Genomic DNA, 54451 nt, shown 5'->3' with positions numbered 1-54451 from the left:
GCCCTGGGCCCGCGCCAGGTTCCGCACGATGTACAGCCCGAGCCCCACCCCGCCGAACCGCCGCCGGTCCCCGCTGTCCACCTGGACGAAGCGCTCGAAGATGCGCTCGCGGTCGGCGGGCGGGATGCCGACCCCCTCGTCTTCCACGACCACGACGACCTCGCCGTCGTCCGCCCACGCCGCCACCTGGATCAGCCCGCCGTCCGGCGAGTACTTGAAGGCGTTCTCCAGCAGTTGGTCGAGCAGGATGTCGATGGCGAGCGGATCGCCGACCACCGGCGGCAGGTCGGCGATGTTCACCTCCACCCGGTGCCGCTCGGAGAACGCGGGCAGCCCCAGCGTCGCCGCCCGCACCCGCTCGGCCAGGTCGAAGGTCTCCAGCCGGATCTGCAGCTCCTCGGCCCCGGCCCGCGCCCCGAGCAGCAGGTGGTCGACGAGCCGCCCCAGCGAGTTCGCCCGCTCGGCGATCGTGTGCACGGCCGCGCGCCGCTCGGCGTCGGACAGCACGTCCCACTTGGCGTCGAGCGTGCTGGCGAACCCCCGCACCACCGTGATCGGCGTGCGCAGCTCGTGGCTGGTCGTGGCGAGGAACAGGTCCTTGGCCTCCTCCAGTTCCTTCGCCTTGGTCACGTCGCGGAAGTCGACCACGACCTCGCAGGTCTCGGTGATCTCCGCGCTGACCATGTCGAGCCACCGCCCGGACGGCAACTGCGTGGTGAGCTTCTCGCCCGGCGGCGGCAGCGGGAACGGCGGCGGCCCGCCGATCACGCTCTCGGCCGGGAAGCCGGTGAGCTCCTGCGCGGCCGGGTTCCACTGCCGCACCCGCCCATGCTCGTCCAGTACGGCGATGCCGTCCGCCGACGCGTCCACGACCGCCCGCTGGTGGGCGCGCTGGCGTACCGCCTCCTGGTAGGACAGCGCGTTGCCGACCGCGATGCCGGCGTGCGCGGCGAGCAGTTCCAGCAGCTCAAGCTCCACGTGCCCGACCTTGTGTGAGGCGAACAACGCGTACAGCGCGCCGTACGGCCTGCTGCCCACGGCGGCGAGCGCGAGCGCGACCGCGTTGAGGCCGGGCAGCCGGGACCAGATCAGCTCGTCGAGCCCGGCGGGGTCGCCGTTCTCCAGCAGCACGGTCTTGCCGGTGCGCAGCAGCTTGCCGACGAGGCTGGTGTGCAGGTCGCCGGTGACGCCGCGCATCGACTCGGGCAGCCGGTGCGAGCTCACCAGCTTCAGCCGCTCGTCCTCGATCAGCACGAAGCAGCCCGCGTCCGCACCGGTCAGCTCGGTGAGGCTCGCCGCGATGCGGTCGAGCACCGCCGGGAGCTCCAGCTCGGCGTTGATGTCCCCGACCACGTCGGTGAGCCGCCGCACCAGGCGGTCCCGGCGGGCGTAGTGGTCGCGGGCGGTCTCGTCCTCCTCGACCAGGTGGTAGACGAAGGTGTAGCCGAGCAGCGCCCCGGCGTCCGAGCGCAGCGCGCTGATGTCGGCGACGACGTCGATCAGCGAGCCGTCGTGGCGCAGGCGCTTGGTGCGCAGCGACACCCGCCCGCCCGTGCGCACGCGTTCCAGCACCCCGTTCTGCTCGGCCAGGAGATCGCCGGGGACGATCGGCGCCCGCCGCCCCATCAGCTCCTCGGCGGCCCACCCGAACATGCGCTCGGCCGCCGGATTCCAGACCAGCACCACCAGATCACGATCGACCGCGACGATCGCGTTGGCCGAACTGGCGACCACGGCACGCGCGATGCCGTCGTCGGCGCTCTCGACCCTCTCGTCACCCACGTCCCCATCGTGCCCGTTCTCCTGCCTTGATCTTGCCGCTTTTCCTGGGCTGAGACCGCTCCGATACGCTGGTGGGACGGTCGCCGGGGCGGTGGGAGCACGCGCCCGGGCCGGCCGCGGGAGAGGACGTGGGCGATGCCGTCACCAGATCTTGAAGCCCTGCTCCGGGTGACCGCGCCCGGCTACGTCGGCGTGACCCCGCCCGAGATCGCCTTCGGCACCACGGACACGCCCGTCGGCCGGCTGGTCCTCGCGGTCACCGCGCGCGGCGTCGCGGCCTGCAGCTTCGAGAACGAGCACGCGATCTTCGAGCGGGTGAGCCGGGAGATCGGCCGGTTCATCGGCCCCGATCCGCGGCGGCTCGACCCGCTGCGCCGCGAGCTTGACGCCTACTTCGAGGGACGGCTGCGCGCGTTCACCGGCTCGGTGGACCTGCGGCTGGCCACGCCGTTCGCGCGTACCGTGTTGCAGATGATGCTCGCGGTGCCGTACGGGACCGTGACCACCCACCGGGAGCTGGCCGCCCGCATCGGGCGGCCCCAGGCGCTGCGGGCGGTGGGCAACGCGCTGGTGGCCAACCCGGTGTGCCTGATCGTGCCCTGCCACCGCGCGATCGAGGCGGAGGGCAAGCCCGGCAATTACGCGGGCGGCGTCGAGGCCAAGCGCCGCCTGCTGGCCCTGGAGGGCATCGACGTCGGCTAATGGGCCGGCTGATCGGCCGACTGATCGCCCGGAGTCAGCCGCGCTCGGACCGCACGGACCCGGAACGGCGGCGGGCCGGCAGGCCCACCAGGAGGGTGACCAGGGACGCCACCAGGAACGCGCCGACCGCGGCGCTCATCCACGGCGCCGGGGTGAACCCGATCGCCTCGCGCACGGCGGTCCACAGCGCCTTCCACCAGGACACCTCGGGCAGGGCCGCGAGCATCCACCAGGTGGCGAAGCCGAGCAGCCATGGAAGCACCATGAGCAGGCGCGACGGGGCGTCCTCGGCGGTGTTCCAGCGTGCGCCGCCGCCGAGGACGAAGTAGTCCACGACGAGCACGGCGAACATCGGCACGAAGACCGCGCCGATCACGGCCAGGAAGGCGCCGTAGGAGTTGACGTCCAGCACCAGTGCGGTCACGGTGGTGAGCACGCCGATCGCGACCGAGAAGATTCGCCGGTCCACCCGCGGCAGCAGGTTCTGCAGCGACATCGCCGTGGAGTACACGTTGGCGAAGGACTGGTCGGTCTCGCGCAGCACCAGGATGCCGAAGAACAGCGCGCCGAGCGGCGCCGCCACGAACGCGCTCCACACCCGCGTGTCGTCGTTGGCGACCAGCGCGAGCGCGATGATGCCCAGCGCGAGGCAGGCGACCTGCGCGATCGTGTAGCCGCCGACCACGCCGGCGAACGCCGCCCGGCCCGACCGGGAATGCCGCGCGTAGTCGGCCGCGACCGGCACCCACGACACCGACAGCGCGATCACATAGTCCATGGCGGGCGCGAACGCCTCCCAGGAGCCGCCGCTCAGCGCGGGCCCCTCGCGGACCAGCGCGACGGTGAGCCAGACCATCGACACGATCACCCCGGCGGTGACGTACCGGCGCAGCAGTCGGATCGCCCCGAGCGGCCTGATGGTCAGCGCGGTCGTGATCACGCCCGCGGCGATCACCCAGGCCCCGTACGGCACCGCGCCCCCGAAGATCGCCTGGGCGCCCTGGGCGATGACCCAGAGCTCGAACGCGCCCCAGCCGAGCATCTGGATGATGTTGAGCACCGTCGGGACGTACGACAGCCTCGCCCCGAACAGCCCGCGCAGCAGCACCATCGCCGGCCGCCCGGTCTGCGCCCCCGGCACGGCGGCCAGGCCCACCATCGCGGTGCCCACCAGGCTGCCGACCACGGCCGCGACCATCGCCGCGGTGAAGGTCAGCGGCGCGTCGCCGAGGGGGTTGAGCAGGAACAGCGCCCCCGAGAACCCCAGCAGGCTCACGCCGAGGTTCGCCCAGAAGGCGCCCTGGTCGAGCACCCCCAGCGTCTGCGGGGGTGCTTCATCGAGAGTGAGAGGTGCTTCGTCGCGCTTGTCCCAAGTGGCAGATTCGTCCTTGGTGGCGGCAGGCCTCATCACACGCTCCCTACGCCGGCATTATCCGGACAGGTTCGGCGGTCGGCGGCACGACTTCCCCTGCGAAGTAGCCGCCCTCTCAGCCCGGTTTCCGCCCGAGCTCCCGCGGTTGTTAACTTTTACCCGGATTATGCCATTCGGGATCAGGCCACGTAAGGGGGGTGCCCTCCCTCGGCGACCATCGCCTTCCCGGCCGAGGCCCACGACATCATGCCGCCGCCGACGTTGATCGCCTCGCGCCCGAGATGGTTGAGCCACGCCGTCGCCTGCGCCGACCGCCCGCCGACCCGGCAGATCACATAGATCGGCACATCCGCGGGCACCTCCGCCACCCGGGCCGGCAACTGGCCGAGCGGAATGTGCACCGCGCCCGGCGCGTGCCCGGCCGTCCACTCCTCGGGCTCGCGCACGTCGAGCAGGTAGGCGTCGTCGGGCACGGACTGAACAGGGGTCTCCGGAACGTTCATCCGGCCATTCTGGCAGCCCGCGCCGCCAGGTCGGGCCCGGGTGCGCCTACTTGAGCAGGCGGGACATCCGCCGGTCGGCGAGCGGCTTGCCCCCGGTCTGGCAGGTCGGGCAGTACTGCAGCGCCGAGTCGGCGAACGACACCTCCCTGATCGTGTCCCCGCACACCGGACATTTCTCCCCAGTACGGCCGTGCACCCGCAGCCCGCTCTTCTTCTCCGACTTCAGATCCTTGGCCGCCAGCCCGCGCGAGCGCGCCACCGCCTCGCGCAGCGTCGTCACCATCGCCTCGTGCAGCCGCGCCACCTGCTCGTCGGTGAGCGTCCCCGCGATCTTGAAGGGCGACATCCGCGCCGCGTGCAGCACCTCGTCGGAGTAGGCGTTGCCGATGCCCGCGATGACCTTCTGATCCCGCAGCAACCCCTTGATCTGGGTACGGCTGCCGCGCACGATGCCCTTGAGCGCCTCCACCGAGAAGTCGTCGGCGAGCGGATCGGGCCCGAGCGTGGCGACGCCCGGCACCTCGCGCGGATCGTTCACCACGTACACGGCCAGCCGCTTCTGCGTGCCCATCTCGGTCAGCTCGAAGCCGGGCGAACGCCCCTCCGCGTCGGGCGCGAACCGCACCCGCACCGCCAGCGGCCCCTTGCCCGGCCGCGCCGGCCGTACCCCGGCGAAGTCGTCCCGCCAGCGCAGCCACCCGCCCCTGGCCAGATGCGTGACGAAGTGCGGCCCGCCCACGCCGAAGGCCAGATCGAGGAACTTGCCGTACCGCGCCACCGACGTCACGGCGAGGCCGCGGATCGCGGTGACCGGCGGATCGACCGTCTTCAGCGCCTGGAAGGCGGGCACCTCGACGGCGAGCACCGTGCGCCCGACGGCCTGCTCGCGCAGGAACTCGGCGAGCGACTCCACCTCCGGCAGCTCTGGCATATCCCTACCGTAACCGCGCCCGCCCACCGCCGCGCCGAGGCGACCACCGCAAGCCCCTCTTAGTCCCAGGTCACAAGCACCCGATCACGTTATCCACAGGGATACCCACAGATACACACCAGTCATCCACAGCCTGTGGATAACCATTGCGCCCATCTACACGACGCCCCCACGCCGCAGTGCGGGCAGGGGCGCCGTATCGGTCCGACGTCTCAGGCGAGCGCCGCCGCGCCGAAGGAGACGCTGAAGCGCTTGCACCAGATCGTGACGCTCTTGAGCGTGTCGAGGTCCGCGTCAGCCGGAATCGCGTAGTTGGCGTTGCCCTTGTTGCCCTTGAGCCGACCCAGCTCCAGCCACTTGCCGTCGTCGAACACGAACCAGCCCGCGGCGCCCTCCTTGACCGGCTGGTCGCTCAGCCACACCCGCAGGTCGGGCCCGTCGGAGGTGTCGAGGTTCTCGATGCGCAGCACCCGGCTGCCGTCGGCCAGCTCAAGCACCCGGGCCTTGCCCGTCGTGGAGTGCTCGTGCGAGACGAAGGCGCCGGAGGCGAGCTCCTTGGTCTTCTTGGCCGGCTTGGCGTCCGCGCCGTCGTTCTCGCCGGACGCCACCTCGCCGTTCCCGCCCACCTTGGCCGGCGCGGTCACGCCCGGCTCGGCCTCGTTGACCTCGACCGTGGTGAAGAGCCGCCAGGGCTGGAACAGATAGAGGACGACACCGATGATGGCCGCGATCACTACCATGGCCGCCCAGGTGATGGGGCTGCGAGCTAGGACCTTGAAGTTCATGATGTCGCGCGGCGCGGAATCGACGCCGCCCTCCCTTCCTGCGTATAGGTGCCTGTCGACCGCGCCCGGCAGCCGGCGCAACCTCCCGGCGGCGCGGCGGTCGTGATGTCACCTACAAGAGCACCGCACCCCACTTGTAGACATCCGGGATCCGGCTTACAGAACCCTTACGGCGCACGGACCCGATGTCCGCCCCTGGACACGGCTCGCCCCGCTCACGGCGTACGCCACGAGCGGGGCGAAACAGTCATCCGGCGCCGCCGGACCTCACTTGGCGAGGGCGTCCTTGGGCACCTGCTTGTCCGCGGCGAGCGCGTCGAAGAGCTTGGTGGCCTTGGCCGAGTCCCACTTGGCGTAGTTGACGCCGTTGATGGTGGGGAACGAGCCCACCGGCACGACCGTGGTGACCGGGTCGTTGCTCATGGCCAGGCCCAGCGACAGCAGGTCGAAGGTGCCGGTGCCGTTGTCGACGCTGACCGAGTCGGTGGCGGCCGCGGCCAGCGGAATCGCCTGGAACGGGTTGAGCAGCACGCCGGGGCTCGCCGCCTTCTTCACCACGGCGGAGAAGAACTGCCGCTGCCGCTGGGTGCGCTCGAAGTCGGGAATGGCGCCGGTGGCGCGGGTGCGCACGTAGCCGAGCGCGGTCCCGCCGTCCAGCTCCTGGCAGCCCTTCTTCAGGTTGATCCCGGCCTTCGGGTCCCGGATGTTCTGCTTCACGCAGATGTTCACGCCGCCGACCGCGTCCACGATGCCGACGAACCCGCCGAAACCGATCTCCATGTAGTGGTCGATCCGGATGCCGGTGATCTTCTCCACGGTCCTGGTCAGCAGCTTGGGACCGCCGTCATCGAACGAGTAGGCCGCGTTCAGCTTGTCGCTGCCGTGCCCCTCGATCGGAACCAGCGAGTCACGCGGCAGGCTCACCAGCGTCGGCCGCCCCCCGTTGTCCGGAATGTGCAGCAGCATCATCGTGTCGGTGCGCTTGCCGGCCGCCCGCCCGGTGGCGAGCTTCCTGCGCTGGGCGGCGCTCAGCCCGGCCCGGCTGTCGGAGCCGACGAGCAGCCAGTCCTGCCCCGGCGTCTCGGCCGGCCGGCCCTCGTAGTCCTCCAGCACCTCGATGCCCTTGATGCGGGAGTTGACCCAGAGGAACAGCCCCACGCCCGCGACCAGCAGCAGCACGACCAGCACGGCCACCGACCCGAGAATGATCCGCCCCCACCGGCGCGGCGCCCGCGTCCCGCCGGTCCCGCTGCCGGACCCGCCGCCGGGCCAGGACGGACCGCCGCCCCCGCCCGTGGCCCGCAGCGGCCGAACGGGGCTGTCGCCCTTGCGCGGCCTGCCGTACACGCGGGAGACCTTGCGCACCGTGGTCTCGTTCAGCCTGCGGTCCTCCGGCGAGTCGTATCGCGGAGGCGCCGCGGCGGTGGGCCTGCCAGAGATGGCCCACGCGGGCGGCTGCGGCCCCGGCTGCGGCTGGCCCGCCTGCCCCGGCCGCTGTATCGCCCGTGTGCGGTCGTTCTCCGCACCCGGCCATTCACTCACCGCTCCTCCTCCGTTCGCTCGACGTGGTCGTCAGCTTGTGTCCGCGCCTGTCCGATCATGGTCCCTCCCGGGCCGACCGGCGGCGCGCCCTGCTGCCGGTTCACTCCCGCCTCCCCGGACTTGACCCTTTTCGACCCTGTTTTGACGCTACGCCGTCGCGCTTGCGATCCGCTTACCGGTGAGCAATCTGTACCTGTGGAAAAGTACGCAGACGGGTCCGGCGCATGGCAGGAAACCGGAAACAAGGAACACACGGAACACAGGACCAGGGCACGCCCGTTATCGTGGAGAGACCTTGAGTGAAGGGATGGACGTGTCCGCCTCGGACCCGTGGAGTACATGCCCGTGCTTCGGCACGGGTGACCAACATCTCCGGGCGCATCCCCGCCAGGCGGGACGGTGTGCCTCGTAATGGGACTGAACACCTTTCTTGGCCTGCTGGCCGTACTCCTGCTGACCTTGGGCACCGGCTACTTCGTCGCCCAGGAATTCGCGTTCCTCGCCGCCGACCGCCCGCTGCTGCGGGAACAGGCGATCAAGGGCGACGCCGCCGCCGGACGCGCGCTAGAGGTTACCGGTCGCCTGTCGTTCATGCTGTCGGGCGCCCAGCTCGGCATCACCGTGACCACGCTGCTGGTGGGATTCATCGCCGAGCCCGCGATCGCGGACGTGATCGGCCCCGGGCTGCTCGCCGCGGGCCTGTCCCCGGCCGCCGTGCCGGGCGTCTCCGTGGCCGCCGGCCTGGTCATCGCCACCGCCGTACAGATGGTGCTGGGCGAGCTTGCGCCGAAGAACCTCGGCATCGCCCGCCCCGAACCGGTGGCGAAGTTCCTGGCCCGCTCGACGCTCGTCTACCTGGCGGTCGCCGGCCCGCTGATCAAGCTGTTCGACGGCGCGGCCACCCGGCTGCTGCGCCGGGTCGGCGTCGAGCCGGTCGAGCACGTCGAGACCGGCGCCACCCCGGAGGAGCTGGCGCGCATCATCGCCGAGTCGGAGGCCGCGGGCGAGCTGCCGCAGCGCCTGTCGGATCTGCTGGAGCGGGCGCTGGAGTTCGGCGACCGCACCGCCGAGGACGTGATGGTCCCGCGCCCCCGCGTGGTCTCGCTGCGCGCCGACCGCCCCGCCACGGACCTCCTCGACGTGCTCAAACGCGCCGGCCACTCGCGTTACCCGGTGCTCGACGCCGGCGACGACGTGGTGGGCGTCACGGGCCTGCGCGAGCTGCTGCGCGCCCTGGAGTCCGGCGACGGCGACGCGCCGCTCGCCCGGCTGGCCCGCCCCGCGCTGCTCGTCCCCGAGACGCTGCCGCTGCCGGCCGTGCTGAAGCAGATGCGCGCCGCCGACGACTACTTCGCCTGCGTCATCGACGAGTACGGCGGCCTCGCCGGCCTCATCACCATCGAGGACCTCGCCGAGGAACTGGTCGGCGAACTGGTCGACGAGAACGACCCCGAGCCGATGCGCGCCGAGCCCCGCGAGGACGGCACCTGGGACGTCTCCGGCACGCTCCGCCTCGACGAGGTCGAACGCGCCACCGGCTTAGGCCTCCCCGAAGGCGAGGAGTACGAGACCATCGGCGGCCTGGTCATGGCCAAACTCGGCCGCCTCCCCGAGCCCGGCGACTCCGTCACCGTGCCCCTCACCCCGGATCCGCTGCTCGACGACGACGGCGCGGCCCACACCGCCGTCCTCACCGTCCTCGGCGTACAGCGCCGCGTCCCCGACAAGGTACGCCTCGCCCGCACGCCCACCTGACCCCTCAAGCGCCAAGCACAAATCCCATGAAGAACAAAAAACCTCGACATACCAAAAGACCCGGCCACCACACGAACCCGGCGGTCCGATGAACACCCTGACCGCCATCCTGCTGGGCATCGTCCTGCTGATCGGCAACGGCCTGTTCGTCGCCGCCGAGTTCGCCGTCGTCAGCGCCCGCCGCCACCGCCTGGAGGAGACCGCCGCCCACTCCGGCCGCGTCGGCCGCGCCCTGGCCCGCGCCGCCATCCGCAACAGCCGCGAACTGTCCCTGATGCTGGCCGGCGCCCAACTCGGCATCACCCTGTGCTCCCTGGGCCTCGGCATGGTCGCCGAACCCGCCATCGAGCACCTGCTGGAACCCCTGTTCGCCCTGGCCGGCCTCCCCGAATCCCTACGAGTCCCGATCGCCTTCGCGATAGCCCTGACCCTGGTCACCTTCCTGCACATGGTCGCCGGCGAAATGGCCCCCAAGTCCTGGGCCCTCACCTACGCCGAGGCCGCCGCTCTGGGCCTGGCCCTCCCCTTCCGCGGCTTCACCCGCCTGGCCCGCCCCCTGCTGTCCGCCCTCAACGCCGGCACCAACGCCCTGCTGCGCCTCTTCGGCGTACGCCCCCGCGACGAGCTGGCCACCGCCCGCACCCCCCACCAGTTGGCGATGCTGGTAGGCGAGTCCGGCCGCATGGGCCTCCTCGACCGCGACGAACACGACCTCCTCACCCGCGCCCTGCACGCCGACAGCCAGACCATCGACCCCTTGACCCGCCCCATCACCGAGGCCGCCGCCGTCCCCGCCGACGCCGACCACGCCCACATCCGCCGCGTAGCCACCGAGTCCAACCACCTACGCCTCCTGGTAACCGACAAAACCCCCCAAGAGATCATCGGCGTCCTCCACATCCGCGACGCCCTCCTCACCCCCGAAGCCACCCCCCGCGACCTGGCCATCCCCATCCCCCGCCTGGACCACAGCACCACCATCCCCAACGCCGTATCCACCCTCCAGGAGGCCCACGCCCACCTAGGCTTGGTAACAACAAACGGCCAGGTAACCGGCTTGATCAGCCTGAACGACCTGATCAACCAACTCCTGACCGCCTAGCGACCTTGCAAGCCCCCCGCAAGCCCCCGTCAAGCCACCCCCCGTACACCTAATCAGTACGCAGCCCGTACAAACACCCACAAGAAAGAAGCCTCGGACACCAGTCCGAGGCTTCACTTGTGCCCCAACTCACACAAGGAACCAGATGCCACCAACAGACACCCCACCTATGGGGGTACGAGGGGGGAACCCCCTAAACGGGGGTCCCAGGGGGCTCCCCCCTAACGGCCTCCAGGATGCGTCCAGCAATCCGCAGGAGGTCACCGGGGGTTCCAGGGGGTCGCCCCCCCTGGACAAACACAAAGCCCCCGGGAAGCAGACTCTCGTCTGCGAACACGGGGGCCCGAGTGGGCGAGGAGGGATTTGAACCCTCACGTCCTTGCGGACACACGGACCTGAACCGTGCGCGTCTGCCGTTCCGCCACCCGCCCTTTTGGGTGCGCTGAAAGGCTAGCACGGAACCGCCAGTGGTGAGGAACCCGGATACGATCCCTTGTAGACGACGAAGCCGGAAGAGGGAGCGAGCGGCGCCGATTCCGGGGGTCGTGCGGAGTTGCATAACAGGATGAGGGTGCCGAGCCGGCACGGTCGGCGCGCGAGCCGGCCTGCGGGGCGAGGCGGACTCGACCAGTGAGTTGGGAAGGGAGGTACCCGGTGGGAGTCCTTCAGCGCTTCGAGCGGAGGCTCGAAGGGTTGGTCGAGGGGGCCTTTGCGCGGGCGTTCAAGTCCGACCTTCAGCCGGTCGAGGTCGCCAGCGCAGTCCAGCGGGAGATGGACGAGAGGGCCGCGATCGTGGCGCAGGGGCGCACGCTCGTGCCGAACGACTTCGTGGTCGAGTTGTCCGCCACTGACAGCGAGCGCCTTGAGGTGTACGCCGACAGCATCAGCCACGAGCTCGCGAACCTCGCCCGCGAGTACGCCAAGGAGCAGGGGTACTCATTCGTCGGCCCGGTCCGGGTGCGCTTCGAGCGCGCCGACGACTTGGCCGTCGGCCTGTTCCGGATCCGTTCGGGCGTCATCCGGGGCGCGACGGTGGAGCAGGACGAGATCAGACAGCCGGTGACGGACATGCCGCAGCCGCGGGGGAACGTGTTCGGCGGCAGGCCGCGTCTGCTGGTCTCGACGCAGGACGATCCGCAGGGGCAGCGGTCGTATGAGCTGACGACGCCGGTGACTTTGCTCGGCCGGGGCACGGATTGCGATCTTCGGCTGGTCGACCCGGGCGTTTCACGGCATCATGCCGAATTGCGGGTCGAAGGTCAGCAGGTGGTCCTGGTTGATCTCGGCTCCACGAACGGAACCTTCGTCAACGGGCAGCCGGTGCGCCGGGTCGAGCTCCAGGACGGCACGCGAGTGACGCTGGGGCGGACGACTCTGGTCTTCCGGCGCGATTAGGGGTAGACAAACGGTCCATGTCCGAACTCACGCTGCTGCTGATCCGGCTCGCGTTCCTCGCGGTGCTGTGGTTCTTTGTGATTGCCGCGGTCGGCGTGATCCGGACAGACTTGTTCGGAGCACGCACGGCCTCCGCCACACCCAAGTTGTCAACCAAGCCCGCGAAACAGGCATCTAAGCCTAAGAGGGGGGAACCGAGGCAAATGATCGTCACCGGTGGCCCTCTGCAAGGCACCGTCATCAACTTAACGGAGCAGCCCATCACCATCGGCCGGGCCAACGACTCCACGCTGGTCCTCAGCGACGACTACGCTTCAAGCCGGCACGCGCGGATCTTCCCGCAGAACGGCCAATGGATCGTGGAAGATCTCGGTTCGACCAACGGGACCTATCTCGACCGTAATAAAGTCCACCGCCCAACTCCGGTGCCGCTCGGCGTTCCGATCCGCATCGGTAAGACCGTCATCGAATTGCGCAAATGACAATCGCACTCCGCTACGCGGCCCGCTCGGACGTCGGCCTCCTCCGCGAGGGGAACGAGGACTCGGCGTACGCGAGCTCGCGCCTGCTCGCCGTCGCCGACGGCATGGGCGGGCACGCTCACGGCGAGGTGGCCAGCTCGGTCGCCATCGCCGCACTGTCGTCCCTTGATGAGGACGAACACGGGGGTGATCTGCTCAGCGCGATCGGGGCCGCGGTCCGGAACGCCAACCGTCAACTGCACGACATGGTCGCCCGCGACCCCAGCCTCAAGGGCATGGGCACCACGCTCACCGCGATGTTGTGGAACGGGCCCGAGATGGCCCTGGTCCACGTCGGCGACTCCCGCGCCTACCTGCTCCGCAACGGCGAGCTCTACCAGATCACACACGACCACACGCTCGTGCAGTCGCTGGTGGACGACGGCCGGATCACGCAGGAGGAGGCCGCCACCCACCCCCAGCGCTCGATCCTGCTGCGCGCGCTGGACGGCAGCGGCGAGGTGGACCCGGACCTCACCCTGCGCGTGGCCCAGGTGAACGACCGGTACCTGCTGTGCTCGGACGGGCTGTCCACGGTGGTGAGCGCCGAGACCCTGCACGCCACGCTGACCACCTACGACGACCCCGAGATGGCGGTACGCCAGCTCATCGATCTCGCCAACCGGGGCGGCGGCCCGGACAACATCACCTGCATCGTCGCCGACGTCATCGAGGTGGACGACGCGCAGCCGCTGCCGCCGTCGTCGGTGGCGGTGGTGGGCGCGGCGGGCGCGGCGCGGCTCGGGCCGCCCATGGAGCTGGGCGGCGGCAGGGCGTCCACGATCACCGCACCGCAGCCCATAGTCATGGACATCGAGGAGGAGTCGGACGAGGCCTCCTTCCATGCCGCGCCCCGCCGCGCGAGAAGGCGCGTGTGGCCGATAGTGGTCACGACGCTGGTCATCGTCGCCGCGGGCCTCGGCGTCGGCGGCTGGTACGCCTCGCGGTGGATCAACGAGCAGTTCTACATCGGCGCCGACAAGGACGAGATCGTCGTCTACCAGGGCATCGACGCCCAGCTCGGCCCCGTCCAGCTCTTCGAGGTCAAGCATCGCAGCAATCTCGCGGTGTCCGCGCTGCCCCAGGCCCAGCAGCGGCTCGTCCGCGACGGCATCACGGTGCCCACCCTCGCCCAGGGCGTCGCCGAGATCGGCAAGCTGCGGGCGGCGAGCACGACCGGCCGGGGCACGGACGGCCAGGCCGGGGAGGCCGAGCCCTCCGGCGACCCGACCGGCGACCAGAACATCGATAAAAACGCCGACCAGAACGTCGACAAGAACACGGACAAGAACGCCGACGCGGGCGCCGGCGACAAGGGCACCGACAAGCAGACGGCCAACGGGCAGGGAAATGAGCCGAAGCCGTCGTCGACCGCGACCAGGAGGTCATCCGGGTGACAGCCGTCGAGGTCGCCGCTCCCGTCCCGATGACCGCCAAGCGGCGCGGGGCACAGTTGTTCATGCTCGCCTTCGCCGTGGCCATCATCATGGGCGCGTACGCCAGCGTGGGGATCGGCATCAACGGCACCGTGCCCGCGGGCATGCTCACCTACGGCCTGGGCCTGGGCGGCCTCATGCTCGCCGCCTACCTGGTGCTCGCCAAGTTCGCGCCCTGGGCCGACCCGCTCATTCTTCCCCTGGTCACCCTGATCAACGGCCTCGGCCTGGTGATGATCTACCGGATCGAGCAGGCGGCGCCGAAGGGCGGCGCCTCGGCCACCCAGCAGATTCTCTGGACCGCGGTCGGCATCGTGATGTTCGCGGTGACGCTGATCGTGCTGCGCGACCACCGCGCGCTGCAGCGTCTGACCTACACCGCCGGCGCGGTCGGCCTCGGCCTGCTCATCCTGCCGCTCCTGCCGATCGTCGGCAATGAGATCAACGGCGCCCGCATCTGGATCAACATCGCCGGTTACAGCCTCCAGCCGGGCGAGTTCGCCAAGCTGGCGCTGGTGGTGTTCTTCGCCGGCTACCTGGTCGCCAAGCGGGACGTGCTGGCCCTGGCCGGGCGGCGGCTGCTCTTCATCGACCTGCCGCGGGCCCGCGACCTCGGCCCCATCCTCGTCGTCTGGGGCATCAGCCTGGGCGTACTGGTCCTGCAGAAGGACCTGGGCACCTCGCTGCTGCTGTTCGGCGCCTTCATCATCATGCTGTACATCGCCACCCAGCGCACCGCCTGGGTGCTGATCGGCGTGCTGCTGTTCGTCGGCGGCGCGTTCCTCGCCGGGATGCTCTTCTCGCACGTCGGCGCCCGCTTCGAGGTCTGGCTCGACCCGGGCAACAACGAGTTCTACACCCGCGAACTCGGCGGCAGCTACCAGCTCATGGAGGGCCTGTTCGGCCTCGGCTCCGGCGGCATCCTCGGCACCGGGCTCGGCCAGGGCCACCCGTACCGCATCCCGCTGTCGTTCTCCGATTTCATCTTCCCGGCGACCGGCGAGGAGCTCGGCCTCACCGGGCTGATGGCGCTGCTGCTGGTCTACGCGCTGATCGTCGAGCGCGGCCTGCGCACCGCGCTCGCGGCCCGGGATCCGTTCAGCAAACTGCTCGCCGGTGGCCTATCCTTCATTTTGGCCTGGCAGGTGTTCATCATCGTCGGCGGCGTGACGAACCTGATCCCGCTGACCGGTCTGGTGACGCCGTTCATGTCGCAGGGCGGCTCGGCCCTGCTGTCCAACTGGATCCTCATCGCGTTGCTGGTACGCATGTCGGACGCGGCGCGCAGGCCACCGCCCCAGGCCATCCAGGACGAAGGGCTCACGCAGGTGATGCAGCGATGAACGGCACGCTCAAGCGGGTGGCGATCGCCTGCATGGTCATGTTCGGCCTGCTGCTTGTCAATGTCAACTACCTGCAGGCGGTCAAGGCCGAGCAGTACCGCGAGGACAACCGCAACTTCCGGCGGTTCTTCGAGCGGTACGAGAACCAGCGCGGCCGGATCACGGCGGGCAACGAGGTGCTCGCCGAGTCGATCGACACCGAGGGCGACATCCGGTTCGAGCGCCGCTACCCGCACGGGCGGATGTACGCGCCCGTGACCGGGTTCTTCGCGCCGGAGAGCGAGCGCGGCATCGAGGCGACCGAGAACCGGCTGCTCGACGGCTCCTCCGCCGACCTGCTCATCCGGCGCGCGGTCGATTTGTTCACCAACAAGCCGGTCCGCGGCGCCAACATCGATTTGACCATCGACCCGCGGGCGCAGAAGGCCGCGTACGACTCGCTGCGGAAGATCGGCAAGAAGGGCGCCGTGGTGGCGATCGATCCGCGGACCGGCGCGATCAAGGCCATGGTGTCGCTGCCCTCGTACGACCCCAACGTGCTCGCCGTGCCGAACAAGGCGACGGTGGCGCAGGCGTACAACAAGCTCGACGCCGACCCGGACAAGCCACTGCTCAACCGGGCCATCGAGACCACCTTCGCGCCCGGCTCGACGTACAAGGTGGTGACCGCCGCCGCGTTCCTCTCCGAGGACGACACCCGCGGCCCGCAGACCCAGGTCGACGCCCCGCAGGTGCTCGACCTGCCCAACACCACGGTGGGGCTGCCGAACTACGCCGGGGCGGCGTGCGGCACCGGCCGGGTGTCGCTGCAGTTCGCGCTCGAACGGTCGTGCAACACGCCGTTCGCGAAGATCGGCATGGAACTGGGCTACGCGAAGATGCAGGAGCAGGCGGCGAAGTTCGGCATCGGCGAGGCCATCCAGATCCCGCTGGGCGTGGCCCCGAGCAGCATCGGTGAGGAGGAGGACAAGGCCGCCCTCGCCCAGGCCTCGATCGGGCAGCGCAGCATGCAGATGACGCCGCTGCAGATGGCCATGGTCGCCGCGGGCGTCGCCAACGACGGCGTGGTCATGAAGCCGTACCTGGTGAACAAGATCGTGGGCCCGGAGGGTGACGAGATCGAGCAGACCGAGCCGGACGAGCTGAGCGAGGCGGTCACGCCCGACGTGGCGCGCAAGCTCAAGCAGATGATGGTCTCGGTGGTCCAGCAGGGCACGGCCACGGCCGCGCAGATCCCGGGCGTCGCGGTCGGCGGCAAGACCGGCACCGCCGAGACCTCCGACGGGCAGCCGCCGCACGCCTGGTTCATCGGCTTCGCCCCGGCGGACGACCCGAAGATCGCGGTCGCCGTGTTCGTGCAGTCCGGCGCCGCGGGCGATCTGGCCACCGGCGGCCACACCGCGGCCCCGGTCGCCCGCGACGTCATGCAGGCGGTGCTCCAGCAGTGACCTCCGGCACCCTGCTGGGCAACCGCTACCGGCTGACCGGACGCATCGCCACCGGTGGGATGGGCGAGGTCTGGCGGGCGGTGGACGAGCTGCTCGGCCGCGAGGTCGCGGTGAAGCTGCTGCGCCAGCACGTGGCCGCCGACCCGTCGTTCCGGGACCGGTTCCGCACCGAGGCGCGGATCACGGCCGGGCTCACCGACTCGGGCATCGCCCAGGTCTTCGACTACGGCGAGCAGAGCGACGGCGCCTACCTGGTGATGGAGCTGGTGATCGGCGAGCCGCTGTCGGCGATCCTCGCCCGCAACGGCACGCTCAGCGCCGAGGTCACCCTCGACATGATCGCCCAGACGGCGCGGGGGCTGCACGCGGCGCACAGCTCCGGCATCATCCACCGGGACATCAAACCCGGGAACCTGCTGGTCAACCAGTCCGGTCAGGTGAAGATCACCGACTTCGGCATCGCGCGGGCGCTGGAGGCCGCGCCGGTGACCCGCACCGGCACCGTGCTCGGCACGGCGCAGTACGTCAGCCCCGAGCAGGCGTCGGGCATGACGCTGACCCCGGCGACCGACATCTACTCGCTGGGCGTGGTGGCGTACGAGTGCCTGACCGGGCGGCCGCCGTTCCTCGCCGAGACCCAGGTGGCGATCGCGCTGCTGCACCTCAACGAGCCGCCGCCGCCGCTGCCCGCGAGCGTGCCGACGGCGGTGCGCGAGCTGGTCATGGCGATGTTGTCGAAGGATCCCGAGCGACGGCCGGGCGGCGCGCAGGAGCTGGCGGACCGCGCCGCGATGCTGCGCGACACGCTGGCGGCGGGCGGGGCGGCCGACCTCAGCATGGTCACCGACCCCTCGGGCTGGTCGGTGCGGCGGCCGGTCGGCCCGCCGTCCGGGCCCACCTCCGGACCACCGTCCGGCCACCCGTCGTCAGGGCCGTTCTCCGGGCCATCCTCCGGGCCGTTCGCCGGGTCGTTCTCCGGGTCCTTCTCCGGGGGGTACGCCTCGGGCCCCATGGCGGGCGTGGGGCCGGGCTCGGGGCCGATGACGGCCAACGGCAGGGGCTTCGGGCACGACACGCTCTCCGGGACGTACGGGCGGGTGCCCACGCCGGGCGAGCCCGGGGTGTACGCGTCCGGGGCGATCCCCGGCGTGCCGCCGGGCGTGTCCGCCGATCTCGGCGGCACCGCGCCGGTACGGCGACGCCGTACCGCGAACGTGCTGCTCGCCGTCGCCGGCTGCGCCGCCGCCGCGGGCATCGGCGCCCTCGCCCTCGCCGGGCTGCGCGACACCGGCACCGCCGGCGCCTCGGGCGGGCCGTCGGCACCGGTCACGGACACGGCCGCCGCCGAGCCCTCCGTCCGCCCGGCCAGCCCTCCGGCGCGCCGGGAGGACACATTGCCGATAGCTCCTGGGAAGTCGGCGCGGCCGATCGCCCCTCCTTCGGTTACGGTTAGTAGGTCGGCATCGGAGACGCCGCGCCCGTCGCCAACCCCAAGCACCACGACGCCGACGCCCAGCCCTCCCACCCCAGAACCAGATCCGACCACCCCCACCCCAACGCCAAGTGAGACTTCCGATCCACCGGAGACCGATCCGCCGGACGAGTCGGAACCCCCGGACGGTGAGACGTGATGCGGCATACGGTCGATGATGGACACCGGCAGCCTCAGGGCGCGTCGGCACCCGAGATGAATGGCAAGGGACAGTGCAGGACATGACGACTCAGCCTCGGCGGCTAGACAACCGCTACGAACTCGACGGAGTCGTCGGGCGCGGCGGCATGGCCGAGGTGTACCGCGCACGAGATCTCCGGCTGGACCGGGTGGTCGCCATCAAGACCCTCCGGGCGGACCTGGCCAGGGATCACACCTTCCAGGCGCGCTTCCGCCGTGAGGCGCAGTCGGCGGCCTCGCTGAACCACCCCTCGATCATCGCCGTCTTCGACACCGGCGAGGACCGCAGCGAGGGCACGCCCGTGCCGTACATCGTGATGGAGTTCGTCGACGGCAAGACGCTGCGCGACATCCTGCGCCAGGACCGGCGGCTGCTGCCCGAGCGCGCGATGGAGCTGACCGACGGCATCCTGCGGGCGCTCGACTACAGCCACCGCGGCGGCATCGTGCACCGCGACATCAAGCCGGCGAACGTGATGATCACCCGCAACGGCGACGTGAAGGTCATGGACTTCGGCATCGCCCGCGCGATGGCCGACTCGGCCGCCACGATGACGCAGACCGCGCAGGTGATCGGCACGGCGCAGTACCTGTCGCCGGAGCAGGCGCGCGGCGAGCGGGTGGACGCGCGCAGCGACATCTACTCCACCGGTTGCGTGCTCTACGAGCTGCTCACCGGGCAGCCGCCGTTCACCGGCGACTCCCCGGTCGCGATCGCCTACCAGCACGTGCGGGAGGACCCGATCCCGCCGTCGCAGATCGACCCCGAGATCCCCCGGTGGGCCGACGCGATCGTGCTCAAGGCGATGGCCAAGGACCCCACCATGCGCTACCAGAGCGCGGCGGAGATGCGCGCGGACATCCAGCGGGCGATGTCCGGCATGCCGGTCGAGGCCGCCCAGACGATGGCGATGACCGGCGGCAACTACGGCGCCACCCGCACCATGGTCGCCCAGCCGAACGTGCCCGGCACGCAGGCGGGCACGACCGCGCTCCCGCCGTACGAGTACGGCCCGACCGAGGTGGGCACGCCGGTCGCGGGCCCCGGCAGCCGGACGGACCGGCGCCGGGCGCAACGCAGCAATCAGGGGCTGAAGACGGCGGCGTGGATCCTCATCCCGCTGCTGGTGATCGGCGCGTTCATCGGCATCGGCTGGGCCTTCCTCAGCGGAGGCGGCGGCGACAGCACCGCCGCGACGAGCGTGCAGATTCCCGAGGTGGCCGGCCAGACGATCGACGGCGCCAAGGAGGCGCTCACCGCGGCCGGGCTGAAGGTCAACGAGGAGCTCAAGCAGGAAAACAGCGACGAGTACAAGAAGAACACCGTCATCGACACCGACCCGAAGGCCGGCACCGAGGTCGACAAGGGCTCCGCGGTGACGCTCGTCGTGTCCAAGGGCCCGGAGACCATCCAGGTGCCCAACGTGATCGGGCAGGACGAGGAGGCCGCGAAGGCCGCCCTGGAGGACGCCGGGTTCACCGTCCAGACCGTACGGCAGCCCTCCACACAGCCCGAGGGCAAGGTCTTCAAGACGGTCCCCAAGGCGAACACCGAGCGGCCCAAGGGCTCGGTCGTCAAGATCTACATTCCGTCCGAGGCGACGCTGGTGCCCGACGTCACCGGGCAGACGCTCGAGGACGCGCGGGCGACTCTCGAAGGCGCCAACTTCAAGGTGAAGGTGCAGGAGCAGCCGAGCACGTCCGTACCGCAGGGCAACGTCATCAGCACGAGCCCCGGGCCGAACACCTCGCTGGCACCGGGCCGTACCGTGACCGTGGTCGTGTCCAGCGGGCCGCCGCAGAACGCCCCGACCGACGAGCCGACCAGCGGTGACCCGAGCGGCGGTGACCCGTCCGGGGGTGACGGCGGCCTCGGCGGCGACGAGGGCACCGGGGTTCCGGGCGGCGGCGACACCGGCACCGGCGGCGACGAGGGCGGCCCCTTCGACGACGGCAGCGGCGGGGTCGGTCAGGGCGAGCAGCCGGACGACGGCTTCTAGCAACAAGGGAGGGTCTCCGCCGCTCGGGGGCAACGGCGGAGACCCTCATCTGGATGTCGTCTCAGGGGGCGGATGCGTTACACGATTCCGATGAGCCTTTTTCCGGAAATGTTCCGGGAGGGCGTCGGGCCCCTCCCGGACCGCCGGAGAAGGGGTGTCGGACGGCTCGTCCCTGGTGCGTGACCGGTGCGTTCCCCGGTGCGTGACCAGTGCGCGACCGGCGCGTCCCCCGGTGCGTGATCGGCCCGTGACCGGCTCGCCGCGGCGGTTCGCCGACCTCCCGTCGCGGACAACCCCATGGCGCGCTCTCGGCGACTATCCTTGCTGACGTCGTCATCTACCCAGGAGAGTTACCGTGCCCAAGTCCAGAGTCCGCAAGAAGGCGGTCTACACCCCGCCGCAGAAGCAGAAGGAGGTCAAGGTCAGCCCGCGCTGGCTGGCTCCGGTGATGGTGACCTCCTGGATCCTCGGCGTCGGCTGGATTTCCACCTGGTACGTGTGGCAGGACGCGCCGTTGCTGGGCACCCTGCAGTCGTGGAACCTGCTGATCGGGTTCTCGCTCATCATCTTCGGCGTGATTCTGTCCACCAAGTGGCGCTAAGGTCGCTTGCGGCCGTTTCTCGGCCACTTTCCACAGGCTTGTCCACACCCTGGGGATTCAGGCGAACCCGTTGAGCAATATGGTGTTGGTCCGCACGATCACGAGTGCGATCAGGATGAGCAGGACGGCGGCGACGGCCACCCCCTGCACGATCGTGCGGCCCGACTTCGGCGCGTAGGCGAGCGCCGCGGCCACGATCGCCCCGGTGATGAGACCGCCGAGGTGACCGGTCCAGCTGATGTTGAAGCCCGGCAGGAACGTGATCACCAGGTTGATCACGATCAGCAGGAGCACGCCGCGCACGTCCAGCTTGAGCCGCCGCCCGATCACGAAGGTCGCGGCGAAGAGGCCGTAGATCGCGCCCGAGGCGCCCACGGTGAACACGCCCGCGCCGTCGAGCCAGTAACCGAGCACCGACCCGCCCAGCGCGGCGAGCAGGTAGAGCGCGAGGAAGCGCACGTGGCCGAGTGCCCGTTCGAGGGTGGACCCGATGACGAGCAGGGCCCAGCCGTTGAACAGGATGTGCCATTCGTTCGCGTGCAGGAAGGCGCTGGTGATCAGCCGGTAGTACTGCTCCCCGAAGGCCACCCATGCCGGGTTCATGGCGAACTCGGCCGCGAACGGGTAGCGCGTGAACCGCTGGACGAGGAACAGCAGCACGATGACGCCCAGGATGGTCCACGTGACGTACGGCCGGGCGACCAGGCCGCCGCCGAACACGGTACGGGCCTTGCGTACGTCGCGGTTGCCCTCGGCGACGCACTCGACGCACTGGTGCCCGACGGCGGCCTCGCGCATGCAGTCCGGGCAGATCGGCCGGTCGCAGCGCTGGCAGCGTACGTAGGTCTCACGGTCGGGATGGCGGTAGCACGTGGGGACGGCTTCCGAGCCCTGGGCGGGGGTGGGTGGCTGTGTGGTCATCGCCTGCCTGCGGTCCTCACCGTTCTCGACATCCTCATCGCCGCCTCCTCAACGTCGCCCTCTCAACGTCGGCTCGGACGGCACGAGGTGGTTATCCACAGACTGCCATCGAATGCGCGATCGTGAGCACGGGTCGCCGTACCGGCGTCACTGCGGCGTGCGCTCGATGGTGACCTCTTCCAGCACCACGTCCTCGACCGGCCGATCGCCGCGGGTCGGCGTCTTGGAGATCGCGTCGACCACGTCGGTGCCCTCGATGACCTTGCCGAAGATGGTGTGGTTGCCGTTGAGGTGCGGCGTCGCGGCGACGGTGATGAAGAACTGCGAGCCGTTGGTGCCCCGTCCGGCGATCTTGCCCGCGTTCGCCATGGCGAGCAGGTAGGGCCGGTTGAACTTCAGCTCCGGGTGGATCTCGTCGTCGAACTGGTACCCCGGGCCGCCGACGCCCTGGCCGAGCGGGTCGCCACCCTGGATCATGAAGCCCTCGATGACCCGGTGGAAGATCGTGCCGTTGTAGAGCGGGGTGCGGGTGCGCTGGCCGGTGCGCGGGTCGAGCCACTCGCGGGTGCCCTCGGCGAGCTCCACGAAGTTGCGCACGGTCACGGGCGCCTCCTCCGGGAACAACCGGATCCGGATCGTGCCGCGGTTGGTACGCAGCCTCGCTATCAACTTCTCAGCCACTGGTGGCCGCCCTTCTATGTGTCTGTGTCCTGCCATGTGTCCTGGGATATCGGGCATGTGAATGCACCCGCGGTAGCAGCCTACGCAACTCCCCGCCGCGCCCGTCATGGTTGAGGGCCCTTCTGACGGGAAGTGTGCGTGCGGGGCCCCAACGACAGGGGAGGTTGTCCGATGTCCCTGACCATGAAGAAACGCCGTGTCGACATCGTCGTACCGACGACGCGGCTCGATCAGATCAAGACGCAGGCCACCCGCGCCGCCGGCCGGGTCGGCCCGATGGCCGCCGGCGCGCGGGAGATCGCCGCCCACACCGTGGACGACGCCCGCGTGTGGGCCGCGCCCAGACTGGAACGCGCGGCCCACGCGGTCGAGGAGCAGATCGCCCCCAGGGTGAGCGCGATGCTCTCCGACGCGGCCAAGGCCGTGAATCCGCGCAAGTCCGTACGGTCCCGCCGCCGATGGCCGGTGCTCACCCTGGTCACCGGGGTAGCGCTGGGAGCGGTCGGCTACCTGATGTACCGCAACAACCAGCAGTGGGCCGACACGATGCGGGAGACCGGCATGGAGGCCGGTGAGCGGATCGGCGAGAAGGCGGCCGAGACGGGCCGCAAGGCCGCCGAGGCGGGCGAGAGGCTCGCGGAGAAGACGGAGAAGACGACCGACCCGCGAAGGTCCGGCGGCAAGCCCTGATCCTCCGGGACCGCAGGGGCGGATCTTCGCCGGGTGGCCGGTGCCGACGACGGCGCCGGCCATACCCATGCCGACCGCGGCGTTGACGGGGCGATCAAGCGCGGGTTAGAAGGGGTTCCACACCCCCGTCGTGTGGAGCCTCGATGTCGCTGTCACCGCTCGATGACTTCCCGATCCATCAGGTCCCCGAAGCGATGCGCCACGTCGCGTCCTCGGACCGCAACTTCCACGACCGCTACTACTTCAACTGCCACCCCTGCTCCGACGAGCTGATGCTCATCATCGGCCTGGGGCAGTACCCCAACCTCGGAGTGACCGACGCGTTCGCCTGCGTGCGGCACCGCGACCTGCACCGGGTCGTACGGGCCTCCCGCGAGCTGGGCAACGACCGGATGAACACCAAGGTCGGGCCGTTCCGGGTGGAGGTGCTCGAAGGGCTGCGCCGGCTGCGGGTGGTGCTCGAACCCAACGCGTACGGGCTGTCGTTCGACCTCACCTGGGAGGGCGCGATCCCCGCCACCCTGGAGCCGCGCCACCTGCTGCGCAGCCGGGAGCGGGTGCTCGTGGACTCGATGCGGCTGACGCAGACCGGCCTGTGGTCCGGCCACATCAAGGTGGGCGGCGAGCGCATCGCCGTGACCGCCGAACGCTGGAAGGGCGTCAGGAACCGCTCCTGGGGCATCAGCCCGGTCGGCGAGCCGGAGCCGCCCGGCATCCACGCCGGGGACGACGAGGGGTTCCACTGGCTCTACGCGCCCATGCAGTTCCGCGATCACACGATCCTGTGCGTGCTGCAGGAGGACGCGAAGGGCCGCCGGGTACTCGAGGAGGCGGTCCGGGTGTGGGGATACGACCAGGACCGCGAGACCGAATACCTCGGCCGCCCGGAGTACCTGCCGGTGTACGCGCCCGGCACCCGCGAGGTCACCTCGGCCGTGATCGCGTTCTCGCCGCCGGGCGGCAAGCCGTTCGAGGTGCGGTGCACGCCGCTGCTGCCCGTGCACTCGATGGTGGAGACCGGGTACGGCCACGCGACCGGCTGGCGGCAGGGCATGTACCACGGGCCCGACATCGTGGTCCAAGGGGTCACCCACCGGCTCCCCGACGACGCGGAGAAAATGTGGGGAATGGTCGACGCGGTGGGTCGCTTCGAATATGGCGGCAACATCGGCTACGGTCTCCTCCAGTATTGGGCGCTCGGGCCGCACCCCTCGTTCGCTTGAGCCTGCCCCGCACGCCGCCGAATGATCGGGACGGCGCAACCGATTGAGGAGGACGGGCATGTCCGAGAGCACACGTCGCGCAGTCTTCTCCAGGGCCGCCTTCGCCGGCGTGGCCGCCGTTGTCGCCCAGGCCATCGCCTGGGTACGGCCCGCCGCCGCGGCCGAGTCCACCGGGGAAACCACCGAGAGCGCAGCCGGGCCGGTGATCGCCAAAACCAAGGACATCCCCGTGGGCGGCGGCAAGATCATTAGAGGCAAGTACGTGGTCACCCGGCCGAAGAAGAACGTCTTCCGAGCCTTCAGCGCGACGTGCACCCACCAGGGATGCACGGTCGCCAGCGTACGCGGCGGCACGATCAACTGCCCCTGTCACGGCAGCAAGTTCAAAATCACCAACGGCGCGGTGGCCGCAGGACCGGCCAAGCGCCCCCTCCCCCGGCGAAAGATCAAGGTCTCCAACGGCCGCATCCGCCTCGTCTGACCGCCCCACACGTCCACACGGCCGCGCCCCTGAATGGCGCGGCCGTCGCCTTTCCAGGCACCCGTCCCCGCCCGCCGGACACCCGCCGGGGCACGGCGACCGCGCCGACCGCTCACGAAAGCGGCGCGGAAGCCGCGAAGCGTCGACGCGCCCGTCCCCAACCACCGGACACCCGCCCCACCACCTCTCAGCCATCACCCCGCCGGGACACGGCGACCGCACCGACCGCTCGCGAAGGCGGCGCGGAAGCCGCGAAGCGTCGGCGAGGCGTTCCGGCGGAGTTGCGGGCGACGCAAACGGGTGACGTGGACGCGGCTCGGGCAGCGGCGAGGTGCTGCACCAGCGCGTCAGCGAACCGGCCTTCTTCGGCGGCCCTCTGCCTCGCCCGACCGATGCGCAGGGCCACGCGCCTGCCTGCGCTCACGCTCACGCTCACGCTCGCGCGATCCGGATCAGCAGGTGGGTGGAAGGAGCCGGGCGGGCATTCGCGTGTCTTTGGGGCCGCTTGGCGCCTGTCCGTCATCTCCGCCCATTGCGGAATCCGCATCAGGAGCCGGTTGGGCCGGTTGGGCCGGTCCGGGCTGAGGGGCCGCTTCGCCGTACCCGGGCTCGCCTGAGTGGACACCGCCGGAGCCGGTCCCATTCTCTCGGGCACCGAGGAGGGCGCGGGTGAGCGCCTGACCGGCACCCGACATCGCCTGCAGTGCGGCATCGAAGTGCTCATCGCGCAGCACGTGCTGATCCGCGCGGATCGCGATCAGGACGACGCGGCGCAACAACTCCTTGATGAACGACGCGGTGACCCCCTCCGTCGCGTCCACGACCTTGCCGAGGTCCGCCTCGATGGGGCGCTCCCGGGCGTAGAGGCGCATCAGCCGCTCGCGGGCCCGGCGGTCGGGAAGGGGAATCTCCATCGCCAGATCCACCCGTCCGGGCCGTTGCACGAGCGCCTTCTCCAGCACCTCGACCCGGTTCGTGGTGAGGACGAAGGTCACGTCGGCGTCCCCGGCGATCCCGTCCATGGCGTCGAGGAGGGAGAACAGCAGCGGGCTCGTCTCGTAGTGGCCGCGGTCCTCGGCGATCAGGTCGACGTCCTCGATGACCACCATGGACGGCTGCAGCCGCCGGGCGAGCGCGACGGCCTGGCCGATCACGCGCATCGCCGGGCCGGTCATCACCAACACGGTGCATTCGCGCAGCCGGCCGATGAGGTAGCGGGTGGTGTGCGTCTTCCCAGTGCCCGGCGGGCCATACAGCAGCAGGCCGCGCCGCAGGTGCTGCCCCGACTCGCGCAGCCGGTCGGCCTCCTCGGCGATGCCCACGATGTGATCCTCGATCGCCTCCAACCGCCCGTCGGGCAGCACCACCTCCTCGGGGCCCAGTTCGGGCCTGGGCAGGAAGCTGACGATCTCGTTGTCGCGATGTTCGCTCACCCCGAAGCTGAGCACCTGCCCGCGGAAGGGATCGTGCTCGCGCTTGAGCCGGTCGATCTCCTCGCGTACCGTGACCGCGGCGGACCGCTCGGCGGCGTACACGGTGAGCATGCAGCAGGAATCGAATTCGTCCTTGCTGCTGAGGCCCACGATGACGGGGCTGCCGTCGGGAGCCGCGGTGGCGACCATCCCGAGTTGCACGACCTCAAGGAAACGATCCGGACCGGTCGGCGCGGATCCGTAAGCGGGCCGGCCGAGCAGGACGCTGCCGTCTTTCATCGCCCCGAGCAGCATGTTCATCATGCTTTGCCAGGTGCGCTCGCCGCCGACCACCCCGAACCAGCGCGCGTCCGGGCTGTGCGCCCGCAGATAGAGATCGGCGGCGGTCTGCAGCCCGGCGTGCTCGTACAGGCGATACTTCTCCTCGACGATCACCACGTCGCCGAGAGGACAGCCGAGATGCCCGGTCACCTTCTCGACGAGGGGAGACGCCGCGTTCTCCTCCTCGATCTTCTCCGCGACCGCGTTGTACATCCGCCGGAGGCTGAGGGCGAGTGCGCGGGCGTCCTCCGCGTCGACATGGCTCATGGCTTCCATCATGAGCGGTGAGCCCGCCTTGGTCAGATGATTTACGCCCCCGGCCGATCCCCCGGAGCAGGTCGCGACCATCCCGGCCAAGCGTGCCATCACCTCATGGCATACCTGTCCAACACCGGACGATCGGCGCGCGTGACATCGGCAGCATCGACGAACCACGGTTTGGACTATTGACACCCTACCTGCGCAAATGCCTTCATAGCAGTGGCAGACAGCGTCGCAAGCCCGGGTGAATCGGATTGCCCGCGATACCCGAAAGGGGATCCGAATCGGGTAAATTCGGCACGACCGCTTCCTCAGTGGACCGGGTTCTACGCGGATGGCTTGCTAGGCTGCTGGCATCTGTAAGAACCGGGCGCCGTCTCACCTCGGGTGTGTGGTGAGACCGTCGAGAAGTGGGGTCACACCGTGAAGAAGCTGCTCGTTCTCGCGCTGGTCGCTATTGGGGGGCTGCTCATCTGGCGCAAGGTTCAGGCCGACCGCGCCGAGCTGGACCTCTGGACTGAGGCCACCGGCAGCGAGAACTGACCGCCTGGCTACCGATACGGGTGCGTGAATGGTCGTCGAGCAATGCGGCAGTGAAGGCGTGGCGAACGCCCCTCACATCAAGCTCGTCTGCCTCGACCTGGCCGGCACCACGGTCGGTGACTCCGCCATGGTGGAGCGGGCGTTCGCCGAGGCGATCGCCACCCAGGGCATCGTCCCCGGGACCGGTGCGTACGCACGCGCCATGGTGCACGTGCACCGATCCCGGGGCCGCCCCAAAATCGAGGTCTTACGCGGCATATTCCCCGACAACGAGGCCCAGGCCCAGGCCGCCAACCTCACCTTCGAACGCTCCTACGAGGGCGCCATAGAACGTTCCGGCCTGCTCCCCCTCCCCGGCACCGTCGAGGCCCTGGAGAAACTCCGCGGCGTCGGTATCAAAATCGCCCTCCTCAGCTCCTTCAGCCGCAAAACCCTCAGCCGCGTCCTCAGCGTCCTCGAATGGACCGACAAGATCGACCTGGCCCTCTCCCCCGAAGACGCCGGCCGAGGCCGCCCCTGGCCCGACATGATCCTCACCGCCGTCCTCCGCCTCGGCATCGACGACGTCCGCCAGGTAGCCGTCACCGGCGACTCCGAAAGCCACATGCTCTCCGGCCGCCGCGCCGGCGCCTCCATCGTCACCGGCCTCCTCACCGGCCCCCACAGCCACGAACGCCTCCGCACCGGCGGCGCCACCCACATCGTCGACTCCATAGCCGACCTCCCCGCCCTAATCCTCGACCCCACCCCCACCACCCCACGCGTCCCCTCCCCCGGCTGACGCCACCCTCACCCCCACATGTCCTATGCTGTTGCAGGTACGGCCACGCCACCGGCGCACCAGCCCACCAAGGCCTCCGCACCACCGGCACACGCCGCCCACCTGGGGCTTTAGCTCAGTTGGAAGAGCATCTGCTTTGCAAGCAGAGGGTCAGGGGTTCGAGTCCCCTAAGCTCCACCAAAGCGGTTCTATTCGAACCCTGGTCCGAAAGGATCAGGGCGAGTCGGCCCGCTTCGGTCCAACCGTCACCAGCCTCACCCATCAGGGTGGGGCTGGTTTCGTTGGCGGCCCAGGCCAGGCCGCCGCTGAGGGGCGCGGGGCGCAGGTAGCGGCGGCTGGCAGGCTGCCCGGCTTCGACCAGCGCTGAAAGCCCGTCCTGGAGGACGTGGCCGGTCACGCCTTCAACATCGATGTACAGGCGCTCGAAGATAACCTTGTTCAGCGCTCGGCGGAGGCTGGTGCCTGCGTCGGTGTAGAAGCGCTGGGGGTCGCGCAGTAGGTCGAGGGCTGTCAGGAAGTAGCGCCGTCCGACGTCGATCTTGCCAGTGGTGTCGGCGAGCTTATTCAGGATCTCGCCGCGTTCATGGTCGATCTTGGCGAGCCGCTGCTTGATCTTGGCCTGAGGCCACTCGGGGTCGCCTACGAGGTCGAGGTAGCGATCCTCCTTGGCGTTCAGCTCCTCCAGGCGAGCAGTGAGCCGCTTACGGAGTACGTCCATACTGCTCAGCTCGTAGACGAGGGCGTCGTCGAGCTGGCGGCGTAGCCGTTGCTGGAACTCATCGGCAAGGCGGATGGTGGCGTAGTGGCGGATGACCTCGGCCTCTACCTGGTCGGTGGAGAGGTACGGCTGGTCACAGATGCCCTTCTGTCGTCCGACACAGAAGAAATAGAAGTAAGTACCGCCGTTGCCTTTGGCGCGCTGGACGACGAAGCGCCGCTGGCAGCGGGCACACCAGATAGCGCCCTTGAGGTAGTGGTTGTGCTGGCGTTCGCGGGTGCCGCCGCCGTTTCGCAGGGCGAGGACGCGCTGTGCACGATCGAACAGTTCGGGGGTGACGATAGCCGGGTGGCGGCCTTCGTACTCCTCGCCTTTGTAGGTGACGATGCCTTTGTAGTACGGGTCCTGAAGCATCTCGTAGAGGGTGTTCAGGGAGACCGGCTGTTCGGGCTTGCGCTTGGTAGCGCGGGTCGTGAGTCCGGCGGCGCTGACGACTTGATGCACTTGCTCGCCGGTGTAGTCGCCCGTGGCGTACAGCTCGAAGGCCTTGAGTACGAGCGGTGCGCGCTTCTCATCGAGGGCGATGGTGCGGATTTCGCGGCCGTCGATCTGCTCGCGGACGTTGAGGTAGCCGATTTTGGCCTTGGCGACGGTGCCGCCGTTCTTGGCTTTCTGGCCCATCTTGTAGGCGATATCCGCGCCGCTGGCTTGTGACTGGTACTGGTCTACGGCGTGGATGATCGTCTCGACCATCTGACTCTCGGGCGTCTCGCCCATGTCGAGCACGGTGGAGACGACGCGCACGCCGAGCTTACCGAGTTCGCGCTTGGTGATGGCGGCGTCGATGCTGTTTCGGAAGATGCGGTTGAAGTGGTAGACGATGATGTAGTCGATGTCGCCCTGGGCCTTAACCCAGGCGATCATCTCTTGGAAGACGGGCCGTTTGTCGATGCTGGTTGCGGTGCGGCCCGGTTCTACGAACTCGTTGACGACTGTGGCCTTGAGTTCCCCAGCCTTGCGCTCACCTGCTTCACGTTGGGCGGGAATGGAGATGCCTTCGGGGTTGTAGTCGGTGTTGACCTGACTGGGAGTGGAAACGCGGAGGTAGAGTACGGCCCGCTTGGTGGCGCGTGCTCCGCTGGCGGCCTCCCGCACCTGTTTGTTGGTTGTTCTCATATGTTGCTCCTCTTTTAGGCGGCGAGGCCGCAGGTAGCGGGCCGCTTGAGTTGCTTGACGGGTGCCTTGCGGAAGTAGCTACGGACGGGGCGGGTTAGGCCACGCAGGCGAGCACGGCGGGTGCGTGGTTCCACCAGGCCGATCTGCTGGAGGCGGACGGCCATCGCGGCCTCGGAGACGTTGAACATGGCGGCGAGGGCGGCTTGGTCCTGGACCCCGTTGGACCAGACTCGTTTGAGCCAGTTGCGGGGCATGAGCAGGCAGCCTGCGAAGTAGTCGCAGAGTTGTTCAATCTGCCGCTCACGTTCGGTCACGTCTTTGCCGAGGTCGTTGTAAATGACCTTGATGAAGGGGTGGTCGAGTACGTGCTTGAATTCGTGGCTGAGCGTGAAGCGGCGGCGGGTGGGGCTGTCGTCGCGGTTGACCACGACGAGCCAGCGGCCACGGCTCCATTGCGAGAAGCCGGACATGCCGCCGACATGCAAGTTCGGCTCGACCTTCACTTCCACTCGTGGCAGCTCGGCAATGAGGCCGACGTCTACGGTCGGTTCGTTTTGGCCGAGTAGCTGCAAGAGCTTGGTTGCTTGCCGTTCGGCAATGCTGCGGGCTTCGTGCTCCTCAAGTGGTCGCAGTGGCATGAGGGAGCGAAGCTGCCGGATGATTGATTGTGGGTTTCCGTTCATGAGCAGTCCTCCTCTCTATGAACGTGTTAGTTGTCGTACTTTTCGATGATGCGTTTTATCTGCTGTTCGGCTTCGCTGAGCGCTTCGCCCTTGAGGTTGTATTTGGCTCGCAAGTATGGCGCGACGCTTGGTAAGCCTTGCGGCGGCGTGACGCCGATGAAAGCGAACACGTCGGCGGCGTCGAGCTCCAAGACCTTGGCCAGTTGTTGAAGGTGCTCCGCCGATGGGTTCTCGACTTCGTCCTTGAGTAGGCGGTTGACGGTAGTTGTCGGGATGCTCGTGGCGGCTGCGAGTTGTCGTAGGCTTAGCCCGGCATCTTGGCGGCCCTGCTCTAGGTATTGCCCGAGAGTCAATCCACTTGAGTCTTCTTTTGCTTCCATTTCGCGTTCTCCCTTTTGAATTCACTATATCGCAATTGTTCCGAATTCGGAACAGTAGAATTGACAACACCCTTAATGATCTTGCGTCATTTCAATTCCCCGGTTTTCCGCATTTCGTAGCTCCCGGAGAATGTGGCTAGCCCGTTCCGTACTGACGCGGAGAGCCTTCCGTAGCTCGTCACGGGTGATCGGTTTGCCGTGTTCGGCACGGTGCGCGGCGTCGGCGTGCCGCGCTTGAATCAACAGCTCGTCCGGTGTCGCCTCGGTGGTGTCTTCGGGCTCGTCCTGGTCGCCCTCGACGGGCGGGACGTGGGGTGCTTCGGTCTGGCTCCGGAGTACGGCCAGGTGCGACAGCAGGCCGAGGACGGCGGGCGGTACGGCTCCGACCAAGACGACGATCACCCATGAGACGGTGAGTACCTGGGCGGCGATGAGGTGCCAGACGGCGTTGCCGACGAGCGAGAGCCCGATGGCCATGATCGCGTTCCACCGGGCGAAGCGCCGCGCTCGCTCCGAGCCTGTCGAGCCGGACAGCCAGACCCGTGTTGCGGTCATGGCGTAGGCGTCTACGGTCAGCGGGAACAACGGCGACAGCGCCTCAGGCCAGCCGGTTGCCGCCGCCAGAGACTGAAGCCCCGAGAACGAGCTGACGGCCGCCGAGATGGCGGTGACGGTCATGCCGAGGAGGACCCACCAGTCGCGCGTACCGCGGACGCTACTGGGCATCGGCTTCGTCCTGTTCGTGGAGGACGGCGAGCATGAACGGTACGGCGGCGTCCTGGGTCTCGACACGCAACAGCGATGAGGCCGGTGCGGGCAGTCGGGCAATGAGACTGTCAACGGCATCACGCCGGGCCTCATCGACCACGGCCACCAGTACGCGCGGGAAGACGTCATCGGGTCCGAGGTGCCCGGCCTGAGCAGCATCGAGGTAGATGCGGAGCTTGCCCGCGAGGGTGGTCAGGCTCTCGGTGCCCTGGTCCACCTCGATCCACCAGGCGTCCTCCACTGTGGCGCTGGCAACGAGGGTGTAGGCGTCGGGCTTGAGGAGGCCGAGAGTCGCGGTCTGCTGCCAGGAGTCGGGTTCGGCCAGGAAGCGCAGCACCTCAATCCGGCCGCTCCGCTCAGCTTCGCGGAGCCGGACGTACAGTTCGCTGGTGGCGAGGCGGTGACCCAGGAAGCGGGCCGAAGGTGTCCAGGGACGCCGGGCCGGCTTGCCGGAGGCGGCGTTGGTCGTGAGTCGTTGCCCGGCTGTGTCGAGGGCGTAGACCAGCCCGGCCGATCCTGCCCGCACGCCACCGATGCGCCGCTTGAGCGTGACCAGCAGGCGGAGCCGCACCAGTCGAGCGAGTACCCGGCGACGCATGACCGGACGCGACGACTCGGCGAGATCAGCGAAGTGCAGCCGTTCGAGCTGTGCTCCGGTGACGACCCGCAGCCGCTTGATCGTCTCCACGATGGCGCGGTCCCGCTCGCTCAGCCCCTCCGCCACCAGGGCGACATACTCAGCGCGTACCCGTTGTCTCCTGCTGCTCGTGAGAGCAGCAGGAGTTTCGCCGTCGTTACCGCCCCCGACATAGTGCTTATGCAGCGAGGATGCCGGGCCGCGCTCGACGCGACGAGAACGGCGAACAGAACGGCTCATGACGTACCGCCTTGCCGCCGGGCACGTCGGCCAGGCGTGCCCGAGGTGCCGGAGTTCAGCCGGGCTTGCAAAGCCGCCTCGACGTCAGCTCGTGCCATGCCGTAGCGGATACGGCTGTGTTCAGCCAGAGCCGCGCCGTCACGTTCGGGCTCGGGCAGCGCGAGCGTGCGCCCGGTAACTGGGCTCTGCGTGGCGCCGCCGATGCTGGGGCGCATGGCGATCTCGTAGGCCTTCAGGCCCATGAGGTCGGCCGCCGTGAGTGGGGCGAAGCGGCGTTCCAGTGCACGGCCGTCGTCATGGTCAAGTTGGAAGGCAAGTTGCGTCCGGGCGGTGCCGAGCACGGCGGTCTTCACAGCGTCGGGCAGCTGCCCAAGATGCTGATGTGCCAGCACCAGACCAACGCCGAGCCCGCGTGCTTGGGCCAACATGTCGGCGATGTCGAGCGGCAACTTGAGCACGTCTTGAAACTCGTCCAGGTAGAGGAACACCGGCCGCCGCTGACTGGCCGAGGTGGCCACGCGGGCGAGCGTGGCTTGCCACAGCGAAGCCACCAGCAACGCGCCAAGCAACTGCGCCGTCTCGATGCCGACCGCGCCCTTGGCCAGCGACACGAGCAAGGTTTTGCGCTCGCGGAAGACGGCCCCGAGGTCGATGCCCTCACTCTGGCCGAGCAGCAGCCGGGTACTGGTCGCCGTGGTCAGGGCGTTGAGCTTGTTGAGGCTGGGGGCGATGACCTGTGCTCGTTCGGCGTCGCTCATGGCTTCGTACCGGGTCCAGAACGGCCGGACGGCGTTCGGGACGGGGGACTGTGCCAGGACGAAGCGCCGGAACGAGGGGTCGAGCAACAGCGGTTCCAGCTCGACCAGGGTGAAGGCCGAGCCGTCCGGGGCTCGGGTGTTCATCAGGGTGAGGAAGCCGTTTCGCAATACGTCGGCGGTACGCGGCCCCCAGTTCGCTCGCCAGATCGAGGCGAAGACGTGCACGAGGTGATCCATCGCCAGCTCACGGGCCAGCTCGCCGCCCGAGGTACGCAGCGGGTTGAAGCCGACTGGATGGCCCACCGCGGACGGGTCGAGCACGATCACACTGTCAGCTCGTTCGTCCGGGATGCGGTCGAGAATGTCGGCTACGAGGTCGCCTTTAGGATCAACGACCACCGTTCCCCGGCCGGCCCGGATGTCCTGTATGGCCATGTTGGCGATGAGCGTGGACTTGCCCGTGCCGGTCGGCCCGACCATCCACGTGTGCCGCAAGCGGTCCTCATCATGCAAGCCCAGCGACCGGCTCATGCCGGGATAGTTCGAGGTCGCCACCACGAGCCCACTGCTGGGCTGGTTCGGAGAGGGCGGCAACTGCCGCGCGCTGCCTCGGGCCATGCCCGGCAACGGCACGTCCGAGACCAGGCCGAACAGCCCCGCCGCTTCCCGGACGTTGAGCGGCAGCGGCCAACGGGTCAGCGGGAGGGCGAACCCCTGCAAGCGAGTGGCAGCAATACCGGAAGGAACGAGGCGGCGACTGATCTGGACGCCGGGGGCGTTGAGGCTGCGCAGCGCCGAGCGAACCCGGCCGAACAAACTCCACGCCCGATCCCGGCGCGGGGCGACGACTCCCAGACGACCGACCACGCGGAGCATGGGTTCGGCCTGCTTCTGGCGAGCCGCACGTACTTCTTCGGCAGTGCCCTCACGAATCGGCGCAGGCGTGCTTGCCCCGGTCACGATCCATTGCAGGCGAATCCGCTCGCGCCCGTGAAGCGGCTGAAGGGTGGCGAGAACAGCGGTCGAGGCGACGCCCGCCCGGTCTGTGGCAAGCGGGCGGCGCTGACTGGTGAGCCAGAATTCAGCGGCCACCATGAAAGACTCTCTGCGACGCAGATAATCCGGCGCTTCTTCGAGCCGAGCACCAGGCAACGCCGCGCGAATACCAGCCAGCAAGGACGCCTGCGACGACTTCGCAACGAGCACGTGGTACTCAATCCCGGCCTTGCTGGCGTCGAGTTCGATGACCAACGGCGACGAGGGCAACAACGCCCAGGCGGGCGTGTACCGGCCTGTAGCCACAGTTCCCAGCCAGCGCGCGACGTCATCCACCGTGGCACCGCTCGGGACGCGAAGCCGATACGCCACCAAGAACCGACGCCACAACCAGGCATCCCACGCCCGACTTGCAAGGATGAGCCCCAGCACGGCCAGGCCGCCAGTGAGCAAGAAGGCGGCCGTCACGGGGCCGCCTCGGTCTCACTGTCGCCGCCCTCAACCGGCGTGACCTCGTCTGTCATCGTCTCCTGGGCGAGCTGGCGGCCCATCTGCATCACGATCTGCGTCATCAGGTCGATGTCGATGTCTTCGCGCTGCACGCCGTATACGCGGATATTCCTTTCTTTGGCCATACGAACCCCTTTCGGCTTGATGTGTGTTCAGGAATGGAGTTGCGTTCTCCACGACAAACACCTCCTACTTTTCTTATGCCGTTCCGAAATCGGAACGTCAAGCCTTATCGAGCTGCGGAATACACAACAGCAACTTTGCTATCTGCGAATGCCCCTGAATACGACCCAGAAAATGACGCCCAAAACAACCAGCGTCACCAGCGCCGGGACGAGGGGCGCGAGCAGCATGTACGCTGCCCGCGCCACCCCAGCCACCAGGAGCACGAGCACCAGCGCGCCCAACACTCGTCCGAGCGCCTTGCCGAACATGCCCGAGTCCATTGGTCAACCTCCTTTGCTTACAGCGCCACGTCGCAGGTAACTTCGTTGCCCCACAGGTCCCAACCAGGGCGCGGACGTCGGGCGAACAGTTCGAGATACGGCCCTGGCGAGCAGCGCTCGATAATCGCGTACTGTTCTTCCGGCTTGTGGCTGTGTTCCTGGACAGGCGCGTAAAACCATGTGCCCTGTGAGCGGAATTGGATCGGCGTGCGGCCCCGAATCCCGAAGAGCAGGTGCTCGGTCTGGTTGCGCAGGTAGTTACCGAGCCGAAAGTAGGGCTTGATCCACGTCAGGCAACTCCGGTAGGAGAAGCCCCACGCCTCCATGACCGCGATTCCCTCGTAGATATTCGAGTTGGTCACCCACAACCACAGGTGGGCATTGTTGGCCGCCAGTCGGTCCACGCGCAGGGCGCAGATCTGGTCCAGCGACATGAGCGGGTAATGGCGGATCGCGCCATACTTGCCAACCTGGTTCGTCCTCCAAGGAGGATCGGCGAGGATGGTGCGGTACTGGCTCGGCGTGGCCGGGCGCTCGGTCGGAGCGCCCGGCCCGTTGTTCACCTCCGGCACGCCCACTCCTGGGAGTTGGCCTCCATGTCGAGGGCGTGCAGCTCTTCGAGGAGCCGCCGCCTCTGGTGCCGGCACTTCTGCGGCTGCTCGGGGTCGGCCTGGCGCAGCCGCCGCCAGTTCTTCATGAGCGACTGGTAACGCCGCCGCTGGGATGCCCGAGCCGGGCGGTAGCGGCTCATTTGTGCGTCGCTCTGGCTCGGGCAACGCGCCGGGCGTCGCGCTCCTCGGGGGTCAGCTCGGGCTCGCTCCGCTCCAGGCAAGCGAGCACTACCTTGCCGACGAGCCGCAGCACGACCACCACCAACATGGCGATGCTGAGCGAGTACAGCGTGGTGAGCTGGTCGGCCGTGATCTGGGTGAGTTCGTTCATGCTGGATCACCGCTTTCGAAGTCGGGCGGTGGCACCGCCGGAACCGGGAGGTTGTCGGCCTGCTCGCGCTGGGCGTGGCGCTTCAGGGCGGCCTGGATGGCGCGGCTCTCAGCGACGCAGGCCCGGAAGAACGCGACGAACGGCGGCACGGTGAGCAGCGCCAGCGTCGCGCCGTGGATGGCGAGCAGCAGGTAGTAGTCGGTAACGGTCATTTGGTGATCCCCTTTCGGATGTGGTGTTCGCGGGCGAGCTGCTCCATGCGTGCCTGTGACCTGCGGTACGCGGCGTCGAGTTGCTGTTTGGCATGAGCCGTTTGCACTCGGATTTGCCGCATGGCGAGCCAGTGCCGGAGCCACATCCAGGCGAGGCGCAGAGCGACGCCGAGGACGGCAAGCGGCACGATCCAGGCCCAGTAGGTGACGAACACCCAGATGAGCAGGCCACAGAGGACGAGGGCGAGCACGAGCAGCGCGATGAGGTCCATGTCCGCCGCCTCAGTACTGGCGGTACATGCCGCGCTGGATGGTCATGGCGGCCAGCACGAAGCCGACTTCTTCCTCGGCGAGCAGGTTGTTGAGGAAGTCGTCGCCACGGGCCAGCAGTCGCCGGTGACGGTCGAGCGCCGCCGTGTTGTTCATGGCGGCGGCGGTGAACTCGGCCAGTCCGTCACCCTGCGCCAGCGCCACGGCTGCCTCTCGGCGCGTGCGCTGGAGGTCGCGGGCCAGAGCCCGGCCGCCGGGGGTGAGCAGGGATGGCGGGTCACTGCCGTAGGGGTTGAGTTGGGTCATGGGGCACCTCCTTGTCGGGCCGCTTCACGTCGCGGCCTGGTGCCCATAACCTGAGGTAGCGTCGATGTGCTCGTCTAACAGCGAGCACCTGCCGAGCAAGCGAAGGATGGCAACGGAGGTGACTCGTGCCGCGTAAGTCGAGCAAGCCGCCGAAATCCGATGCGCACGCGGCGCTTGGGCGCTATCTCCGCACGCTGCGTGAGTATCAGGGTCTCAGCACCCGGGAGATGCCTTTCAGTTCAAGCACTATTAGTGGCGCTGAGAACGGCCACGCGCGCGTAACCCGTGATGTCTTGAGGGAGTACGCTCAGCTTTGTTACGGAAATGCTGAGCGCGAGAAGGAGCTAGAGCGCCTGTACTGGGCCATGATTCAGGCTCATATGGAACTGGAGGATCGGCGCAAGAACGTCGAGCGCACGATGGAACGACGTGAGGCACTGGTTAAAGACTTCAGGCTCGTTGTGCGTGAGATTGCGGCTGAGATTCGAGGGTATTCGCAATATAGCTGGAGCAGCTTTGAGAAGTTTGACGAACGCATCATTGAACGACTCGCTGATGGCAACGAGCAGCTTCGAAGGAGATTGAAGGAGGCTGGAATGCCAAAGGATTGGCGCGACAGCTTGAGGAGTTGAGCTGCGTAGCAACCTCGCTCCTTGAACGCCAAAAGCGCTCCAGAAGTCAGGTTGCTTGCCGACCTATTCTTTCTCCGGGTCGGCGGGCGGATAGGCGGGAGGGCCCGCGCGGCGCAGTCAGCTGTAGATGCTGAGGCTGTCGCCGTCCAGGCTGTGCACCTCGAAGTGCATGTTGAGCTTGCGCATCACGTCTTCGACGAGGCGGTTCTCGGCAGCCAGAAGGCCGTCAGGCGGTTCTACGCCTTGCCTCACTGCCGCCGTCGAGTACGCCTTGATGGCCTCATCGTCCGGCTCCTCGTAGTTCTGCTCGATGAGCGCGTAGTAGTACGCGATCGTGTCCAGCAGGAACTTGGCAGCGTCGGCCTGTTCCTCGGTAAGCGTGAAGTCTTCGAACTCCTGCCTACCTTGGAGCGCATCCACCACCCGCGACGACTCGGCTGTCAGGCCCCCGTACTCGTTACGGGTGACCGTGATGCCCTCGTCGCCGGGCTGAAGGTCTCCACGACGCGGAATAGCCGCGCGCAGTACCTCAACGGCGTGAGCGACGTGTGGTGTGACCGTGAACTCAGACAGCCATGACTTGTCGGCGTCCATTTTCCACTGTTCTCACTTCCTGGGCAGACCATCCACCCTCGCACGAGCCACAACAGGGGTTACGGCACAGGCGAGAGGGATAGTGAACAGGAGTGAGGAATGGCGAAACGCCTCACATATTTAAGCATAATTGTTGCAATTAGTCAATGATCTTTGCACGAGTCTGACGGCTATTTCAACCTCTTTGTGTACCTGTTTGGAAAACGCTACTGCTTGCAATAATAGGCAACCTAGTTCATAATCCTCGCCGGGCAGCCGAGAACAGATACGGACTTGCAAGACGCATCTGTAGCGCAATTGTTCTCGGCGCGCCAGCCGTTGACAAGTGCGCGAGTCTTGCTGCCCTTTCTATGTCGGCGCTGCAACTATCGCAGCCGTGAAGCTGAGAGGGTGACGCCCGGATGGGCAAGAGACCATGCTGGAACTGTGGTGTGGCCGGACACAAGTGCCGGGACAACACTGCGAGGAGGCGGAGGCGAAACAGCGGGAGTGGTTCCGGCGGAACCCCTAACGCTACGGCATTCGTCACCAAGCCGAAGCGGAATGACCCCAGCAAGACCGACATTCTCTTCAACGGTCCCGGTGACGGTGATCAGCACGGCCACGTGGTCGAGCAGCGGGATGCCTTCGGCAATGTCACGTATCCGTACGTGCGTGACGTCGAGGGGGACGTCTACGAAGACGATGCCTACGAGGACAACCGCTGACGCCTGAGTGACCGGCAACAACGAATATGGCAGTCCTGGACATGACTGCCATATCGCTGCCCTAAGCGATGAAACAAAAACTGTCCACCACCTTCAACGATTGGCGTATAATTATTCGTAGCTATGACACACGAGAACATCTTTGAACGGCTTGATGAGCGTGAGCCGCTTGCAAACCGGAAGCAACTGCTTCACGAGTATCTAATGGAGCAACTTAAAGCTCAAGAGCAGCATCCCGAACAGGGCGAACAGATTGCTTACGAGATTGCGGGCTTGCTGGCGACCAACCTAGCCGCAACTCTCGCTGACGATGACCCCTATATGGAAGTCCTCTATCTTGCGGGAGAGCTTGAGCTACCCGAGCAACACAGAGACAGCAGTGCAAGCTGGGAAGCGTTAAGGGAATTAGTGCGGAACCTGCCGCAATGAGCTGGAGGACACAAGAACACCCCACGATTATGCCGTGGGGTGTTCTTGTGCTGCGGTGATCGGAGCTACACGCCCCGGACCTCCCGGTACTTGCTCAGCACATCCTTCACGGCGTCCGTCACGGGTGGCTCGTCGGTGAGCACGGTCCAGGCGTAGGCGTCGTGCTCTTGCAGTTCGATGGGCTCGGGCGCAGTCACGTCCACCGCGAAGTTGAACTGACGGCTCTTCTTGCCGCTGCCGGACGTGTAGTCGAAGCTGCCCAGGTAGTCACGAATGGCGGCCACGTCCAGGCCGCTTTCTTCTTTGACCTCTCGAATTAGGGCGGTGTCGAGCGCTTCGCCCGCTTCGACCTTGCCGCTGGGCAGCTCGAAGATACCGCCCATGAAGTCGTCTTCGGGGCGCTGGAGCAGCAGTACTTTTCCGTCGTGCTGCACGACCGCGCCCACGACGAGTTGCTGCACGCCGTCGTGTTCGGCTTCGGCGTTGAGGTTTTCGAGGAGAGCAGCGAGTTCCATATTCCTTATCCTAGCAGGTCGCGGTAATTGTCAGTCACTTTGCGGAATGCGTCGATGTAGCTATCGGCCAGCGGCCTATCCTCCTCACGGTGCCAGACGGGAAGCTTGAGAGTATTGCGGTGAATGGCCTCCGCGTTCGGAAAGTCGCCGGGTGAATAGCTCAGCGTGTTTGCATATCCGGGGAATAGCGTTTCTGGTCGCTGGAACAGGGGCAGCAGGCTGAGCGGACAGGTCGAGCCCGGCCGGTCTACTTCGCGGCAGCCTTCAGCCAGCAACGCCTCGTGGAAGCGCTCGACAGGCAGGCCGTCCAGCTCGTTGGTGGCGTACTGGAGCGGCAGGCCGTACCAGGAGGCGCGCACGCCCAACGGCAGCTCGGGCACGATGACCCCGGGTAGCTCGGACAGCCGCTCACAGAGGTAGGCCGCGGTGCCGGCACGTCCGGTCAGGTAGTGGTCGAGTCGGTCGAGCTGGTCAAGCGCAATGGCGGCTGCCAAAGGGTGAATGCGGAACTTGAGTCCCATGCCGGTCACGGCGTAGTCGTACAGTGCGTGGTCGCGCGGCAGCTCGTTCCGGCAGCGCTTGTTGTACTGGCCGTGCAGCAGCACGCGGTAGTAGACCTCATCGTCGTCGGTCAAGACGAAGCCGCCTTCTCCGGCCGAGAGCGGCTTGGGGCCGTTCATACTGAAGGCCGCCGCCCGCCCGAAGGTGCCGACCCGTTGTCCGTCGATGTTCGCGCCGTGGGCGTGTGAGGCGTCCTCCAGCAACATCAAGCCGTGCTCGTCGGCGATGGCCTTCAGCTCCGGCATCGCTGCCGGCACGCCCCACATGTGGGTCACGACGACAGCTTTCGTCCGCTCGGTGATGCGCTGCGCCAGGTCCTTGGGGTCGAGGTTGCCGGACTCGTCGCAGTCGGCCAGTACCGGCGTCGAGCCGAGGTGCAGCAGCGGCGTCACGGTGGCGAAGAAGGTGTAGGCGGGCACGATGACCTCATCACCGGGGCCGAGGCCGCAGGCCGCATACATCGAGTGCAGCGCCGCCGTGCCCGAGCTGGTGAGCACGGCGTGCGTGACACCGTGGTACTCGCACAGCTCGTCCTCCAGGCGCTCGATGACGCCCGAGCGGTCGTAGATCGAGATGCCCCGGTGGAGCTGGTCCACAACGGCCACCGTGGTCTTCTCGTCCAGTGGAGGCCAACTGAAGTGCGGCCCGGTGTACGTGATGACCGGCTCGCCGCCGAGCAGCGCCAGAGGTGAGTTCACAGCATCTCCTTGGGGTTGATGTAGACGTGGGTCTTCGCGGACTCGTAGCAAGCGGCGATGAAGCTCATGTGCGCCAAGTTCTCTCTCGGGCCGCTGACGTTGGGCCGCAAGCCTTCGATGACGCGGCAGAAGTAGTCGATTTGCGAGGTGGCAGCGGACGGCCACGACTGCTCACGCGATAGCGCCTCAACGGCTTCCCCGCCATTGGTCAGGCGCCGGATACGGCCACGTTCCAGGTGGACGATGCCACGGCTGCCGACCAGCCGGATTTGCTCGGTCTTCGGGCCGATAAAGCGCGACAGCAGCAACGAGCCGTACAGGCCGCTGTCGTAGCCGAAGTGGATGAGCGCGGTGTCTTCGGCGTCGTACTCCCGATCCGGCCGAGCCTCAACTGACAGGTCCGCCAACACGCGATCCGGTAGGCCGAAGTACCACAGGATCATGTCGATCAGGTGATAGCCCATGTCGATGATGCAGCCCCCGCCTGCTTTGGCGGTGTCGCCGCGCCACCCCTCGGATGGATCAGCGATGTGCAGCGTGTATTGGGCGTCCACCACAAAAGGCGTGCCGATCTGGTCGGCAAGCTGCGTGAAGCTGGTGTAGATGGGATTGAAGCGCCGTTGCAGCGTGACCATGAGCTGAATGCCGGACTCCTCGCACTTCTTGGCGAGCTCTTGCGCTTCGCTCAAGGTGGTAGAGAACGGCTTTTCTTTGAGAACATGCACCCGGTGTTCGGCTGCCGCCTCGATGACCGCCCGGCCGATGTGGTGCGGTACGGTGACAATCACAAGATCGAGCTGTTCACTCCGGAACATCTCGTGAAAGTCGGTGTAACCGTTCACGCGCAACTGATACTGATGCTCACGCACGATCTCGTGGTCTTCATCGCAGATGGCGACCAGTTCGGCACCATCGGACGATTGCAGCCCTGGGATATGATCTTCGAGCGCTTGTTTGCCAAGGCCGACCACGCCAGCACGCAGTTTCACTTGCCGTCGCCCTTTCCTGCAATTGCTTAGCCTGACGAGCGGTATTGGCTCGGATACTGGCAGCGCCGTCATGTCACCGTTGCCCCTTCCGTAACGGGGCCAGCCGAGTACGGATAGCCTCAATGATGTTTCTCGCCCCTTCTTCTATCGGTCGGCTGGAGTTGTCGAGCACGAGAAAGCGGGCGGGCTCTTCGCTTATGAGCTGCCGAGTAATCCCGTCTCGGGCCGAGAACACCGCAAGGTCCTCACTGCTGACCTCATTGGCGCGGGCTTCGCGCAAATGACGCTGGCGCTGTCGTATGCGTTCCAGGCGCACCGTGAGGGGCGTGTCCACGTACACGGTCAGATTGGGCCGGTAACGGAGTTCGCTGCACAGGACGCTGAGCCAGGTCAACGCCCGACTCTCGTCCCTGACCGCGCCAGCTGCGACCAGCGTTGGTGTGAGCGTGTAGAGGATGGTGTCCAGGTGACGATCCTTGAGTACGATGCTGCCGTGCTCCAGCGCTGGCCCTATCTCGCGCTCGTCCTGGTAGTAGAGGTCGGCCACAACTTCCAGGGCTCGCGTTCGGAACGTCGCTGCCTCGCCCTGTATTGGCCGCAGGAACTTGTCACGGGCGACTGCCTCAACGAGCCGCTGGCCGTAAGGGCTGCCCGAGAACTCCTCGACCACGACGGAAGCAATACCGTCAGCCGTGAGTGCATCGTGCACGGCCATGAGAAGCGCAGTTTTCCCAGCTCCGTCCTGGCCCTCGAAGGAAACAAGCATCAGTCCCCCTTCGGTTCATCGTTGTTGTCGAGCGCGTGCAAGCCTTCGATCACCCGGCGCAGCAATTCGGGGTCGTTCATGACCTCAGTAGGATGGAAGGGGCCGGTGTAGCGTTTCCGGCGCGGCAAGACTCGGGGAAATTCGGCGGTGTCGTCCTCGGTGAGTCGTTGCTGGGTGCCGATTTCGCACCACACCACTTTGCCACCACTTTTTGGGTGGCAGTAGTTCCAGCGGCGACTCATTGATTCCACAAGGAACAGGCCGCGTCCGCCTTCGGCATCAAGCGTCTGTTCCTGCATGACAGGCGGCGTGGGGTCGATATCCCAGACTTCCAGCACCACGCTGCCGTCGAACAGCAGGAGCCGGACATGAATAAGCGTCAGGTGGTTGAGCATGGTGTAGGCCGGGTGCGGGTCAGCTATGCCGGTTGATTTAACGGCGTTCGTGACCAGCTCGGAAGCAAGCAGCTCGACGGTTTCGATGTGTTCGCGCTCAAGCCGCCAGTTGTGCAGCGTGTACTTCACGAACAGTCGTGCACAGCCGACCGCCGTTAGTAACGCGGCGAACGTCATGCGATCCGCAGCGCGTACCTGGCGGGATGCTTGTTGCGTCATGGCTGGGGCCGGTCTCTCGGCTACGGCAGTCATACCGGCACCTCTGGGCTCGGATACATGACCACGACGCACGCGCCAGTCTTGCGCTCCAGCATTTCCTTGAAGGACAACTGGATGCCGGGCGAGCGTGCAAAGTGATAGAGCGCCGGGACGATGACGCTTCGGGCGTCGCCATGCTCCAGCGCATCGACCAGCGCTGAAAAGCCGGAGGTCTGCGACTCGTAGTGATCCCAGTAGACCTCGGCAAGCGTGAAGCCTTCCCGCTCGGCATAGGCCGCAATGTCAGCTCGGAACTGCTTAACCTGCTCGTCGGGCGTGCCGGACGAGACGCGAAAATAGCCGAGCGCCAGTGGGCGCATGTTCGCCTCCACGGGCTTGGAGGGCCAGACCGGCGACGGCGTCGGGGGCAGCATCGCCGGTCCGGCCCAGTTCGTGAGCGGCTGGTTGCGCCGCAGGGTCACGCCCGCTGCGTTATCGGAAATGGCGAGCGAATCGGATTTCTCGAAAGCGGTTGGTCTGGTCCGTTCCATTACCGCTTCCTCCGTTGCTGCTCGGCATCCGGGCGTCGTACCCTGCACGTAACCGGGAGTAGTGGTATCCGCACCAGAGCAGGACGCGCGCACCGTTGTCTCAGAGTTGTGGCACGCGATGCCCTGACCAGCGGGAACGCGCTTCGGACACGCAACGGGAAGGGCGGGACATGGCGTCACGGCGGCAGCGCTTCGCGCAGCGCCGCAAGGCTGTCGGCTTCAGCCAAGAAGGACTTGCCGAACGGCTCGGCATCGACCGCTCCACCGTGGCCCGCTGGGAATCCGGCGAGACAGAGCCGCTGCCGTGGTTGCGCCCGAAGCTGGCGCGGGTCCTTCAGGTGTCCATCGAGCAGCTTGATGAGCTGCTGGCTGAGGCTGGTGAGCCCGAAGCGCTGGCGGATGAGCGGTTGACTTACGCCCTGGAGCACCCGCGCAGCGTGGACCTGGTGGCCGTTGCGCGGCTGCGGGAGCGCGTACACGACCTGGACGAGCGATACGACAGAGCGCCGTCAACGTCCCTACTGGCCGATGCCGGGCAGTGCCTTGGTCAGGTGTCCTTCCTGCGGGCGCACGCGGCTACGAGCCGTGTCCGCCGGGAGTTGTTCGCGGTCGAAGCCGAGGCAGCCACTCTCATGGGGCAGCTCGTCTGGGACGCCTCGCAGCGCCGGGACCATGCCACCGCTCGCACCTACCTTGACCAGGCAGTCAACGCCGCCCGGCAGCTCCGGGACGTGACGGCTGAAGGACTGGCCCTGCTGCGGACCAGCTTCGTGGCGCTCTACGGCGAGAAGAACCCGGACGCCGGACTGACGCTGGCGATGCAGACAGCCGAGACGGCCAAGGGCAGCAGCCACGTACTGACCGGCCTTGCCGTGCTTCATGCCGCCGAAGCATGGGCCATGTTGGGACGGCGGCAGGACTGCGAACAAGCGCTCGGTGAAGCCGAAGGCCACTTCGAACGGATCGGGGCCGCGGACGGGGCGGCTGATCTGTTCTCGCCCACCCAGCACGGCCGGCTCGCCGGGTCCTGCTACCTGTTCCTGAAGGACGCCAAGCGGGCCGAGCCGATCCTTGAGAGGACGGCGCAGACCCTCGGTGATCGGTCGAAGTCCCAAGCGATCGTGCTTGGCAACCTGGCGCTGGCCCGCATCCGTCAGCAGAAGCTCGACGAGGCCGCAGCCGCGCTGCACAGTGCCATCGACGTGGTAGAGATGACGTGGGGTGGCGGCGGGTTGAACATCGTCTTTGGGGCAGGCCGAGAACTGCGGCCCTGGCGACAGGTGCCGGTCGTCCAGGACGTGTACGACCGCCTGCTCACCCTGATGGCAGCGGCATAGGGAGCGAAGTAGTGGACACCGACCAGGCCAAGCAGGCAGTCAGGGAACGGGTATGGGCACTCCTGGAGCGCGAGCGTGCCGTACCGCCCGGCGTGCACGGGCGTATCCCCGCCTTCTACGGGGCTGAGGCCGCCGCTGACCGCCTGGCCGAGCTACCCGTCTGGCAGTCGGCCCGAGTCGTGAAGGCCGTACCGGACAAGGCACAGCTCCCCGTCCGGGCGCGAGCACTTACTGAGGGCAAGCTGGTCTACATGGCCGTGCCCAAGCTGGCCGAAGCCCTGCCGTTCTACCTGCTCGACCCGGCGACGCTGGCCGTGCCGCCGAGCGAGGCCGCATCGAGCAAGGTCGCGGCCAGCGTGGCGCGGAAGATCGGCGTAGACGAGATGCGCCCCGTAGACCTCATCGTCTGCGGCAGCGTGGCTGTCAATCGGCGTGGGGTGCGGCTGGGCAAGGGTGCGGGTTACTCGGACATCGAGGTAGCGCTACTGCAAGAGGCCGGGTTGATCGGGCCGAGCACGACCATCGTGACGACCGTGCACTCATTGCAGGTGATTGACGACGAGCTGCCCGAGACCAAGCATGACTTCAGCGTTGATCTGATCGTGACGCCGGATGAGGTTATTGAGTGCGGGCCGCCGCGTCGGCCGAGCGGTCTCTACTGGGACAGTTTGAGCCGGGAGAAGATTGAGGCGATTCCGGTTCTGACAACTATGGAGAGTCGCCTGTGATGTCTTACCGAACGTAGTTTTCGGCGATTCCCTCGGGTTGACATTGCTGCTCGCTCGTTCAGAATAGAGGCAGGTCAAAGAAATAGCATTACCCATGAGGTCTACTGTAAGTCTGTCAATAGAATCTAGGAGAGTGTCGTGAGTCCGCGATCAGGGGGGGAGGCCGATAAATTCGGTAATCGCTACGAGGGGGCCTGGACTATCCGGCACCTGCTCTATGTGCTCGCGGGCAAGGCGGAGTCAGTCACTGTCGAAGATGTTGGTGATATAGCCCAAGGGGTTGAGTTTACATATCGTCGGGGTTCTATCGTCGAGGTGCATCAGCTGAAGCGTCAAAATGGAAACGCGAATAGCTGGACAGTGAAGTCACTCCAGGATAAGGGTATCTGGGGAAACGCTCGGCACCATGTCGAAGCTGGGAGAGAGTTCCATTTCATCTCGATCCTACCTGCGATAACACTCCAAAGTCTTGCGGACCGCGCCAGACGCGCCGAAAGCGCGGCCGCCCTAGTTAATGATTGGCTCACGAGTAAGGGACTTCGCGAGGCTTTCGACGATCTCTGCGCCTCTGACGTTCTTGGAGCGCCAGAAACGGCCTGGAAGGTCTTGCGGGGGTTTTGGATTAAATGGCCAGATGAACGCGACATCGTCCAAATGAACTCGACCCTTGCGGAGCAACAGTTGGAGGGTTCGACGGGGGTTCTCGCGGCAGCGGGTCTGGGCGATCTGATACTCAACAACCTCGGAGTTCGCCTTGACGCCCCGTCCATCGAATCGAAGATCCATGAATATGGACTACGTCGAATCAGCAATTGTCGAGGAAGCGTAGTTGCTGATCAAGTCAACTCGGCTACTGCTGGGTGGGCCGCGAGTATCGAGCGTGAACTCCTCCAGCCGGCTATAGCCCGCCATGAAGCTGACCGACTCTCTGATCTAATTGGTGATTCGGCTCGCTTCTTGCTTTTGATGGGTACTGCGGGTGGCGGCAAAACTGCTGTCTTGTATCAGGTATTCAAGTCTCTTGAAGCTAGTGGGATACCGACCTTGGGCTTTCGACTCGATCGGCTTGACGCGTTCACATCCACCACTGAGCTGGGAAGTAGAGTGGGTTTGAATACCTCGCCTGTCACGGCACTCGCCACGGTGGCAGGAGACCGTCCTTGTGTCCTTATTGTGGATCAGCTGGATGCTGTCAGTTTGGCGTCGGGTCGGATGCCAAGAAACTTTGACACCGTAGCCAACCTGGTGCGCGAAGCCTCTGCTTTCCCAGAAATGCGGATCGTCCTCGCATGCCGCAAGTTCGATGTTGAGAATGACTATCGCATCCGCGAGCTTGTCAGCGATAAGAGCTGTACACGTGTTGAGGTTTCAGAACTCTCCGATGCGCAAGTCGCCGAAGCTGTCACTGACATGGGGTTGGATGCATCGGCCCTCAGTGACCAGCAGCGAAAAATCCTTCGTATCCCGTTGCATCTCGTCCTGCTAAAGACTATCGCGGACGATACTGAAGCCCTTTCGTTCCAGACGACAAAGAATTTGTTCGATGCTTTCTGGCAGCGTAAGCTGGCTGAGTGCACTCAAAGGCGTGAGTCAGTTCGGTTTAACAAAGTTATCTCAACTCTTGCCCAGGCTGTTAGTTCACGGCAACGACTGTCGGTCCCAATCACCGTCCTTGATGTTGATGACCTCTCAGTCGATGCGGGAGTACTGGTCTCAGAGCATGTACTAGTTCGCGATGGCCAGCAGGTAGCCTTCTTTCATGAGACTTTCTTTGACTACGCTTTTGCGCGAGGCTGGATCGAACGCAACGAGTCGCTAGTCGATTTCTTGACGAGTGGTGAGCAAGAGCTTTTCCGGCGCGCGCAAGTCCGACAGATCATGAATCATCTGCGCGAGCTTGAGCCCGATCGCTTCGTGACCGAGGTCGAGGCGCTACTTACGAGCCCAGATATTCGCTACCACATCAAGGACGTAGCGCTTGCGCTGCTAAGCGCGTTGGACGATCCTTCCGCACGGGAATGGGAGATGGTGGCCCGCATCCTGGAGGCGCGTCCTGTCTTCGTAGAGCGATTGTGGCGCTCACTTCGAACAGTGGGATGGTTCAAGCGCCTCGATGCTGAGGGCATGATACAAGAATGGCTCGCAGGTGCGGACGAAGCTGCGCAAGGACGTGCCCTGGAAGTGATGTCGAGCGGGGCCAAATATGATCCGGGGCGCATGGCTGACCTCCTGCGGCCACACGTTGCCATAGGTGCATATCCAAGTTGGCTGCAATGGGTAGTGCGGTTTGCCGACATCCACAAAAGCCGGCCACTATTCGAGCTGCTTCTCGATGCCGTCCGGAGGGGCCAATATGATACCGCCGAACACGAGCTGTGGCTATCGGCTCACGATCTGGGTGAGCATCAGCCAGCATGGGCAGTCGAGTTGATAGCCGCATATCTTGTTGATCGCCCCGGAGCCATGCAGCTGAATAGTAATGGAAAAGTAGCCGCACTCCTAGACAGAGACCACAGCGCTATCAAGCTAGTCCAGCTTGGGGCTACTGAAGCTCCCCAGCTCTTCTGCGACCTTCTCCTACCGTACATGCTTCGTGTCATGGCCGCTACGGCATATGAAAGTAGTCATGAGCGACCTTTGCTGGATAGGCATTTCCATCTACGTTATCCGGAGGGCGATCCTCACGAACTTGAAGACGCGATATTGATTGGTGCCGCCTCGGCCATACGTCTGGTGGTGAGGCGTGATCCTTTTGCGGCTCGATCAATCCTAGAAACGCTTGCTGCTGATCCTCATGAGGCTGCGCAATGGCTCTTGTACCAGGGGATACAGGAAGCTGGCGAGGTCTTCGCACAGTGGGCATTGGATCTCATTCTTGAAGGAAATCACCGGTTCATGAGCGGCTACACATCGAACTCGGTGTGGGCGGCCCGCCAAGTCATCCAAGCCACAAGCCAGTTCGTAACCGACGAGTCGTTCCGGCAGCTTGAAGCGGCCATCCTGGCTCTTCGGTTTTCGTGGGAGAAACAGCGCCCTGGCTGGTACATGTTCAACCTGCTGTCGGCAATGGACGAGTCGCGACTCTCGGAAGTTGGCCGACGCCGACTCGGCGAGCTGCGGAGGCTGGCGAACATGGAACAGCCTCCAGAGCCAGAGGGTGTAACAGGAGGTTTCATAGGTTCGCCGATACCACGGGAAGCCGCTGTACGCATGACCGATGACCAGTGGCTAGGCGCGATGGCCAAGCACAATGCAGAAAAGACAGACTGGAATACCTTTACGGGCGGTGCGCAAGAGCTATCGAATGTTCTAAAGGAGCATGTCGTAAACGACCCTCTACGGTTTGCGCGGCTCGCGCTTCGGTTTACAGCAGGTACTCATCCAGCCTACGGCGATGCTGTCCTTCTCGGGTTCTCCGAAGCTGAGGCACTTTCTGAACCGAGTCCTGTTTTCGAAGCCATCCGACATATTGCATCCCTTGGGCAAGATGCAAACGACCGATGGCTGGGATGGGCGCTCCGCAAGTACCTCAAGGTTGTGCCACTTGATCTTGTAGAGATGGTGGTTGACCGCGCAGCCAACGCTAACAATCCAGAGGATGATAGTCTGATCATTGAGCGATCTGGGCGCGAGAATACAGTAGGGCGCGACCTCTACACTTCCGGGATGAATTCGGCACGCGGAAGCGCCGCTGAAGTGCTGGGGGATCTTCTTATCTACGACGCAGACGGTTCTCGAACCGCGCTGGTCCTTCCTGTTCTGGATCGTCTAGCGACTGATCCGTCTGTTGCGGTGCGCTCTTGCGTGGCGCACCTCATACACGCCAGCATGCGCCATGCACGTCCGCAAGCGCTCAATGCTTTCAGGCTACTTGTTGAGGCAGATGATGTGCTTTTGGCGACACATACCGTGGCGCGGCTGATCGCGTTCCTTGGATATGAGAGCTCGGATGTCGCTAAACCTGTGATTGAACGAATGATTGATTCGCAAGAGCCTGAGACGCGGCAAGTCGGAGGTCGGTTGGCTGCGCTGGCAGCTATGCAATGGGGTATAACAGATCTCCTCGACCATGTGCTCAGTTCTAACGATGCTGCCCTGCGAAAAGGGGCGGCGGGAGTTTGCGCTCACCGCTTGTCGAATACGTCAGACGCGGCAGTTGCGCAACGTAGTCTACATGAGTTCATGTCGGATTCCGAAGAAGAAGTGCGTAAGGCTGCTGCCGAGGTTGCAGCTGCGTTAAGGGGAGAGCGTCTCCGGCCGTTCAAGGAACCACTAAGTCATCTCATCTCATCCGATTCCTTCCCTCATGCACTTTCGCAGCTACTCATAACTTTGGAGCATGCACCGGATCGAGTGGATGACTTGGTGCTGATGTGCTCTGGGCGCTTCATCGAGCTGTATGGCGCCGACTCGGGCGACATTAGAACTGGGGCTGCGGCGGACGCTCGGCACGTCGGAGAGCTTCTGGTTCGAGGTTATGCACAGGCGATGTCGCACGCAGGCCGATCGAATATCTTGGACCTGTTGGATAAACTATTGGCACTTGGCGCGTACGGCGTTGCCGATATAGTGGGAGCGTCGGAACGCTGAAGTTCGTTCATTTTAGTGACGAGTTCGTGAGTGTTGAACGGGAACGGAGGGCAGCCGATGAGGGCCGCCGCTCCGTTCCCGCTTCGGGGGAGCTGAGTGATTAGCTCTGCTCACCCCTACGCCGTCCACGCCTCTCGGTCGTGTCGGCGGCTGCGGGCTCTGCTGCCGAGGCAGCTTCACCAAACAGGCCCTGGATCGCGCCGCGCCGCGCGGCGGCTTCGCGCTCGATCTCCTCAAGCGCGGCCTGAGCCCGCGCGGCGAAGTCGGGCTCCGACCGCTTGGTCTCGACGTACAGCTCAACGGCCCGCAGGGCCGCATCTCCGAGGGAGATGCCGTCGAGCTGAGCGACCAGGGTGAACTGGGCGTGCAGCGAGTCGGGCACCTTGATGCCCAACGTCTTCACGCCGCTGTTGCGTGGCTCCGTCATTGCGGAGTCACCTCCTCGGTGTGGGTGCGACCGGCCATCCTGCTTTGGGATGACGACAACGGCCGCATGACACCGACGAGGGGTGTCATGGCCTCACGCGGCGAGGCCTTCGGGCTCGCGCGACGGAGGCCGGACGCGCGCAGTCTTGGCGCGCTGTTCGGCTATGCGCTGGTCGGCCATCTGGGCGTATGTCGGGTTCAGCTCGATACCGAGCCAGTCCCGGCCGTGCTTCTCGGCGGCCAGCGCCGTGGTGCCGGTGCCCATGAAGGGGTCGAGCACTAGGCCGGGGACGCCTTCGGCTCCGCACTTGCAGGCAGGTTGAAGCTGGCCTACCGCAAGCAGCCGCCCGTGTCGGCGCTCCAACTCGCGTTGCCATGCACGACCGCATGACGAACAGACCCGTTCGGGGCAGGTGGCGAGGAGCGGCCGTTCGGCCAGGGTCAGTGGGAAAGCGGCGAAGTGTCCACCCCGGAATCCGGCGGTCGGCAGCGTCCATACATCGCCGGGGTTCTTGCCGAGGGGATGACCAGCAAGGCCGGACGCCTTCATGCGGCTGAGGCCCTGGTTGTCGTTGAGCTTCCAGCCGTCGCGGCTGACCGCGCCGGCACCTGGGGGCGGGTACGCCCGTGACGGGTCGCGGGTGGACTGGCGGCGGGTGGTGACGAGCGGCTGCCGGATGGCGTCGAGGTCGAAGAAGTAGGAGCGGGAGCGGGTGAAGAAGTAGATGACCTCGTGCGTGGTGGTCAGGCGGTCGCCGACTGACGACGGCATGGGGTTGGACTTGGCCCAGATGATCTGGTTGCGGAGTATCCAGCCGTCCGCCACCAGCGCCAGGGCGACCCGCGCCGGGCCAAGCAGTAGGCTCTTGGCGTTGGCCCCTTCGCTCGGGCGGCGTGAGTAGCCGTCGCCGAGGTTGAGCCAGAGGGAGCCGGTCGGGCGCAGGACGCGGGCGATCTCCCGGCAGACCTCGCGCAGCTCGGCCACCCAGTCGTCAACGCTGGGCTCGGCTCCAAGCTGCTGGTCGTGGCCGTAGTCGCGGACGCCGAAGTACGGCGGGCTGGTGATGACCGTATCGACAGACGACGGCGGAAGCTCCGCAAGGCGCTTCCGCACGTCGCCAATCAAGGTGATGTTGCGAGGGGCGGACGTCATACGGCGTCCTCCGGGCCCACCTCCCCACGAATCGGGCGGCGGCGCGCGCCGTGCTTGCGAAGTACGCGCTTCACGGTGCTGATACTGATGCCGTAGTCGTCAGCTAGGCGCTTGAGCTTCACGCCGGAGCGGTAGCGAGTGACCAGGCTTTCGATGTCGGCCGGGCTGAGCCGATCCGCGACGCTGCGCGAACGGCTCGGCTGACCTGGTGGGAGTTGCCCCGGCAAGCCGGACTGGTCGTTGGCAGCGATCCGGCACAGAACATCCTCCATGCCTTCGATCTGGTCATGCCGGTTCGAATAAGCGGACAGGAGGTCCACCTGCAAAAACACCCCCGCCGGTGACCCTTCAGCGGGGGTGCGGGTGACAAACTGAGTGACTACGACTCTTCGACGGCGGGGAAGATGACGTCCATCGCCTCTGCTCCAGGAGGAGCAGGACGGGCCTGATCGGGTGACGGCAGACCGTCTCGGTCGCCACCGTATTGGCGTGCCCCACCAACCGCGAGATGTCCTCGATCGGTACGCCCGAATCCGCGAGCGCAGACTAGCGGAACCGGCGAAGGTGTCAGGTCAGCAGTACCTTTCCGCGCAGTCGGGGCAGGCATGCTCAAGGGCCGGGCTGAACGGCGGTGACCAGCCATCGACCAGCACCGGCCGCACCGAAGCCCCGCACCGGGCGATCATCGGAGCGGCCGGGATGATCGCGTGCCGCGTACCCGCCGCCAACCCGGCGCCTGGCACCGGTCCGCCGACGTCGCTGCGGGGCTCAACCGGTTCGATCCGCAGGTCATCGACGTGGAGACGCCAGCGCTGTACGCCAAGCAGCGTCGACGGCGGGTCGTCGAACTCCACCAGGGCGTACGAACCCTCACGCAACAGCCGCACGTCCGTCCCACGCTGCGACACAAGCCCGCGCTCATGCGCCCAGGCACGCGCATGGCTGTGAAGACCGCCGACGATCCCCGGGGCGGTCACCCGCCCGAGGAGGCCGCGCAGGCCGAACCTGCTCAACGTCCTGGGCGTAGAGCACCCGAAGCCCACCGACGTGCAACTGCCACTCCCTGCGCCGCCCGTACGGCAGATCCTCGGCGAGCAACTCAACCTCGCCCCACACGCCCTAAGTCGGGACGAACAACACCCGGCCAAGATGACCGACCAGCCAAGGCGACTGTCGAACCCGATACCGACTCTGGGTGAGCGAGGTGATCCAGACCAGGTCGCCAGCTCGCACCCGTTGTGACACCCCAACCGGCATCGCGACCGGCCTGCCCCGCCACACCTGCCGCACCGCCCTCGACCGGGCCGCCGCGCTTCTCGGCGACGCTGGGCATGACCCTGAGATGCCCTACATCTCACTCCCCCACACCACCTGGCCCGCTGGCGCGGCAGTTGCCTGCTCCACTTCGGCGACCCGCACACCGCCGACGAGCTGCGTTCCGCACTCGCCGGCATGGACGGCACCTACAACCGCGCCGAAGCCGGAACCCGCTGCGACCTGGCCTACGCGCTCCTGGCCGCAGGCGAACCCCAAGCCGCCCAGCCCCACATCCACCGCGCCCAGCAACTCGCGACCATGACCGGCTCCCGCCGACAGCGCCGCCGCATCGACGAGGTCGCCCGCGCCGTCAAGCGCGCCCTGAACTGAGCCGCTCCCGAGCCGCATACACCCCGATCAACGTCCCCGACGTCCAAATGTCGCCCCGGGCGATCATCTCCGGGATCTCGTATACCGGCACCCGGCGGATCAGATCCGCCTCGATCTCCCCGGTCGGCTCCCCGACATACTCGGCCCCGCGCGCGAGAAACAGCAGGTGCTCCGAATCCACCATGCCCGCCATCGGCTGATAGGTGATCAGCGGCTCGATCTCCTTGGGCCGATACCCGGTCTCCTCCTCAACCTCCCGGGCCGCCGT

Annotated in this window: 57 protein-coding genes, 2 tRNA genes, 1 pseudogene and 1 riboswitch (1 of these 61 cut by a window edge); of the genes and pseudogenes, 24 read left to right on the top strand and 36 right to left on the bottom strand. The window is 66.8% G+C overall.

The features are described 5' to 3' along the window. Positions 1 to 1782, bottom strand: partial view of a PAS domain S-box protein gene (locus tag AB0K60_RS32600; protein WP_364063978.1) — the 5' portion only. It extends 147 nt beyond the left edge of the window; only the first 1782 of its 1929 coding nucleotides appear in the window; the start codon lies at positions 1780 to 1782; the stop codon falls past the left edge of the window. 135 nt (positions 1783 to 1917) lie between these two features. On the opposite strand from AB0K60_RS32600, the gene AB0K60_RS32595 reads away from it, so the two are divergent. Further along, positions 1918 to 2484, top strand: coding sequence for a methylated-DNA--[protein]-cysteine S-methyltransferase (locus AB0K60_RS32595; RefSeq protein WP_364063976.1), 567 nt, complete (start codon positions 1918 to 1920; stop codon positions 2482 to 2484). Between the two features lie 34 nt (positions 2485 to 2518). On the opposite strand, the gene AB0K60_RS32590 is transcribed toward AB0K60_RS32595, so the two are convergent. The 5 genes from AB0K60_RS32590 to AB0K60_RS32570 form a co-directional block, all read right to left on the bottom strand. Next, positions 2519 to 3892 carry a cytosine permease gene (locus AB0K60_RS32590; protein ID WP_364063974.1) on the bottom strand — a complete coding sequence of 458 codons (1374 nt, stop codon included), beginning with the start codon at positions 3890 to 3892 and terminating at the stop codon, positions 2519 to 2521. Beyond that, positions 3883 to 4009: riboswitch (TPP riboswitch) on the bottom strand. Its footprint overlaps the gene before it by 10 nt. 26 nt (positions 4010 to 4035) lie before the next feature. Then, positions 4036 to 4359, bottom strand: coding sequence for a rhodanese-like domain-containing protein (locus AB0K60_RS32585; RefSeq protein WP_364063971.1), 324 nt, complete (start codon positions 4357 to 4359; stop codon positions 4036 to 4038). A gap of 46 nt (positions 4360 to 4405) precedes the next feature. Beyond that, positions 4406 to 5290 carry a DNA-formamidopyrimidine glycosylase family protein gene (locus tag AB0K60_RS32580; protein ID WP_364063968.1) on the bottom strand — a complete coding sequence of 295 codons (885 nt, stop codon included), beginning with the start codon at positions 5288 to 5290 and terminating at the stop codon, positions 4406 to 4408. A gap of 212 nt (positions 5291 to 5502) precedes the next feature. Beyond that, positions 5503 to 6030, bottom strand: coding sequence for a DM13 domain-containing protein (locus AB0K60_RS32575; RefSeq protein ID WP_364063965.1), 528 nt, complete (start codon positions 6028 to 6030; stop codon positions 5503 to 5505). A gap of 312 nt (positions 6031 to 6342) precedes the next feature. After that, positions 6343 to 7617 (bottom strand): LCP family protein, encoded by a 1275-nt coding sequence (locus AB0K60_RS32570; protein ID WP_364063962.1) that lies wholly within the window; start codon positions 7615 to 7617, stop codon positions 6343 to 6345. Between the two features lie 411 nt (positions 7618 to 8028). Here AB0K60_RS32570 and AB0K60_RS32565 point away from each other — a divergent pair, with 411 nt between their 5' ends. Both AB0K60_RS32565 and AB0K60_RS32560 read left to right on the top strand, forming a co-directional pair. After that, positions 8029 to 9372 (top strand): hemolysin family protein, encoded by a 1344-nt coding sequence (locus tag AB0K60_RS32565; protein ID WP_364063959.1) that lies wholly within the window; start codon positions 8029 to 8031, stop codon positions 9370 to 9372. A gap of 88 nt (positions 9373 to 9460) precedes the next feature. Beyond that, complete coding sequence (locus AB0K60_RS32560; protein WP_364063957.1) at positions 9461 to 10474, top strand: hemolysin family protein; 1014 nt, start codon at positions 9461 to 9463, stop codon at positions 10472 to 10474. A 348-nt stretch (positions 10475 to 10822) separates the two neighbouring features. On the opposite strand, the gene AB0K60_RS32555 is transcribed toward AB0K60_RS32560, so the two are convergent. Next, a tRNA-Leu gene (locus AB0K60_RS32555) sits at positions 10823 to 10905 on the bottom strand. 223 nt (positions 10906 to 11128) lie between these two features. Here AB0K60_RS32555 and AB0K60_RS32550 point away from each other — a divergent pair. The 8 genes from AB0K60_RS32550 (at position 11129) to AB0K60_RS32515 (ending at position 20890) form a co-directional block, all read left to right on the top strand. After that, the gene (locus tag AB0K60_RS32550; RefSeq protein ID WP_364063955.1) at positions 11129 to 11869 is read left to right on the top strand and encodes a DUF3662 and FHA domain-containing protein; all 741 of its coding nucleotides are present in this window, start codon (positions 11129 to 11131) and stop codon (positions 11867 to 11869) included. 17 nt (positions 11870 to 11886) lie between these two features. Then, positions 11887 to 12351 (top strand): FHA domain-containing protein, encoded by a 465-nt coding sequence (locus AB0K60_RS32545; RefSeq protein WP_364063952.1) that lies wholly within the window; start codon positions 11887 to 11889, stop codon positions 12349 to 12351. Next, positions 12348 to 13787 carry a Stp1/IreP family PP2C-type Ser/Thr phosphatase gene (locus AB0K60_RS32540; protein WP_364063949.1) on the top strand — a complete coding sequence of 480 codons (1440 nt, stop codon included), beginning with the start codon at positions 12348 to 12350 and terminating at the stop codon, positions 13785 to 13787. Before AB0K60_RS32545 ends, AB0K60_RS32540 begins: the two co-directional genes overlap by 4 nt. Before the next feature lie 29 nt (positions 13788 to 13816). Further along, on the top strand, positions 13817 to 15169 hold the full coding sequence (locus AB0K60_RS32535) for an FtsW/RodA/SpoVE family cell cycle protein (protein ID WP_364064130.1): 1353 nt from the start codon (positions 13817 to 13819) through the stop codon (positions 15167 to 15169). Continuing rightward, entirely contained in the window at positions 15166 to 16617 is a 1452-nt protein-coding gene (locus AB0K60_RS32530) for a penicillin-binding protein 2 (RefSeq protein WP_364063946.1), read from the top strand. The genes AB0K60_RS32535 and AB0K60_RS32530 overlap by 4 nt, the downstream gene beginning before the upstream one ends. Then, on the top strand, positions 16614 to 18248 hold the full coding sequence (locus AB0K60_RS32525; RefSeq protein WP_364063944.1) for a serine/threonine-protein kinase: 1635 nt from the start codon (positions 16614 to 16616) through the stop codon (positions 18246 to 18248). The genes AB0K60_RS32530 and AB0K60_RS32525 overlap by 4 nt, the downstream gene beginning before the upstream one ends. Positions 18249 to 18330: 82 nt before the next feature. Further along, positions 18331 to 20289 (top strand): Stk1 family PASTA domain-containing Ser/Thr kinase, encoded by a 1959-nt coding sequence (gene pknB / locus AB0K60_RS32520; RefSeq protein WP_364063942.1) that lies wholly within the window; start codon positions 18331 to 18333, stop codon positions 20287 to 20289. A 355-nt stretch (positions 20290 to 20644) separates the two neighbouring features. Continuing rightward, on the top strand, positions 20645 to 20890 hold the full coding sequence (locus tag AB0K60_RS32515; protein WP_364063939.1) for a cell division protein CrgA: 246 nt from the start codon (positions 20645 to 20647) through the stop codon (positions 20888 to 20890). A gap of 57 nt (positions 20891 to 20947) precedes the next feature. On the opposite strand, the gene AB0K60_RS32510 is transcribed toward AB0K60_RS32515, so the two are convergent. Further along, positions 20948 to 21811: a rhomboid family intramembrane serine protease gene (locus AB0K60_RS32510; protein ID WP_364063936.1), complete on the bottom strand. Its 864-nt coding sequence runs from the start codon at positions 21809 to 21811 to the stop codon at positions 20948 to 20950. A 147-nt stretch (positions 21812 to 21958) separates the two neighbouring features. Further along, a complete protein-coding gene (locus AB0K60_RS32505; protein ID WP_364064128.1) occupies positions 21959 to 22480 on the bottom strand; it encodes a peptidylprolyl isomerase in 522 nt (173 codons plus the stop codon). Between the two features lie 183 nt (positions 22481 to 22663). Here AB0K60_RS32505 and AB0K60_RS32500 point away from each other — a divergent pair, with 183 nt between their 5' ends. The 3 genes from AB0K60_RS32500 (at position 22664) to AB0K60_RS32490 (ending at position 24886) form a co-directional block, all read left to right on the top strand. Then, a complete protein-coding gene (locus tag AB0K60_RS32500) occupies positions 22664 to 23182 on the top strand; it encodes a hypothetical protein (protein WP_364063933.1) in 519 nt (172 codons plus the stop codon). 143 nt (positions 23183 to 23325) lie between these two features. Then, positions 23326 to 24405 (top strand): hypothetical protein, encoded by a 1080-nt coding sequence (locus AB0K60_RS32495; protein WP_364063930.1) that lies wholly within the window; start codon positions 23326 to 23328, stop codon positions 24403 to 24405. A gap of 58 nt (positions 24406 to 24463) precedes the next feature. After that, positions 24464 to 24886 carry a Rieske (2Fe-2S) protein gene (locus AB0K60_RS32490; protein ID WP_364063927.1) on the top strand — a complete coding sequence of 141 codons (423 nt, stop codon included), beginning with the start codon at positions 24464 to 24466 and terminating at the stop codon, positions 24884 to 24886. A gap of 452 nt (positions 24887 to 25338) precedes the next feature. On the opposite strand, the gene AB0K60_RS32485 is transcribed toward AB0K60_RS32490, so the two are convergent. Beyond that, positions 25339 to 26907 (bottom strand): ATP-binding protein, encoded by a 1569-nt coding sequence (locus AB0K60_RS32485; protein ID WP_364063924.1) that lies wholly within the window; start codon positions 26905 to 26907, stop codon positions 25339 to 25341. Between the two features lie 417 nt (positions 26908 to 27324). Here AB0K60_RS32485 and AB0K60_RS32480 point away from each other — a divergent pair, with 417 nt between their 5' ends. The 4 genes from AB0K60_RS32480 (at position 27325) to AB0K60_RS32465 (ending at position 28988) form a co-directional block, all read left to right on the top strand. Then, positions 27325 to 27444, top strand: a complete 120-nt coding sequence (locus tag AB0K60_RS32480) for a DLW-39 family protein (protein WP_364063921.1) — start codon at positions 27325 to 27327, stop codon at positions 27442 to 27444. Between the two features lie 58 nt (positions 27445 to 27502). Then, positions 27503 to 28225, top strand: coding sequence for an HAD family hydrolase (locus AB0K60_RS32475; protein WP_364063919.1), 723 nt, complete (start codon positions 27503 to 27505; stop codon positions 28223 to 28225). Positions 28226 to 28329: 104 nt separating this feature from the next. After that, positions 28330 to 28405 (top strand) — tRNA-Ala (locus AB0K60_RS32470). Positions 28406 to 28808: 403 nt separating this feature from the next. Next, positions 28809 to 28988, top strand: a complete 180-nt coding sequence (locus tag AB0K60_RS32465) for a hypothetical protein (protein ID WP_364063916.1) — start codon at positions 28809 to 28811, stop codon at positions 28986 to 28988. 99 nt (positions 28989 to 29087) lie between these two features. Here the strand turns inward: AB0K60_RS32465 and AB0K60_RS32460 are convergent. The 14 genes and pseudogenes from AB0K60_RS32460 to AB0K60_RS32395 all read right to left on the bottom strand — a co-directional run. Further along, positions 29088 to 30119: pseudogene (locus AB0K60_RS32460) on the bottom strand (recombinase family protein); the annotation flags it as partial. A 14-nt stretch (positions 30120 to 30133) separates the two neighbouring features. Next, positions 30134 to 30802: an ImmA/IrrE family metallo-endopeptidase gene (locus AB0K60_RS32455; RefSeq protein ID WP_364063913.1), complete on the bottom strand. Its 669-nt coding sequence runs from the start codon at positions 30800 to 30802 to the stop codon at positions 30134 to 30136. Positions 30803 to 30828: 26 nt separating this feature from the next. Continuing rightward, the gene (locus AB0K60_RS32450) at positions 30829 to 31182 is read right to left on the bottom strand and encodes a helix-turn-helix transcriptional regulator (protein ID WP_364063910.1); all 354 of its coding nucleotides are present in this window, start codon (positions 31180 to 31182) and stop codon (positions 30829 to 30831) included. 72 nt (positions 31183 to 31254) lie between these two features. Beyond that, positions 31255 to 31860 (bottom strand): DUF2637 domain-containing protein, encoded by a 606-nt coding sequence (locus AB0K60_RS32445; RefSeq protein WP_364063907.1) that lies wholly within the window; start codon positions 31858 to 31860, stop codon positions 31255 to 31257. A gap of 37 nt (positions 31861 to 31897) precedes the next feature. After that, the gene (locus tag AB0K60_RS32440; RefSeq protein ID WP_364063904.1) at positions 31898 to 32827 is read right to left on the bottom strand and encodes a replication-relaxation family protein; all 930 of its coding nucleotides are present in this window, start codon (positions 32825 to 32827) and stop codon (positions 31898 to 31900) included. Next, complete coding sequence (locus tag AB0K60_RS32435) at positions 32824 to 35049, bottom strand: type IV secretion system DNA-binding domain-containing protein (RefSeq protein WP_364063901.1); 2226 nt, start codon at positions 35047 to 35049, stop codon at positions 32824 to 32826. The genes AB0K60_RS32440 and AB0K60_RS32435 overlap by 4 nt, the downstream gene beginning before the upstream one ends. Continuing rightward, the gene (locus tag AB0K60_RS32430; protein WP_364063899.1) at positions 35046 to 35216 is read right to left on the bottom strand and encodes a hypothetical protein; all 171 of its coding nucleotides are present in this window, start codon (positions 35214 to 35216) and stop codon (positions 35046 to 35048) included. Before AB0K60_RS32430 ends, AB0K60_RS32435 begins: the two co-directional genes overlap by 4 nt. A gap of 138 nt (positions 35217 to 35354) precedes the next feature. Continuing rightward, the gene (locus tag AB0K60_RS32425) at positions 35355 to 35537 is read right to left on the bottom strand and encodes a hypothetical protein (RefSeq protein WP_364063896.1); all 183 of its coding nucleotides are present in this window, start codon (positions 35535 to 35537) and stop codon (positions 35355 to 35357) included. A 17-nt stretch (positions 35538 to 35554) separates the two neighbouring features. Continuing rightward, positions 35555 to 36109, bottom strand: a complete 555-nt coding sequence (locus AB0K60_RS32420; RefSeq protein ID WP_364063894.1) for an MT-A70 family methyltransferase — start codon at positions 36107 to 36109, stop codon at positions 35555 to 35557. Continuing rightward, on the bottom strand, positions 36097 to 36288 hold the full coding sequence (locus tag AB0K60_RS32415; RefSeq protein WP_364063891.1) for a hypothetical protein: 192 nt from the start codon (positions 36286 to 36288) through the stop codon (positions 36097 to 36099). The genes AB0K60_RS32420 and AB0K60_RS32415 overlap by 13 nt, the downstream gene beginning before the upstream one ends. Continuing rightward, positions 36285 to 36479: a hypothetical protein gene (locus AB0K60_RS32410; RefSeq protein WP_364063888.1), complete on the bottom strand. Its 195-nt coding sequence runs from the start codon at positions 36477 to 36479 to the stop codon at positions 36285 to 36287. Before AB0K60_RS32410 ends, AB0K60_RS32415 begins: the two co-directional genes overlap by 4 nt. Beyond that, on the bottom strand, positions 36476 to 36691 hold the full coding sequence (locus AB0K60_RS32405) for a hypothetical protein (RefSeq protein ID WP_364063886.1): 216 nt from the start codon (positions 36689 to 36691) through the stop codon (positions 36476 to 36478). Before AB0K60_RS32405 ends, AB0K60_RS32410 begins: the two co-directional genes overlap by 4 nt. Further along, positions 36688 to 36963, bottom strand: a complete 276-nt coding sequence (locus tag AB0K60_RS32400; RefSeq protein ID WP_364063883.1) for a hypothetical protein — start codon at positions 36961 to 36963, stop codon at positions 36688 to 36690. The genes AB0K60_RS32405 and AB0K60_RS32400 overlap by 4 nt, the downstream gene beginning before the upstream one ends. A 10-nt stretch (positions 36964 to 36973) precedes the next feature. Beyond that, positions 36974 to 37267 carry a hypothetical protein gene (locus AB0K60_RS32395; protein WP_364063881.1) on the bottom strand — a complete coding sequence of 98 codons (294 nt, stop codon included), beginning with the start codon at positions 37265 to 37267 and terminating at the stop codon, positions 36974 to 36976. Positions 37268 to 37392: 125 nt separating this feature from the next. Here AB0K60_RS32395 and AB0K60_RS32390 point away from each other — a divergent pair, with 125 nt between their 5' ends. Next, positions 37393 to 37899, top strand: a complete 507-nt coding sequence (locus AB0K60_RS32390) for a helix-turn-helix transcriptional regulator (protein WP_364063879.1) — start codon at positions 37393 to 37395, stop codon at positions 37897 to 37899. Positions 37900 to 38016: 117 nt separating this feature from the next. Here the strand turns inward: AB0K60_RS32390 and AB0K60_RS32385 are convergent, their stop codons facing one another. Further along, positions 38017 to 38493 carry a hypothetical protein gene (locus AB0K60_RS32385; protein ID WP_364063877.1) on the bottom strand — a complete coding sequence of 159 codons (477 nt, stop codon included), beginning with the start codon at positions 38491 to 38493 and terminating at the stop codon, positions 38017 to 38019. An 830-nt stretch (positions 38494 to 39323) separates the two neighbouring features. Here AB0K60_RS32385 and AB0K60_RS32380 point away from each other — a divergent pair. Continuing rightward, positions 39324 to 39629 carry a hypothetical protein gene (locus AB0K60_RS32380; protein ID WP_364063874.1) on the top strand — a complete coding sequence of 102 codons (306 nt, stop codon included), beginning with the start codon at positions 39324 to 39326 and terminating at the stop codon, positions 39627 to 39629. Positions 39630 to 39694: 65 nt separating this feature from the next. Here AB0K60_RS32380 and AB0K60_RS32375 read toward each other — a convergent pair whose 3' ends face one another. From AB0K60_RS32375 to AB0K60_RS32350, 6 genes are all read right to left on the bottom strand, one after another. Continuing rightward, positions 39695 to 40144 carry an NUDIX domain-containing protein gene (locus AB0K60_RS32375; RefSeq protein ID WP_364063872.1) on the bottom strand — a complete coding sequence of 150 codons (450 nt, stop codon included), beginning with the start codon at positions 40142 to 40144 and terminating at the stop codon, positions 39695 to 39697. A 5-nt stretch (positions 40145 to 40149) separates the two neighbouring features. Continuing rightward, entirely contained in the window at positions 40150 to 41403 is a 1254-nt protein-coding gene (locus AB0K60_RS32370; protein WP_364063870.1) for a DegT/DnrJ/EryC1/StrS family aminotransferase, read from the bottom strand. Then, positions 41400 to 42392, bottom strand: coding sequence for a Gfo/Idh/MocA family oxidoreductase (locus AB0K60_RS32365; protein WP_364063868.1), 993 nt, complete (start codon positions 42390 to 42392; stop codon positions 41400 to 41402). Before AB0K60_RS32365 ends, AB0K60_RS32370 begins: the two co-directional genes overlap by 4 nt. A gap of 73 nt (positions 42393 to 42465) precedes the next feature. Beyond that, positions 42466 to 43158 carry a dTMP kinase gene (locus AB0K60_RS32360; protein WP_364063865.1) on the bottom strand — a complete coding sequence of 231 codons (693 nt, stop codon included), beginning with the start codon at positions 43156 to 43158 and terminating at the stop codon, positions 42466 to 42468. Further along, the gene (locus AB0K60_RS32355; protein ID WP_364063863.1) at positions 43158 to 43730 is read right to left on the bottom strand and encodes an ATP-binding protein; all 573 of its coding nucleotides are present in this window, start codon (positions 43728 to 43730) and stop codon (positions 43158 to 43160) included. Before AB0K60_RS32355 ends, AB0K60_RS32360 begins: the two co-directional genes overlap by 1 nt. Positions 43731 to 43801: 71 nt before the next feature. After that, positions 43802 to 44302, bottom strand: a complete 501-nt coding sequence (locus AB0K60_RS32350) for a recombinase family protein (protein WP_364063860.1) — start codon at positions 44300 to 44302, stop codon at positions 43802 to 43804. 170 nt (positions 44303 to 44472) lie between these two features. Here AB0K60_RS32350 and AB0K60_RS32345 point away from each other — a divergent pair, with 170 nt between their 5' ends. From AB0K60_RS32345 to AB0K60_RS32335, 3 genes are all read left to right on the top strand, one after another. Next, positions 44473 to 45639, top strand: coding sequence for a helix-turn-helix transcriptional regulator (locus AB0K60_RS32345; RefSeq protein ID WP_364063857.1), 1167 nt, complete (start codon positions 44473 to 44475; stop codon positions 45637 to 45639). Positions 45640 to 45650: 11 nt separating this feature from the next. Then, positions 45651 to 46367: a 5-formyltetrahydrofolate cyclo-ligase gene (locus AB0K60_RS32340; RefSeq protein WP_364063854.1), complete on the top strand. Its 717-nt coding sequence runs from the start codon at positions 45651 to 45653 to the stop codon at positions 46365 to 46367. Positions 46368 to 46505: 138 nt separating this feature from the next. Continuing rightward, complete coding sequence (locus AB0K60_RS32335) at positions 46506 to 50957, top strand: hypothetical protein (RefSeq protein WP_364063852.1); 4452 nt, start codon at positions 46506 to 46508, stop codon at positions 50955 to 50957. Between the two features lie 100 nt (positions 50958 to 51057). Here AB0K60_RS32335 and AB0K60_RS32330 read toward each other — a convergent pair whose 3' ends face one another. From AB0K60_RS32330 to AB0K60_RS32315, 4 genes are all read right to left on the bottom strand, one after another. Then, complete coding sequence (locus tag AB0K60_RS32330; protein ID WP_364063850.1) at positions 51058 to 51384, bottom strand: hypothetical protein; 327 nt, start codon at positions 51382 to 51384, stop codon at positions 51058 to 51060. A 93-nt stretch (positions 51385 to 51477) separates the two neighbouring features. After that, positions 51478 to 52536, bottom strand: a complete 1059-nt coding sequence (locus AB0K60_RS32325; protein ID WP_364063847.1) for a site-specific DNA-methyltransferase — start codon at positions 52534 to 52536, stop codon at positions 51478 to 51480. Beyond that, a complete protein-coding gene (locus AB0K60_RS32320) occupies positions 52533 to 52868 on the bottom strand; it encodes a helix-turn-helix domain-containing protein (RefSeq protein ID WP_364063844.1) in 336 nt (111 codons plus the stop codon). The genes AB0K60_RS32325 and AB0K60_RS32320 overlap by 4 nt, the downstream gene beginning before the upstream one ends. 240 nt (positions 52869 to 53108) lie before the next feature. After that, positions 53109 to 53549 carry a hypothetical protein gene (locus AB0K60_RS32315; RefSeq protein ID WP_364063841.1) on the bottom strand — a complete coding sequence of 147 codons (441 nt, stop codon included), beginning with the start codon at positions 53547 to 53549 and terminating at the stop codon, positions 53109 to 53111. A gap of 439 nt (positions 53550 to 53988) precedes the next feature. Here AB0K60_RS32315 and AB0K60_RS32310 point away from each other — a divergent pair, with 439 nt between their 5' ends. Next, positions 53989 to 54183 (top strand): hypothetical protein, encoded by a 195-nt coding sequence (locus AB0K60_RS32310; RefSeq protein ID WP_364063839.1) that lies wholly within the window; start codon positions 53989 to 53991, stop codon positions 54181 to 54183. On the opposite strand, the gene AB0K60_RS32305 is transcribed toward AB0K60_RS32310, so the two are convergent. Continuing rightward, on the bottom strand, positions 54164 to 54451 hold a 288-nt coding region (locus tag AB0K60_RS32305), incomplete at its 5' end, for an NUDIX domain-containing protein (protein ID WP_364063836.1). The two genes, AB0K60_RS32310 and AB0K60_RS32305, sit on opposite strands and share 20 nt — an antisense overlap.

The organism is Thermopolyspora sp. NPDC052614 (genome assembly GCF_040678635.1).
GTDB lineage: Bacteria > Actinomycetota > Actinomycetes > Streptosporangiales > Streptosporangiaceae > Thermopolyspora.
Note: the sequence above shows the minus strand (reverse complement) of the source record. Positions and strands in the feature narration are given on the sequence as shown.

Excerpts from the sequence above, each read along its gene's own strand:
- AB0K60_RS32425 (WP_364063896.1), bottom strand. The coding sequence starts at position 35,537 with ATGGACTCGGGCATGTTCGGCAAGGCGCTCGGACGAGTGTTGGGCGCG.
- AB0K60_RS32465 (WP_364063916.1), top strand. The coding sequence starts at position 28,809 with ATGGTCGATCTTGGCGAGCCGCTGCTTGATCTTGGCCTGAGGCCACTC.
- AB0K60_RS32405 (WP_364063886.1), bottom strand. The coding sequence starts at position 36,691 with ATGACCGTTACCGACTACTACCTGCTGCTCGCCATCCACGGCGCGACG.
- AB0K60_RS32575 (WP_364063965.1), bottom strand. The coding sequence starts at position 6,030 with ATGGTAGTGATCGCGGCCATCATCGGTGTCGTCCTCTATCTGTTCCAG.
- AB0K60_RS32330 (WP_364063850.1), bottom strand. The coding sequence starts at position 51,384 with ATGACGGAGCCACGCAACAGCGGCGTGAAGACGTTGGGCATCAAGGTG.
- AB0K60_RS32545 (WP_364063952.1), top strand. The coding sequence starts at position 11,887 with ATGTCCGAACTCACGCTGCTGCTGATCCGGCTCGCGTTCCTCGCGGTG.
- AB0K60_RS32495 (WP_364063930.1), top strand. The coding sequence starts at position 23,326 with ATGTCGCTGTCACCGCTCGATGACTTCCCGATCCATCAGGTCCCCGAA.
- AB0K60_RS32485 (WP_364063924.1), bottom strand. The coding sequence starts at position 26,907 with ATGAGCCATGTCGACGCGGAGGACGCCCGCGCACTCGCCCTCAGCCTC.
- AB0K60_RS32410 (WP_364063888.1), bottom strand. The coding sequence starts at position 36,479 with ATGAACGAACTCACCCAGATCACGGCCGACCAGCTCACCACGCTGTAC.
- AB0K60_RS32395 (WP_364063881.1), bottom strand. The coding sequence starts at position 37,267 with ATGACCCAACTCAACCCCTACGGCAGTGACCCGCCATCCCTGCTCACC.
- AB0K60_RS32445 (WP_364063907.1), bottom strand. The coding sequence starts at position 31,860 with ATGACCGTCACCGCCATCTCGGCGGCCGTCAGCTCGTTCTCGGGGCTT.
- AB0K60_RS32455 (WP_364063913.1), bottom strand. The coding sequence starts at position 30,802 with ATGAACGGAAACCCACAATCAATCATCCGGCAGCTTCGCTCCCTCATG.
- pknB (WP_364063942.1), top strand. The coding sequence starts at position 18,331 with ATGACGACTCAGCCTCGGCGGCTAGACAACCGCTACGAACTCGACGGA.
- AB0K60_RS32540 (WP_364063949.1), top strand. The coding sequence starts at position 12,348 with ATGACAATCGCACTCCGCTACGCGGCCCGCTCGGACGTCGGCCTCCTC.
- AB0K60_RS32325 (WP_364063847.1), bottom strand. The coding sequence starts at position 52,536 with ATGACGTCCGCCCCTCGCAACATCACCTTGATTGGCGACGTGCGGAAG.
- AB0K60_RS32345 (WP_364063857.1), top strand. The coding sequence starts at position 44,473 with ATGGCGTCACGGCGGCAGCGCTTCGCGCAGCGCCGCAAGGCTGTCGGC.
- AB0K60_RS32500 (WP_364063933.1), top strand. The coding sequence starts at position 22,664 with ATGTCCCTGACCATGAAGAAACGCCGTGTCGACATCGTCGTACCGACG.
- AB0K60_RS32440 (WP_364063904.1), bottom strand. The coding sequence starts at position 32,827 with ATGAGCCGTTCTGTTCGCCGTTCTCGTCGCGTCGAGCGCGGCCCGGCA.
- AB0K60_RS32490 (WP_364063927.1), top strand. The coding sequence starts at position 24,464 with ATGTCCGAGAGCACACGTCGCGCAGTCTTCTCCAGGGCCGCCTTCGCC.
- AB0K60_RS32530 (WP_364063946.1), top strand. The coding sequence starts at position 15,166 with ATGAACGGCACGCTCAAGCGGGTGGCGATCGCCTGCATGGTCATGTTC.
- AB0K60_RS32375 (WP_364063872.1), bottom strand. The coding sequence starts at position 40,144 with ATGGAACTCGCTGCTCTCCTCGAAAACCTCAACGCCGAAGCCGAACAC.
- AB0K60_RS32510 (WP_364063936.1), bottom strand. The coding sequence starts at position 21,811 with ATGACCACACAGCCACCCACCCCCGCCCAGGGCTCGGAAGCCGTCCCC.
- AB0K60_RS32350 (WP_364063860.1), bottom strand. The coding sequence starts at position 44,302 with ATGGAACGGACCAGACCAACCGCTTTCGAGAAATCCGATTCGCTCGCC.
- AB0K60_RS32360 (WP_364063865.1), bottom strand. The coding sequence starts at position 43,158 with ATGCTTGTTTCCTTCGAGGGCCAGGACGGAGCTGGGAAAACTGCGCTT.
- AB0K60_RS32415 (WP_364063891.1), bottom strand. The coding sequence starts at position 36,288 with ATGAGCCGCTACCGCCCGGCTCGGGCATCCCAGCGGCGGCGTTACCAG.
- AB0K60_RS32535 (WP_364064130.1), top strand. The coding sequence starts at position 13,817 with ATGACCGCCAAGCGGCGCGGGGCACAGTTGTTCATGCTCGCCTTCGCC.
- AB0K60_RS32565 (WP_364063959.1), top strand. The coding sequence starts at position 8,029 with ATGGGACTGAACACCTTTCTTGGCCTGCTGGCCGTACTCCTGCTGACC.
- AB0K60_RS32590 (WP_364063974.1), bottom strand. The coding sequence starts at position 3,892 with ATGAGGCCTGCCGCCACCAAGGACGAATCTGCCACTTGGGACAAGCGC.
- AB0K60_RS32385 (WP_364063877.1), bottom strand. The coding sequence starts at position 38,493 with ATGGACGCCGACAAGTCATGGCTGTCTGAGTTCACGGTCACACCACAC.
- AB0K60_RS32430 (WP_364063899.1), bottom strand. The coding sequence starts at position 35,216 with ATGGCCAAAGAAAGGAATATCCGCGTATACGGCGTGCAGCGCGAAGAC.
- AB0K60_RS32580 (WP_364063968.1), bottom strand. The coding sequence starts at position 5,290 with ATGCCAGAGCTGCCGGAGGTGGAGTCGCTCGCCGAGTTCCTGCGCGAG.
- AB0K60_RS32560 (WP_364063957.1), top strand. The coding sequence starts at position 9,461 with ATGAACACCCTGACCGCCATCCTGCTGGGCATCGTCCTGCTGATCGGC.
- AB0K60_RS32380 (WP_364063874.1), top strand. The coding sequence starts at position 39,324 with ATGACACACGAGAACATCTTTGAACGGCTTGATGAGCGTGAGCCGCTT.
- AB0K60_RS32585 (WP_364063971.1), bottom strand. The coding sequence starts at position 4,359 with ATGAACGTTCCGGAGACCCCTGTTCAGTCCGTGCCCGACGACGCCTAC.
- AB0K60_RS32400 (WP_364063883.1), bottom strand. The coding sequence starts at position 36,963 with ATGGACCTCATCGCGCTGCTCGTGCTCGCCCTCGTCCTCTGTGGCCTG.
- AB0K60_RS32355 (WP_364063863.1), bottom strand. The coding sequence starts at position 43,730 with ATGACGTTCGCCGCGTTACTAACGGCGGTCGGCTGTGCACGACTGTTC.
- AB0K60_RS32595 (WP_364063976.1), top strand. The coding sequence starts at position 1,918 with ATGCCGTCACCAGATCTTGAAGCCCTGCTCCGGGTGACCGCGCCCGGC.
- AB0K60_RS32450 (WP_364063910.1), bottom strand. The coding sequence starts at position 31,182 with ATGGAAGCAAAAGAAGACTCAAGTGGATTGACTCTCGGGCAATACCTA.
- AB0K60_RS32310 (WP_364063839.1), top strand. The coding sequence starts at position 53,989 with ATGGACGGCACCTACAACCGCGCCGAAGCCGGAACCCGCTGCGACCTG.